Genomic DNA, 57,671 nt, shown 5'->3' with positions numbered 1-57,671 from the left:
CCAAGCCTTTCGTATCAATGAAGGCGGTAACAACCCGTTGACGGGCCGCTTCACGCCTTACTGGACACGCAGTTCAGACGGCCATATCGCCGTGCAACCGCTGGTTGAGTACGATTCCGATGCCCGCCACCCCAATGGTGTGCTGAAGGGCGGCTGGTATTCCGGCCCGCGGGACACCCAGAAAGAAAGCGTGCTGGACCCACTTCCCTACGTGGTGCAAGGCAAAAATGTGTGGTTGACCACGCTGTCGGTACCTATCACCGCCAATGGCAAGTTCTACGGCGTGGTCGGTGCAGACTTCGACATTTCGTTTATCCAGAAACTCAGCGAGCAAATGTCCGCCGACCTGTATGGCGGCAAAGGCTCCGTGTCGATCCTGAGCAATCAAGGGTTGGTGGTGGCCGACAGTAAACGCCCGGAACTCATTGGCCAGTCATTGAAAGCGTTGTTGCCCGGCTCTTGGGAGAACGTGTTGAGCAATGTACAGAAGGGTCAGGGAGACAGCCGGTTCAACCCGGATTCCCAGGAAATCGAAGTGCAGATGCCGATCAACCTGGGCCGCACCGGCAAGCCCTGGGCGATCGTGATCCATCTGCCCAAGGCGGTGGTCATGAGCCAGGCCATTGCCCTGGAGCAGGAACTGCAGTCACGCGGCGTCAAGAGCAGCATCTGGCAGGTCTCGGTCGGCGTGGGTATCTCCTTGCTGGCATTGCTGGCGCTGTGGTTCGCCACGGCGAAAATCGTCGGTCCGATTCGTGAAGCCGCCGCCCTGGCCGCCAACATCAGCCTGGGTGATTTCTCGCGTCGGCTGGTGCAAAAATCTGAAGATGAAGTGGGCCAGTTGTCCTTTGCCTTGAACGATATGTCGGAAAGCCTGCAACGCCAGGTGCGCGTGGCCGAGCGAATTTCCGAAGGGGACCTGGATCTGGAAGTGCGCCTGTCCTCGCCCAATGACACCCTAGGCAAGTCGTTGGAAAAAATGGTCGGCAACCTGAACACCTTGATTTCCCAGGTGCAGGCCAGCGCCACGCAAATCACCGGCAGTTCCGCGCAGGTCACCGAGTTGAGCCAGTCGCTGTCCGACGGCGCGTCCAATTCTGCCTCGTCCATCACTGAAATCAGTGCGGTGATGACCCAGATGGCAGCGCAAACCACCGACAACGCCGCCAATGCGAAAAAGGCCGACGAGCAATCCCAGGCTTCCCGCGCCGACGCCGGGGAAAGTGACAAGTTGATGAGTGAATTGATCGCCGCCATGGCGGAGATCGACAACTCGGGCAAAGACATCACGGCCATTATCACCACCATCGACAACATCGCCGCTCAAACCAATCTGCTGGCGCTGAACGCGGCCATCGAGGCCGCCCGTGCCGGCGAACTGGGCCGTGGCTTTGCGGTGGTCGCCGATGAGGTCAGGAGCCTCGCCGCCCGCAGCGCCGAAGCCGCCCAGCAAACCGCCGCGCTGATTGCAGATTCCTCGACCAAGACCCAGCGCGGCATGATCATCGCCGGCCGCACAGCCGACTCGTTGAGAAATATCGTTACCGGCACCAGCACGGTGTCCAGCCTGGTGTCGTTGATCTACCAAGCCTCCAGTGAACAGGCTTCCGGCCTGCAGCAGGCGAGCATCGGCCTGGAGCAGATCGACGAAGTCACCCAGCAGAATCAGGTCAACTCCCAACAATGCGCGGTGGCGGCCAAGAACCTGTCGGAACGGGCCAGTTCCATGCAACAGGGCCTGAGCCGCTTCAAAGTCAAAGCCTCGTAATGCCTCACGCGAAGCCAGGGGGAACATCAACCTCCTGGCCCAGCGATATAAACCCACTCCCATTCATGAAATATTAAGAATCGCCTCCCTATACTCACCGATTGCGAGCCGTTCCCCCGAACGGCCTTCTGCCTCGGTAGCCAGACTCCATGACGCGCCCCGCTCCCCTGCTGCTCCTGCTTGCTGCTCTGTTGTTCTTCTTTGCCCTGGGTAACCACGAACTGCAAGGCTCCACCGAGGCCCGTGTCGCGGGGATCGCCATGGCCATGCACCTGGACAATGACTGGGTCGTGCCGCAACTGTTTCGTGAACCCTTCCTGGAAAAACCGCCCCTGAGCCTGTGGCTGGACGCCGGAGCGATTCGCCTGTTCGGCGGCACGCCTGGGGCGGTCCGCCTGGCCTCGGCATTTGCCGGTCTGTTCAGCGTGATGCTGTTCTATGGAATGCTGCGCAGGTTCGGGCGCCCGAAAACATTGGCCCTCAGTGCGGCGCTGATCCTGGCGACCATGGCCAGCTACTGGAGCAATGTGCGTGGCGTGGGGGAAGACTCACTGCTCAGCCTCGGCGTGACCACCGCGCTGCTGGCGTTCTACCAGGCGATGCGGCCTGAGTCCGAGCGCCAAGGCTCGACGACCTGGGCCTGGGCGCTGTTTACCGCCGGCATGGTGATCGCCACCTTGAGCAAAGGCGTACTGGGCCTGGCGATGCCGGGCATCGTGATTTTCGTGTACCTGGCCAGCACCAGCCTGATGGACAAGCGCCTGCGCCTCGCCGACTGGCTCAAGCCGGCGCTGTTCACCCTGTTGGCATTGGTGCCGCTGATGATCTGGTTGTGCTTCCTGTTCCAGCGCGGCGGGATGCAGGCCGTGGGCGAAGTACTGTGGACCAACAGCGTCGGGCGCTTCAGCGGCTCGTTCGTAGAGGCCGGGCATTACGAGCCGTTCTACTACTACATCGCCAAGCTGCCCGAGGCCTTCCTGCCGTGGAACATCTTGGTGTACCTGGGCCTGTGGCACTTCCGGAAAAGCCTGGTGCGTAACCGCTACCGCCTGTTTTTCAGCGTATGGCTGGTGGCGCAGTTCACCCTGCTGACGCTGGCCTCAAGCAAGCGCACGGTTTACTTGATGGCCCTGACACCGGCCGCCGCCGTACTGGCCGCCGAATACGCCCGGGTGTTGCTGGAATGGCTCAAGGACCACAAGCCGGCGCTGTACCGCTACCACCGGCATGTGATCGGCGGCGTCTTCAGCCTGCTCATCGCCTGCTATCTGGTGACCGCATTCTGGTTCGCGCCAAAAGCTGACGCGCGCCAGTCATTCGTACCGGTGATCAGTCAGGTCCAGGCACTGCAGGCGCAAGGCAAGGAAGTCGCGCTGTTCCAGCCCAACGAGCGGATCGCGGGGGCCGGCGTGTTCTATATGAAGAGTTACCTGAGGATCCTGCAGACGGAACCCGAACTGCACAGCTACCTTGCGGCCCAGCCCGGCAACGTTGCGCTGCTGGACCATACCAACGACTTGACCACCAAGGTCACGGTAATCAAGGAGATGGCCATCAACCGCCAGCCCTACTACTTCATCGAGCAGTAAGGCCAGCGCGGGGCATCAGTGCTTAGTGACCTTGTCCAGGTAACCCATGGCGAACGCCGAGATCACGAAGGTCATGTGAATGATCACGTACCACATCAGGTGTTGCGGATCGACGTTCTTGGCGTCCATGAAGATGCGCAACAAGTGAATGGAGGAAATCGCCACGATGGAGGCCGCCACTTTCATCTTCAGCGACGAAGAGTCCATGGTGCCCAGCCAGTTGAGCTTTTCCTTGTTTTCATCGATGTCCAGCTGCGAGACAAAGTTCTCGTAGCCGGAAATCATCACCATCACCAGCAAGCCGCCGACCAGGGCCATGTCGATCAACGACAGCAGCACCAGGATCAGCTCGGACTCGGCCATCGAGAACACGCTCGGCAGCAGGTGAATCACTTCCTGGAAGAATTTCAACGCCAGCGCCAGCAACCCGAGGGACAGGCCGAAATAGATAGGCGCCAGCAGCCAGCGCGAGGCGTACATAGCATTTTCGATAAAGCGTTCCATTGGATCTCACACAGCATGGCTAGAAATGGCGGCGAGTATACCAGCCGCTATAAGACACCTGTAACCACGAGAAAACTGACCTGGGCGGCATCTGTAAGAGAATTTTTCTGCTAGTGTCGAGCCCAATAACTCGGCTCGATGACGTCGGACAGGAAAAAACTCAGATGATGGATGTGCGATCCCCTTTGGCCAGCGTTGGCCTGTGCGCCGCCTTGTTGCTGGCCGGCGGCTGTTCCCCAAGCGATGAGCAGAAACAGGCCACCCTCGAAGAGAAAACCGCGAAGTTCGAGCAGTCCCTCGACAGCATCCAGGATCCGAAACTGCGCGACGCCATTGCCGACCTCGGCGGCTCGCTGCTGCTGCTGGAACGGGCGCGGGTCAAACTCGCCACCAAGCCCATCGAGGCCGAATACGGCGAGGACACCCTCGCGCTGCTCAAGCACTACCCCACGCCGCAAGGGCTGGTGGACACCTACATCAATGGCTTGTTCGTACTGCGCAAAGCCTCACATTCCGACTACCTGACCGATCTGCAGCCGGTCTTCCCATTCAACTTCAATGTGCCGGACCAGTTCCCCTTCCCCCACGGCCTGGAATGGCAGTCCGTCACCTTGAGCAACAACAAGGTCGTGCCGTTCCAGCCGGAATGGTCCGAAACCGATCCCGGTATCCAGTTGAGCCCCAGCAGCTCCAACCTGACCAACCCGGATGACCTGACGGTCACCTACCCGTTTATCGATGGCATCGAGACGGAAAACAAAAGCCAGCCGCAACCCGTTCGCCTCAAAGGCGCAGTGGAAGTGATCGCACCGGGCAAAGTGCTGACCTTCGACTTGTCGAAAAAGGACGTGGGCCACAAACGCACCGAAGGCAATATCACCGTCAACCTGCTGCTCCTGGAAAAGAACTACGCCGAAATCGAACTGACCAACAGCCAACCACTGGCACCTGAGGTGGGTGACGAATCGCCTAACCCCTTGCTGGTACAGGCGCGGGACAGCACCGGGCAATTCCTCACACGCTCGGGTTCGATCAACGAAAGCAGCGCACAAGTCGAGTTCTACCAGAAGCAGTTGGCCGAGATGCAAAAACAGAAGGCCTGGTCCGATGGGTTTGAAAAGCAACTGGTTGATGAGCAGAAAGCCTTCGAACACAAGCAGAGCAGCCATTACGCCAAGGTCTATTTCAATGGCCTGATCGACACCCTGCAGATCAATGTGCTGGATTTCTCCACGGCCACGGTCACCCGCAAGGACCTGGACCTGCCGGTCCTGCGCTTCGACAAGAACAGCCTGGAAAAAACCGTACAAGCCTTGCCCATGCCGGTCACCGTGTACGACGACGGCGCCGCCAGCTGGCTCAAGGACGCCTCGTTGACCGAGGAACAACTGAAGAACAGCGTCACCATCAGCCAGTCCGTCGAAGACGCCAGCGCCGCCCATATCGTGTTCGACCACCCATTCACCTTCAATGACGACTTGGTGGGCAGCGAGCGCAACAGCAGCGAATCACCGGTGACGTTCTTCACTGCCGATGAGAAAGGTGAACGCGGCGAGCCCATCGAATTGCCGACCGAGGCGTATGAATTGAACCCGGCCCGCGGCACCCTCACCTACGACCTCAACCTGTTCCCGGAAAACCCGGCGTTTGTGGTGGGTTCAATCCCACTGTTCCTGGCGACTATCGAGAAAGGCGACATCGATGCGGCCAAGCTGCCCAAGGGGTTGTCGCTCAAAGACAACGCACTGATCGTCGACCAAAAGGAGTTCCCGGCCGACAGCTGGCGCTTCTATGCCAAGGACGCCAGCGGCAACTACCTCAAGGAAATCCTCGGCGTCAGCCATCGCGCCGAGGAATACGGCACGGCCTTGTTTGACGTGCATTACTTCTACGGCCAGCCGACGGCACTGGAAAGCTACCAGCGCACCGACCTGAGTACCGTGCAATACGGCTTTGAGGTCAAGCTGGACAAACCCGAGAGCAAATAACCGCGCCTACAGCGCCAGTTGCTCATGGCTGCCATTGAGCTGCCGCAGATGGGCCTGCATGTGCAGGCACCAGATCTGCGGGTCACCCGCCAGCTCATAGCCGTGCAGGGTCAGGCTGTCGACGATCGATTGCAGCATGCTTTCTGCCACGAAGGGCCCATGAAACGGGCCCTGGGACTTGATTGTGGAAGGCTGCTCACCCGTCATTCCGGCGGCAAACAACAAGGTCCACATTCCGTTATCCCCCGCGAGCGGGCGAACGGAACATTCGATTCGGGTAACCAGGCCGAAGCACTGGCGGGTAAGGCAAAGGTTGCGCGGCATGGCGGCGACCCTCGGTAGATCGGTGTTCAGCCTCAACCTATGGCGAGACTGTTTCTATCCAGCGACTCCTGTGGATATCCCTAAGGCTCAGAATAGAATAAAAACACGACAAACCAAGGCTGTAGGGACCAACGGGCGTTGGCCCCTCGGAAGGACGTCAATTTAGTGACGCAACCAGATCCAAATGTGGGAGGGGGCTTGCTCCCGATGCAGTGTGCCAGTCGACATCTACATGACTGACCTATCGCAATCGGGAGCAAGCCCCCTCCCACATGTTTGATCCGGCCTGGCCTCAGAACTCAGGTGGGCTTGGCTTCGGCCAGCGCCTGCTGCGCCAGCTCCTTCTCCGCTTCCTTCAGGTCTTCCTCGCTGATCATCTCGGCAATCGCGCGCAAGCGCTCGACCACGCGGGCATTGACCGTGCCTTCCGGGAACTGCCCCTCGGCGTCCGGCTCACCGGCATCCTCGCCCACCAGAAGGCTCAATGCCTCGTCGGCCTGCCGCACCGCATAGATGTGGAATTGCCCGGCGCGCACGGCCTGCAGCACCTTTTCATCCAGCATCAACGTGGCCACGTTGGCCTGGGGAATGATCGCCCCTTGCTCGCCGGTCAGACCGCGGGCTTCGCACAGGCGGAAGAAGCCTTCGATCTTCTCGTTGACCCCGCCCACGGCCTGCACTTCACCAAACTGGTTGATCGAACCGGTGATCGCAAAGCACTGCTTGAGCGGCGTCTTCGACAAGGCCGAGATCAACGTGCAGGCCTCGCCCAGGGACGCGCTGTCACCGTCCACGTAACCGTAGGACTGTTCCAGCGCGATACTCGCCGAGATCGCCAGCGGAAATTCCTGGGCATAGCGGCTGCCCAGGTAACCGGTGAGAATCATCACGCCTTTGGAGTGAATCGGCTGCCCGAGGTTAACTTCACGCTCGATGTCGACGATTCCGCTGCCGCCCGGGTACACCGTGGCGGAAATCCGCGCCGGCACACCGAACGCCGAGTCGCCGACCTCCAGCACCGTCAGCCCGTTGCACTTGCCGACCGCCGCGCCGGCGGTGTCGATCAGGATCACCCCGGCGAGCATATCGTCGAGAATCCGCGCCGACACACGCCCGGTGCGCGTGGCCTTGGCCTTCAGCGCGCGCTCGATATGGCCGGCATCGGTCATCTCATCGCCCGCCAGGTGCCGGATAAAGTCCGCTTCGCTGACCAGCTGGAACAAATCCCCAATACGCGCCGACAAACGGCCCTGGTGCTCCGCCAGCCGTGCGCTGTAGGTGGCCAGCCGCGCCACCGCGTCCGAAGTCAGCGGCGCCATGCCTTCTTCCGAAGTGCGGGTCTTGAGCAACTGGGCGAACTGCTCCAGGCTCTCGTCCACCATCGGAATATCTTCGTCGAAATCCACCAGCACCCGGAACATCTCCTGGAAGTCCGGATCGGCGTCCTGCAGCGCGTAATACAACTGGCGCGAACCGATGATGATGACCTTGACCTGCAATGGGATCATCTGCGGGTTAAGGGTCACGGTGGCCAGGCGGCCCAGTTCGCCCAGGGGCGATTCCATCTTCAGCTTGCGCGACTGCAAGGAACGCTTGAGGGCGTCCCACACAAACGGCTCGCTGAGCATCTTCTCGGCTTCAAGAATCAGGAACCCGCCGTTGGCACGGTGCAAAGCGCCCGGGCGCAACTGGCGATAGGTGGTGTACAGCGCGCCCTGGTCGGTGCTGTATTCGATACGGCCGAACAGGTTGTCGTAGGTCGGGTGCGGTTCAAACACCACCGGCGCGCCACCGTTGACCGGATGGCCCACCACCAGGCTCGGGCAGTATTGCTCTTCGAGCAGCTTGCGGGCCTGGGCGTCGGTCTTGGCGTCGTCCACCAGTTGCTCGACCACGGTTTTCAGCAGGTACACCTGCATGGCCTGCAGGTAACCGCAGACACCGGCGTTCTCCGCGTACTTTTCCGACAGCGGTGCGAGCAAAGGCTGCAAGGCCAGGGTGATGGTTTCTTCGTTGAACTGACGCAGTTGGTTATTGGACTCGCGCTTCCACTGGGGCAGGCTGGCCAACTCCTCGTTGAGGCGTTCTTCCAGCTCGGAAATATCCGTGTGGAAACGCTCGCGATCCACTTCCGGCAGCTGGGAGAACTCGGCCTCATCCAGGGCCTTGCCGTCGAGCATCGGGGTGAAGGCGATGTTGGAACTGTCGCGGTACAGCGCCACGTCCTTTTCCAGGGCCAGGCGCTCGATCACGTCCAGGGCCTTGTCATAGCGCTGGTTGAAAGCGCGGTCGATGGCACTCTTGCGCTGTTGATAAGTCGGGTGTTCGAACACCGCCGGGAAGGTCGCGACGAGGTTGTCGACCAGGCCATTGATATCGGCAATGAACGCCGCCGCACCGCCGCCTGGCAATTCCAGGGCGCGGGGTTCGCGAGGCTCGTCAAAATTGTTCACATAGACCCAATCCGCCGGGGTCTGCAGGCGCTTGCCCTCGGCTTTCAGGTAGCGTTTGACGAACGAAAAGCGGCCGGTACCCGGCTCGCCCATGACAAATACGTTGTAGCCGGGGCGCGGCATGGCCACGCCGAACTGCAACGCTTCAACCGCACGTTCCTGGCCAAGCACACCGCGAAAGGGCTCCAAATCATTGGTGGTCGAGAAGCTGAACTGTTCAGCGGAGAAAGGGCGAGTCAGCGCTTCGGGCGCTAGACGCAAGCTGGCAGCAACAGGATCAGGCATCGGGCTTCCTTACATCAGGCGGGGCAGATGACGGCATTCTGGCTCCCTGTTGCGCGCTCTGGCAAGGCGCGCCGTTGGGAAACCCTGGACACGGGAGGCGCCCTGCAAAAAAAATCGCGACATTGCTGATTGTTTTATAAAAACACACGGAACCCTTGGAACGTGCCTAAACTCCAAACTGCGCGGGTTGGACTAATAACCGATCCCGAGGGCGCTATGAAGTGCCTGAACCCTTGTCCATTGGTTTGCACACAAAGAGAACAAAGCTATGAAACGGATCCTTCTCGGTACTCTCTTCACCGTCGTCTCCCTCAATGCAATGGCTGAAGCACCAGGTGGCCCGAACTGCGGTTGGGGCAACATGTTGTTCGAAGGCCAGCGCGGTACTCCAGCTCACTTCCTGGCTTCCACCACCAACGGTACTTCGGGTAACGCCACCTTCGGCATGACCTCGGGCACCAACGGTTGCAGCACCAACAGCGCGCTGACCTACGGCGGCAAGTCCTGGATTGCCATGAATGGCATGATGAACGAGCTGTCCGAAGACATGGCCAAGGGTAATGGCGAAGCACTGACCACCTACGCCGTGGTACTGGGCGTTGCTCCGGAAGATCGCGAGCACTTCGCTGCCGTGGCTCACGAACACTTCCAGCAAATCTTCAGCAAGGCCGATGTGACCGCTGAAGACGTGCACAACAACACCCTGGCTGTACTGAAAGGCGATGCCCGTCTGGCGAAATACGCTACCCAGGCTTAAGCTCGTCCTGCCCGCGCCTACCCAGGCGCGGGTTTTATTTTTGGACCCGCCTCTCCTTGGGTCTCTCTAATTTCCGACTTAAGTTGCCCCTATGCTCAAACGCTTTGCCTGGATGGCACTCTTTGCCTGCGCCCCGCTGTACGCGGCACCGCATCTTGATGATCAACGTTTGCAGCAATTGGCCAATGATCCGTTCTGGCTTTCTCTGGGCCATTACGAAGCCGGCAAAATCAGTGGCTGGCGCAGCTATGTCAGTGAAAAGAAATTCTTCCTCGCCGCCGATGGCGCCCACCACCCGGATGCAGAACTCAAGGCCACCGTTGAAGCGCTTTACGCTCCGGCCAGCCTGGGTGAAAAACACGCTCAATGCGTTTACCCCGCACGTACCCGCTGGCTCAAGGATCAGTTGCACCTCACTGACCTGCCCGCCGTGGACTGCAAGGAATTCAAGCAATGGTTCAAGGACGTCGCGCCCCATAGCGCGGTGATGATCTTCCCGGCGGCCTACCTCAACAGTCCGTCGTCGATGTTCGGCCATACCCTGTTGCGTATCGACCAGGCCGACGTGCAGAGCAACAAGACTGCGCTGCTCAGCTACGCGATCAACTTCGGCGCCTATATCGAAGGCTCGGACAACAGCATCCTCTACGCCTGGAAAGGCCTGATGGGCGGCTACCCCGGCCTGTTCGCCCTGGTACCCTACCAGGAAAAACTCTCCGAATACCGTAGCCTCGAAAACCGCGACCTGTGGGAATACCGCCTCAACCTCACCCAGGTCGAGACCGAGCGCATGGTCGAACACGTGTGGGAGCTCAAGCAGATCCAGTTCGACTACTTCTTCTTCGATGAAAACTGCTCCTATCGCCTGTTGGAACTGCTGCAAGTGGCGCGCCCCGGCCTGCGCCTGACCGAGCAATTCCCGCTCACCGCCATCCCCACCGACACGGTCAAGGCCGTGAAGGATGCGGGACTGGTGGAAAAGATCGACTACCGTCCCTCCCGCGAGCGCGAGTTGCTGGAGCGCGCCAAGCCGCTGAACAGCGACGAGCAACAATGGGTACTGAAGGTCAGCGACGACCAGCAGCAACTGCAGGAACCGGCCTTTAAAGCGTTGCCTCGCGACCGCCAGGCCCTGATCATCGACGCCGCCTACCGCCTGGGCCGCTACCGTGCCAATGGCCTCGAGCGCGACACCGCGCGCTCCCAACGCAGCTTCGAACTGCTGCGCGCGATCAACCAGAACCCGGCGCCCGACCTGACGATCACGCCTCCCGGCCTGCCCGAAAACGGCCATGAATCGCGCACCTGGCAAGCCGGCATCGGCACCCGTGGCGACAAGGCCTTCGGCGAATACGGCCTGCGCATGGCCTACCACGACCTCAACGACAACGCCGAAGGCTTCCCCCTCGGCGCCCAGATCGAAATCCTGCAGATGAAACTGCGCCAGTACGAAGGCAACCACTGGCAACTGCAGCAACTGGACCTGGCCACCATCCGCTCCCTGACCCCGCGCAACGCCTTGCTGCAGCCGTGGTCCTGGCAAGTCACCGGTGGCCTTGAGCGGGTGCCCGGTAAACACGACGACGACACCCTGGTCGCCCACGTCAACGGCGGCGCCGGCGGCACCTGGCAACTGCGCGACGACATGCTCGGCTTCGCCCTCGGCACCGTGCGTGTGGAACACAACAACGACTTCAACGAAGCCATCTCCCCCGCTGCCGGGTTCAATACCGGCGTGCTGTGGAAAAACCCCCTGGGCAACTTGAGCCTGGAGGCTAAAGGAGACTTCTTCACCAATGGCGAGGTACGTCGCAGCCTCAGCCTGAACCAGCAGTGGGAACTGTCCCGCAACCTCGGCCTGCGCCTGAGTGCACAGCGCGAGTACAGCCACTTGTCGACGCCGGTGAATGAAGTGATGCTTGAGGTGAAGTGGTATCACTACTGACTAACACCTTTTGTCAGCATTGCCTGCACAATCAGGAGTTCACTCGACATGGCCGTTACCTGCACCACCCTTGAAGAAGTTCGAAACAACATCGACCGCCTCGACCAGCAAATCGTCACCCTGCTGGCCGAACGCGGCCGCTACGTCTCCCAGGCGGCACGCTTCAAAAAAGATACCGATGGCGTCAAGGCCCCGCAGCGGGTCGAGCAGGTGATCGCCAAGGTGCGGGATCTGGCGCAGACCGTGGGTGCCAACCCCGAGGTGACCGAGCAGGTCTATCGCGCAATGATCGCAGCGTTTATCCAGCAGGAATTGGCGGAACATGCGGCTCTGGCGACCAACCAGGCAACATAGGCCCTTGTGGTGAGGACGCCAACGGCTTCGGTGCCGACCGCTTGATCTCATCGTGCTCCACACCTTTCTCACACCCCTTTCACGCCTCCCCGACAAATCCCTATCTAGACTTCCCCTATCAGCCGTGAAACGGCCAGGGAGCAAGCAATGTGGCGGTATGCAGTAATGCTGTGTGCGGTGGTGTGGCTATCGGGTTGCCAGTCAACCCATCAGGAATTGCTGGCTCGGGGCTATCCGCCCGCCTTTGCCGATGGTTTTGACGATGGGTGCAGCAGCGGCCGCCAGGCGGCGGGGGTGATCACCGGGGTGTTTCGCAAAAACGTGCCGCGTTACCTGAAAGACCGGGTCTACGCCGAAGGCTGGGAGGATGGTTTTCGCCAGTGCAAGGCCATGCGCGAGAACGAGGAGCTGCGCGACTACAAGGACAATCACTGGGATGACCGTGAACGCGCCTGGCAACAGGAGAAGAACCGGGATGCTGCGCGGGCCTATCGCTCGCAATAGGTCGCTTTCAGACATTCATCGAAACTAAAGCGCGGCGAACATGGCCCAAGCTCCATAGAGGGAGAACGTCATGAGCCGAGCTTTTGTAAATGAGGACAACGCCGCCGCCCAGGCAGATCAGCCGGTGGAGCGCCAGGTCAGTGAGCAGCCCAATCGCCTGACCGCGCAAGGGTTGGCGCAATTGCAGGCCAAGGTTACGCAGCTACAAGCCGCGCACAGCGCCGAGTCCGCCAAGGGCGAACAGGCCGATAAGCAGCGCCAGGCCGACCTTGAGCGGGATTTGCGCTACTTCAACCAGCGCGTGCAAAGCGCCCAGGTGGTGGCGCCCGCTACGTCTACCGACAAGGTGCAGATCGGCAACTGGGTGACGTTCGCCAATGAGCATGACGAGCAGCAGCGCATTCAATTGGTCGGGGAAGACCAGGCCGATGCCGGCGCCGGCCTGATCAACTGGGGCTCGCCCCTGGGCCGTGCCTTGCTGGGCGCCCAGGTGGGGGACGAGGTACTGTGGAAGCGCCCCGTCGGCGACCAGTTGATCGAAGTGCTGCGCATCGAGGCCGAGGCCTAGACGATGCCTTGGGCCAGCATCGCGTCGGCAACCTTGACGAAGCCCGCAATGTTCGCGCCCTTCACGTAGTTGATCCGACCGTTCTCTTCACCGTAGTGCACACAGGCATGGTGGATCGACTGCATGATGTTGTGCAGCTTGCTGTCCACTTCACCGGCGGTCCACAACAGGCGCATGGCGTTCTGCGACATCTCCAGGCCGCTTACGGCGACGCCGCCGGCATTCGATGCCTTGCCCGGCGCAAACAGGATGCCCGCCTCGATAAAGATATCCACAGCCTCAAGGGTGGTCGGCATGTTGGCGCCTTCGGCCACGCAGATGCAGCCGTTGCGCAGCAGCGTGCGGGCCGCTTCGGCGTCGAGTTCGTTCTGGGTAGCGCATGGCAGGGCAATGTCGCAGGCCAGCTCCCAAGGGGTTTTGCCGGCGCGGAACTCCAGGCCGTAACGGCCGGCCAGTTCGCTGATGCGCCCGCGCTGCACGTTTTTCAGCTCCAGCAGCGCCGACCATTGTTCCTCGGTCAAGCCGCTTTCGGCGTAGAGCGTGCCTTCGGAGTCAGACAGGGAAATCACCTTGCCGCCCAGGTCCATGACCTTGCGCGCCGCGTATTGGGCGACGTTGCCGGAGCCGGAGACCGCGACACGCTTGCCTTCCACTCGCAGGCCGTCGCGCTTGAGCATTTCTTCGGCGAAGTACACACACCCGAACCCGGTGGCTTCCGGGCGGATCAGGCTGCCGCCGTAGGTCATGCCCTTGCCGGTCAGCACCGAGGTGAATTGGTTGCTCAGGCGCTTGTACTGGCCGAACAGGAAGCCAATCTCACGGGCGCCCACGCCGATGTCGCCGGCCGGCACGTCCACGTCTGCGCCGATATGGCGGTACAGCTCGCTCATGAACGCCTGGCAGAAGCGCATGACTTCGGCATCGCTCTTGCCTTTGGGATCAAAATCCGAGCCGCCCTTGCCGCCGCCCATGGGCAGCGAAGTCAGGGAATTCTTGAAGGTCTGCTCGAAGGCGAGGAATTTCAGCACCCCCAGGTTTACCGACGGGTGGAAACGCAGGCCGCCCTTGTAGGGGCCGATGGCGCTGTTCATCTGGATACGAAAGCCGCGGTTGACCTGGACCTTGCCGTGATCATCCACCCACGACACCCGAAAGGTAATCGCACGCTCCGGCTCGCAGATGCGCTCCAGGATGCCCGAGGCCAGGTAATGGGGATTGGCTTCAAGAAACGGCCACAGGCTGCGTAGGACTTCTTCTACGGCCTGGTGGAATTCCGGCTGGTCGGGGTCGCGTTTTTTCAGGCGGGCGAGGAAGGATTCGACGGATTCGATCATGAAAAGTCTCGGCAAATTGATTGTTTTTAAATGAGTATGAGCCGGACTTTATCAATTCATGTCGCACCGCGACAGGGCAAAATGTCGCTTTTGTGAATTTAAATGGTGCATTAGATATAAATAAACCCAGGAAATAGGGATTTATCGCACTTAAAAAGTGATTACCCACCCACGGCATGCACCAACAATGAAACAGCTATCGGGAGCAAGCCCCCTCCCACATTTGAGTTGTGAACACATTCAAAAATGTGGGAGGGGGCTTGCTCCCGATAGGGCCGTCAAAAACACTGCAAAACCCCAGCCCCAAAAAAAACGGAGTCCGAGGACTCCGCTTTTTTCACACCAGCCGGATCAGGCCAGTTTTTTGTGCCGTACACGGTGCGGCTGGGCAGCCGCTTCGCCCAGGCGCTTTTTACGGTCCGCTTCGTACTCGGTGTAGTTGCCTTCGAAGAACACCGCTTGCGAGTCGTCTTCGTACGCCAGGATGTGGGTCGCGACCCGGTCAAGGAACCACCGATCGTGAGAGATCACAATGGCGGCGCCCGGGAAGTCCAGCAGGGCTTCTTCCAGGGAACGCAGGGTTTCAACGTCGAGGTCGTTGGACGGTTCGTCGAGCAGCAGGACGTTGCCGCCCTCTTTCAGGGTCAGGGCCAGGTGCAAGCGACCGCGCTCACCACCGGACAGGTCCTTGACGAACTTCTGCTGGTCGCCGCCCTTGAAGTTGAAACGGCCGACGTAGGTGCGCGACGGGATTTCATAGTTGCCGATGCGGATCTGGTCGGAACCGTCGGAAATTTGCTGGAACACAGTCTTGCTGCCATCCAGGTCTTCGCGGCTCTGGTCCACACAGGCCAGTTGCACGGTTTCGCCGATTTCGATGCTGCCCGAATCCGGCGTTTCCTTGCCCATCAGCATGCGGAACAGGGTGGATTTACCCGCACCGTTACCACCAATTACGCCGACGATCGCGCCTTTTGGCATGGAGAACGACAGGTTGTCGATCAGCACGCGGTCGCCATAGCCTTTGCACACGTTCTTGAACTCGATGACCTTGTCACCCAGGCGCGGGCCGGCCGGGATGTAGATCTCGTTGGTTTCGCTGCGCTTCTGGAATTCCTGCGACTGCATTTCTTCGAAGCGTTGCAGACGGGCCTTGGATTTGGACTGGCGGGCCTTGGCGCCTTTGCGCACCCACTCCAGTTCTTCCTTCATGGCTTTTTCGTGGGCCGATTGCTGCTTGGATTCGGCGGCCAGACGGTCGGACTTGGCTTCGAGCCAACCGGAGTAGTTGCCCTCGTAAGGGATACCGGCGCCACGGTCGAGCTCGAGGATCCAGCCGGCAACGTTGTCGAGGAAGTAGCGGTCGTGCGTGATCGCAACCACGGTGCCCGGGAAATCGTGCAGGAAGTGCTCCAGCCAGGCGACGGAGTCGGCGTCCAGGTGGTTGGTCGGTTCGTCGAGCAGCAGCATGTCGGGAGCGGACAGCAGCAGGCGGCACAGGGCCACGCGGCGTTTTTCACCACCGGACAGGAACTCGACCTTGGCGTCCCACGCCGGCAGGCGCAGCGCATCGGCGGCGACTTCCAGCTGGCGCTCCAGGTTGTGACCGTCGCCGGCCTGCAGGATGGCTTCGAGCTTGGCTTGTTCAGCGGCCAGCTTGTCGAAGTCGGCGTCCGGTTCAGCGTAGGCGGCGTAGACCTCGTCCAGGCGGGCCTGGGCGTCCTTGATCACGCTGACGGCTTCTTCGACCACTTCACGCACGGTCTTGGTCGGGTCCAGGATCGGCTCCTGGGGCAGGTAACCGATGTTCAGTTCCGGCATCGGGCGGGCTTCGCCTTCGAACTCGGTGTCGACGCCGGCCATGATTTTCAGCAGCGTGGACTTACCCGAACCGTTGAGGCCGAGCACGCCGATCTTGGCGCCGGGGAAGAAGGACAGCGAAATGTTTTTCAGGATTTCCCGCTTCGGAGGGACAACTTTTCCCAGCCGATGCATGGTGAAGACGTATTGAGCCATGGTGAACCTAGCGTCAGTGACTGATGAATTAAGCGGGCGAAGCCCGTGCCAGGCCATGCGCCGCGCGGGCCGTTGACTATCATCAATGCCAGCGAACGGAAAAAGCCTGAATGTCTGGGGCTGGAACGCCCCCGCGTAACCGGCAAAGCTACCTGAATGCGCTTGGTCAGTCCAGCCAAGCGGGGCTGGCACTTTGCCACAAGTCAAGGCATGCTAGCCGCCCTTCGGGCGTCCGGCTTATAGTGCACGTCGCGCGCCAGTCCAGCCAAACCGCAGGATCACAGCTTGTCCAAAGTCACGCCGCCAACGCCCTTGCGCGCCGCTCATGTAGCGCCGGGAACGCCCCTGCACGGCACCCTCAAAGGCGCATTGGCGACGCTTGTCCTCCTGCTGCTCGCGTTATTGTTCTGGCAACTGCTGGACCAGTTGCAGCAAAACCAGAAAAACCAACAGCAATACACCATCGACTACAGCGCCGACCTGGCTGAACAGATCAGCCTGAGCATGGCCCTGAGCGCAAAAATTGCCCTGAACCTGCTACCGATGGTCGAGCCGCCGCGCGACATCGAACAGCAACAGGCCTTGACGCGCACGTTGCAGCGCTCGCTGCCGGAACTTCGCAGTATCGCCCTGCTGGCGCCCAGCGGCGCGATGATCAGCGACAGCGCCAATGACAGCCAGGACAGCGCCTGGCTGGAAGAGCTGGTGCAGCGCAGCCACGGCCAACCCTACTACCTGAGCAATAACAACGACGGCACCCTCATCTATCTGCTGCTGCACCAGCCCAGCGGCGGCTCAAGGATGTACTGGGCGCTGCGCCTGGCACCCGAGTACCTGGTCAACCTGACCCGCCAGGACAGCCAGGGCCAACGGCCGATGTGGGCCATCGAGAACCGCCTGAACCACCGTGTGGTCAGCCGCGACAGCGGCATGCCGGCGCAATGGGGCGACGCCCTGACCCCGGATGACCTGAATAAAAGCGTGCTGGTCACGCCCCTGAGCAAAAGCGACTGGCAGTTGCGCGGGATGTTCGACCGCGCAGCCGTGCTGGAACAACTGTTGCCGGCGTTTATCGGTAAATGCCTGCTGGGCCTGGCCTTCTCGCTGATCCCCGTGATCGTGTTGCTGAATATGCGTCGCCGCCAGCGCCAGGTGCATGAAGGCCGGCGTCGGTATCAGGATATTTTCGAAGGCACCGGCGTCGCCCTGTGCGTACTTGACCTGTCGGGCCTGAATGCATTCTTTGGCAAGGTGAACTTGCAGACCCGCGAGCAACTGCACGCCTGGCTGCAAAGCTCCCCCGAGGAATGCCGGCAGTTGCTCACCGAACTGCGCATCACCGAGATCAACCAGGTGGCGGTGAGCCTGCTCAGAGTGGGCTCCTGCGAGGAAGCGTGGGAGCGGCTGATCGATGATTGCCCGCGCAACACCACGTCCATCGGACATCAGATACTCGAAGCGGTCCTGACCCAACAGAATCAGCTTGAGTTGGAAATCCAGCTCAAGGATGTAGCCGGCAACGAACAATACCTTTGGATGGTGATGCGCCTGCCGGAACAGCAGGACGACTTCAAGGCGGTGATCCTCAGCATCAGCGACATCACCAGCCGCAAGCTGATCGAACTGTCATTGGTGGAACGTGAAAGCTTCTGGTCGGATGTGGTGCGTACCGTGCCCGACCACTTGTATGTGCAGGACGTGATCAGCCAGCGCATGATCTTCAGCAACCACCATCTGGGCCACACCCTCGGCTATACCAAGGCCGAACTGCAGCAAATGGGCGAGTATTTCTGGGAAATCCTGCTGCACCCAGAAGACGCCGAGCATTACCACGATTTGCGCCAGCAGCAACGCCAGGCCGGCTACGCGACGCAGTTGCACTGCCAGTTGCGCTTTCGCCATCGCAACAACCAATGGCGGCGCTTTGATATCCGCGAACAGGCCCTGGCGCGGGACAAATCGGCGCAAGTCACGCGCATCATCGGTGTGGCCAAGGACATCACCGACCAGATCGAAGCCAGCGAGTCCCTGCGCGACAGCGAAAAGCGCTACCGCATGCTCGCCGAAAGCATCAGCGACGTGATCTGCTCCACCGACAGCCAACTGGCCCTCAACTACATCAGCCCGTCGGTCAACGCCGTGCTGGGTTACGACGTGGACTGGGTATTCAAGAACGGCTGGCAGTCGATCATCGCCAACCCCCAGCAACTGACCGGCATCTATAGCTTGCTGGAACAGGTCAGCCGGGCGCTGGGCGATCCCGACGCGCTGAACAGACTCCGCGATCAAGTGCAGACCCAGTTGTTCCTGTTCGACTGCCTGCGCGCCGACGGCCGCAAGGTGCCGATCGAGCTGCGCCTGGTGCTGGTATGGGATGAGCACGGCGCCTTCGAAGGTGTCCTCGGCGTGGGCCGCGATATCAGCCAGCAACGCCGCGCGGAAAAAGACCTGCGCATGGCCGCCACCGTATTCGAACACTCCACGTCGGCGATCCTGATCACCGACCCGGCCGGTTATATCGTGCAGGCCAACGAGGCGTTCAGCCGGGTCAGCGGTTATGCGGTAAGCGATGTACTCGACCAGTTGCCGAACATGCTCACCGTCGACGAACAACAGGAAGCCCACCTGCGCTATGTGCTCAAGCAATTGCACCAGCACAGCACCTGGGAAGGCGAAGTGTGGCTCAAGCGCCGTAACGGCGAGCACTACCCGGCCTGGGTCGGCATTACGGCGGTGTTCGACGACGAAGGCGACCTGGCCAGTTATGTGTGTTTCTTCAGTGATATCAGCGAACGCAAGGCCAGCGAACAGCGCATCCACCGCCTGGCCTACTACGACGCCCTGACCCACCTGCCCAACCGCACGCTGTTCCAGGACCGCCTGCACACCGCGCTGCAATCAGCCGAACGGCAGAAGTCGTGGGTGGTGCTGATGTTCCTTGACCTTGACCGTTTCAAGCCGATCAACGACTCCCTGGGCCACGCGGCCGGCGACCGCATGCTCAAGGAAATGGCGACCCGCCTGCTCGGCTGCGTGGCCGAAGACGACACCGTGGCACGCATGGGCGGCGACGAGTTCACGTTGCTGCTGCAACCGCGGGTCAACCGCGAAATGGCGCTGAACCGCGCGATCCATGTGGCCGAGCAGATCCTCGCCAGCCTGGTGAAGCCCTTCGTGCTGGAGGGTCGCGAGTTCTTTGTAACCGCCAGTATCGGCATCGCACTCAGCCCCCAGGACGGCAACGAGCTGAGCCAGTTGATGAAAAACGCCGACACCGCGATGTATCACGCCAAGGAACGCGGCAAGAACAACTTCCAGTTCTACCAGGCCGATATGAACGCCAGCGCCCTGGAACGCCTGGAACTGGAGAGCGACCTGCGCCACGCCCTGGAGCAGGACGAATTCGTGCTCTATTACCAGCCGCAGTTCAGCGGCGACGGCAAACGCCTGACCGGCGCCGAAGCCCTGCTGCGCTGGCGCCACCCACGCCGTGGCCTAGTGCCGCCGGGGGACTTCATTCCGGTGCTTGAAGAGCTGGGCCTGGTGGTGGACGTGGGCGACTGGGTGATCAGCGAAGCCTGTCGCCAGCTCAAGACCTGGCACCAGAACAAGGTGCGGGTGCCGAAAGTCTCGGTGAACATCTCTGCGCGGCAGTTCTCCGACGGCCAACTGGGCACGCGCATCGCCACCATCCTCAAGGACACCGGCCTGCCGCCGGCGTGCCTGGAGCTGGAGCTGACCGAAAGTATCCTGATGCGCGAAGTCAACGAAGCCATGCACATCCTCGACAGCCTGAAAAACCTGGGCCTGAGCATCGCGGTGGACGACTTCGGCACCGGTTATTCGTCCCTCAACTACCTCAAGCAATTTCCCATCGACGTGCTGAAAATCGACCGCACCTTCGTTGATGGCCTGCCCTCCGGCGAGCAGGATGCACAAATCGCCCGCGCCATTATCGCCATGGCCCACAGCCTCAACCTGGCGGTGATTGCCGAAGGTGTGGAAACCCATGAGCAGCTGGACTTCCTGCGCGAGCATGGTTGCGACGAGGTGCAGGGGTATCTGTTCGGGCGGCCGATGCCGGCACATCGGTTCGAGGCGCAGTTCAGCAATGATGCGCTGTTCATGTTCGATTGAGCGGTGTGATGAGGCCGGCACAGTCACCACCCATCCCGAGATGAGCCCCGCTTGTCCGCGACATGATGTCCTTTCATATGCCATCTAAAACCCATTGGGTTAGAATGCCCTCCTTTTCTGCCCCCGATCCTTGAGGACCGCCATGTTCAGCCGTGATTTGACTATTGCCAAGTACGACGCCGATCTCTTCGCCGCCATGGAGCAAGAAGCCGTGCGCCAGGAAGAGCACATTGAGCTGATCGCTTCGGAAAACTACACCAGCCCTGCGGTGATGGAGGCTCAAGGTTCGGTTCTGACCAACAAGTACGCCGAAGGCTACCCAGGCAAGCGCTACTACGGTGGCTGCGAGTACGTCGACGTGGTTGAGCAACTGGCCATCGACCGTGCAAAAGAACTGTTCGGCGCCGATTACGCCAACGTCCAGCCACACGCCGGCTCCCAAGCCAACAGCGCCGTGTACCTGGCCCTGCTGCAAGGCGGCGACACCATCCTGGGCATGAGCCTGGCCCACGGTGGTCACCTGACCCACGGCGCCAGCGTTTCCTCCTCCGGCAAGCTGTACAACGCCGTTCAGTACGGTATCGATGCCAACGGCCTGATCGACTACGACGAAGTCGAGCGCCTGGCGGTCGAGCACAAGCCAAAAATGATCGTGGCCGGTTTCTCTGCCTACTCGCAGATCCTCGACTTCCCACGCTTCCGCGCCATCGCCGACAAGGTGGGCGCCTACCTGTTCGTCGACATGGCTCACGTAGCCGGTCTGGTCGCCGCTGGCGTCTACCCGAACCCTGTGCCTTTCGCTGACGTGGTGACCACCACCACCCACAAGACCCTGCGCGGTCCACGTGGCGGCCTGATCCTGGCGCGCGCCAACGCCGAGATCGAGAAAAAGCTGAACTCCGCCGTATTCCCGGGCGCCCAGGGCGGCCCACTGGAGCACGTGATCGCTGCCAAGGCGATCTGCTTCAAGGAAGCCCTGCAGCCTGAGTTCAAGACCTACCAGCAACAAGTGGTGAAAAACGCCAAGGCCATGGCCGGCGTGTTCATCGAGCGCGGTTTTGACGTAGTGTCCGGCGGTACTGAAAACCACCTGTTCCTGCTGTCCCTGATCAAGCAGGACATTTCCGGTAAAGATGCTGACGCTGCCCTGGGCAAAGCTTTCATCACCGTGAACAAAAACTCCGTGCCGAACGACCCACGTTCGCCGTTCGTGACTTCCGGCCTGCGCTTCGGCACCCCGGCTGTGACCACTCGTGGCTTCAAGGAAGCAGAGTGCAAGGAACTGGCCGGCTGGATCTGCGACATCCTGGCGGACCTGAACAACGAAGCCGTGATCGACGCGGTGCGTGAGAAGGTCAAGGCCATCTGCAAAAAACTGCCGGTATACGGCGCGTAATACAAAGAAGCCCACTGTAGGAGCGAGCTTGCTCGCGAAAAACGTCAACGATAACGCGTGCATCTTGGGTGCACGCGTTGCCTGTGAGTTCTTCGCGAGCAAGCTCGCTCCTACAGGTGGGCTTTTTTATGCCTGATAGACCCGCTCAAAGCCTTCTCGGATCTTGTCCTCCGGCAACTCATCGGCAATAAACACGATCACACTCTCCCGCGCCTCACCCTCGGCCCACTCGGTATCCCAGTCGAAACCATAGAGCTTGAGCACGCCCTGGAACACCATGCGGCGGTCTTCGCCGGCAATATTGAGCACGCCCTTGTAGCGCAGCAGCTGCTTGCCATGGTCTTCCAGCAGTTCGTTCATGAACTCACTGAGCCGGTCGATATCCAGTGGCTGGTCGGTGCGCAGCACCAGGCTGGATATACGGTCGATGGACGGCGCCTTGCTCACCGGGCGCAGGCTCATGCCGGCGTTGAGGTTGAAGCCGCGCACATCGAGCAGTTCGGCCAGGTCAATCTTGCCGTGCTCAACCACGCGAATCGGCGCGCGGCGGTTGATGCGTGTGAGGCGTTCACTGAGTGCTTCGAAGGTAGCGTCATCCACCAGGTCACGCTTGCTCACCAGCAGCCGGTCGGCGAAACCGATCTGTGCCTGGGCGATGGTCTGGGTCAGGTGATGCTCGGCGTGGGCGGCGTCCACCAGGGTAATGATGCCGTCAAGGATGTAGCGTTCGCGCAGCTCCTCATCGATGAAAAAGGTCTGGGCCACCGGCGCCGGGTCGGCCAGGCCGGTGCACTCGATCACCAGGCGGTCAAAGGCGATCTCACCGCTGTCCAGGCGCTCGAGCAGCAGATACAGGGCCTTGGTCAGGTCGGTGTGGATGGTGCAGCACACGCAGCCGTTGGACAGGGTCATGACTTGCACCGGTTCTTCGCCCAGCAATTGGGTGTCGATACCGGCGTCGCTGAATTCGTTTTCGATCACGGCAATTTTCAGCCCGTGCTCGGCCTTGAGCAGATGGCGCAGCAAGGTGGTCTTGCCCGCACCGAGAAAGCCGCTGAGAACGGTGACTGGAATGGGAGAGGACAAAAGAAATTCTCCTTAAAGGAACACAGAAACAGATGTGGGAGGGGGCTTGCCCCGATAGCAGTGTGTCAGGCACTTATCTGTCACTGACACGCCGCTATCGGGGCAAGCCCCCTCCCACAGGGAGTTGCGTTAAATCAACAGCACTTGGGCCCACCCTTGCCGCCGTAACGGGCCTCCTGGCGTTCCCGGAAGAACGCCTTGTAGTCCATCATCGGCTTGTCCGGGTGCTTGGTTTGCATATGCTCGACGTACGTGTCGTAGTCGGGCATGCCGACCATCAGGCGCGCGGCCTGACCGAGGTATTTACCGAGGCGACTGATGTCATTGAACATGTTTGCAATCCTCGGTTATGCGTCCGGTACGGCCTGGAACGGGGCTTCTTTATCCGTACGCTCTTTGTTGCCCCAGGCGGCGACGCCGACCTTGAGCGCATAGAACAGGATGCTGAACACCACGAACAGGAACAGCACCGTCAACGTTGCGTTGGTGTAGGCGTTCCAGATCACATGTTGCATCTGGTCCACGCTCTTGGCCGGGGCCAGGATCTGGCCGTTCGCCAGGGCATCGCTGTACTTCTTCGCCAGGGACAGGAAGCCGATCGCCGGGTTGGCGTCGAACAGCTTGATGAAGCCTGCGGTGGTGGTGCAGATCAGCAGCCAGACCGCCGGCAGCATGGTCACCCAGATGTAGCGCTGGCGCTTCATTTTGATCAGCACAACCGTAGCGAGCATCAGCGCGATACCGGCGAGCATCTGGTTGGAGATACCGAACAGCGGCCACAAGGTATTGATACCGCCCAGTGGATCGATCACGCCCTGGTACAGCAGGTAACCCCACATGGCCACGCAACCGGCGGTCGCGATCAGGTTGGCGGTCCAGGACTCGGTGCGCTTGAGCGCCGGTACGAAGGAGCCGAGCAAGTCCTGAAGCATGAAGCGACCGGCACGGGTGCCCGCGTCGACGGCAGTCAGGATAAACAGCGCTTCGAACAGGATCGCAAAGTGGTACCAGAACGCCATGGTGTTTTCACCCGGCAGCACACTGTGCAGGATCTGCGCGATACCCACCGCCAACGTCGGCGCACCACCGGCACGCGCGAGGATGGTGGTTTCACCGATGTCATGGGCCACGGCCGACAGCGCCTCGGGGGTAATTGCAAAACCCCAGCTGCTGACGGTTTGTGCCACGGTCACCACGTCAGTGCCGACGATTGCCGCCGGGCTGTTCATGGCGAAGTACACGCCTGGCTCAATCACCGAAGCGGCAACCATCGCCATGATCGCCACGAAGGACTCCATCAGCATGCCGCCGTAACCGATGTAACGGGCGTGGCTTTCACTGGCCAGCAGCTTGGGCGTGGTGCCCGAGGAAATCAGCGCGTGGAAGCCCGAGACCGCGCCACAGGCAATGGTGATGAACAGGAACGGGAACAGGCCGCCCTTCCATACCGGGCCGGTACCGTCGATGAACTGGGTCAGCGCCGGCATTTTCAGGTCGGGCATGGTCACCAGGATGCCGATCGCCAGGGCGATGATGGTGCCGATTTTCAAGAAGGTAGAGAGGTAGTCACGTGGCGCGAGGATCAGCCACACCGGCAGTACCGCCGCTACGAAACCGTAGCCGATCAGCATCCAGGTGATCTGGATCCCGGTGAAGGTGAAGGCCTTGGCCCAGACCGGATCAGCGGCGATCTGCCCGCCCAGCCAGATCGAACCGAGCAGCAACAGCACGCCGATGATGGAGATTTCACCAATGCGGCCCGGGCGGATGTAGCGCATGTAGATGCCCATGAACATCGCAATCGGGATGGTCGCCATCACCGTGAAGATGCCCCATGGGCTCTCGGCCAGGGCCTTGACCACGATCAGCGCCAGCACCGCGAGGATGATGATCATGATCAGGAAGCAGCCGAAGAGCGCGATGGTCCCCGGGATACGCCCCATCTCTTCGCGCACCATGTCGCCCAGGGAACGGCCATTACGACGGGTGGACAGGAACAGGACCATGAAGTCCTGCACCGCACCGGCCAGCACCACGCCGGCAATCAGCCAGAGCGTGCCGGGCAGGTAGCCCATTTGCGCCGCCAGTACCGGGCCGACCAGGGGGCCTGCACCGGCAATCGCCGCAAAGTGGTGACCGAAAAGGATGTGTTTGTTGGTCGGCACATAGTCCAGACCGTCATTGTTGACCACTGCGGGGGTGGCCCGCCGTGGATCGAGTTGCATCACATTATTAGCGATGAACAAGCTGTAGTAGCGATAAGCGACCAGATAGATGGCCACGGCAGCGACCACGATCCACAAGGCGTTGATCGCCTCGCCTCGGCGCAAGGCCACTACGCCCAGGGCGCACGCTCCTACGATTGCCAGCACCAGCCAGGGTAGGTGGCGTAGCAGGCTATTATTATTTTTCATTTTTATATTCCAGCCAGGGTGGACAGAAAGGACAGCCATCCGGAGTTTAGCGCTACTGGCCTTAAAGGCCACCCCCCTACGTTGGTCTAGAGCCTTGCAGAGGCAAAAAAAGCAGAAAAAACCACCCGATGATGGCGCAGGGCTACAATCCTTTTATCCACAGAGGGTTTCACCATGACCGAGCAAGCGTCTGATCGCCGTCGTTTTCGCCGGATCGCCTTTGATGCCAAGACCGAACTTCGGCAAAACGGCAACGAATGGCCGGTGCAATTGGTGGATTTGTCGCTCAAGGGCCTGTTGGCGCAACGGCCTGAAGGGTGGAAGGGAAATAAGGCGCTGCCGTTTGCGGTCGACATACGCCTGGATCCCAAGGCGCATATAAAGATGCAAGTACGGCTGACCCACGAAGCTGATGGCCAACTGGGATTTGTGTGCACAGACATCGACCTGGACTCGATCAGCCACTTGCGGCGGCTGATCGAGTTGAACCTGGGCGACCAGGAAGAGCTGGAGCGGGAGTTGGGCGCGTTGCTGGAGGTGTAACGGCTCAGGGAAACGCCGTACGTGCGGGAAACTCGCTTTCCATGTCCCAGTAGCCCTTCTTCTGACTTGAGGCGCCGTGCCACTGCCCGTCGACAAACCGATAAGTCTGATAACGGGTGGCAAAGTCATCCTCACCGTCGCCGTCCATAAATGACGACACCTGCAGCAGTTCATCCGCGCCGCCACTGGTTGGCGTCGCGATCGTCCACGCCGCCTTGCCCGTATGCGCCAGGGTCAGCGCCTGGACTTTGCCGTCGGCGCCCTGGTAACCCAGCGGGTTGAGTTGCTGCTTGCCAGGCAGCAACAGCTGCGTGGCAGGCCCGCTGTAGCTGCCCATGGGGGCGGTCTGGTCGATGGTCAAAAAATACACAGGTTCGGGCAGCCCTTTGATCGGGGCTTTCTCGACCTCGGCCAACGGGTAGCCGAGGTCTTCGTGAGCTATCACCTCGCCAGAGGCCGACACCCAGCGCACCTGGGCTTCGAGCAGCGGGTTGTCGACCAAGTCGCCGGGCTCGTCGAACGAGTCTTCATCCAGCCCGCTGCCCCAACTGTCCTTGTGCAGTTGGGGGCTGATGCGCTGGTCTTCGAGCACCTGCAGCACACTGCCATCTGGCGTCACCAGCGTTTGCGCCAGGCGATAGCCCGTTGGCAGCTCAGCCCAGGCCATGGCGGGCAAGCCGGCCAAGGCGACAAACAGGGCGACTACACCCCAGCGATTCGATCGTTGCATGGCGTCCATCCCTGAATTATTCGAAAAGTGCATCCAACGCCTGTTCCAGGCGCGTGACTCCAATTACCTGCAATCCTGGCGGCATTTCCTTCGGCGCATTGCCCTTGGGCACGATCGCGCGTTTGAAGCCATGCTTGGCCGCTTCCTTCAAGCGTTCCTGGCCGCTGGGCACCGGGCGCACTTCGCCCGACAGGCCCACCTCACCGAACACCAGCAGGTCGTGGGGCAATGGCCGGTTGCGCAGGCTGGACATCACTGCCGCCATCAACGCCAGGTCGGACGCGGTTTCCAGCACCTTGACCCCGCCGACCACGTTGAGGAACACGTCCTGGTCGTGGGTCGGGATGCCGCCGTGACGGTGCAGCACCGCCAGCAGCATCGCCAGGCGGTTCTGATCCAGGCCCAGCGTAACGCGGCGCGGGTTGGCCAGATGGCTGTCATCCACCAGCGCCTGGACTTCCACCAGCATCGGCCGGGTGCCTTCCCACGTCGCCATGACCACACTGCCTGGGACTTCTTCCTGGGCACGGGTCAGGAAAATCGCCGATGGGTTGGAGACTTCCTTCAGCCCCCGGTCAGTCATGGCGAACACACCCAGTTCGTTCACCGCGCCGAAGCGGTTCTTCACCGCCCGCAGCAAGCGCAAGCGGCCATCGGACTCGCCTTCGAAATACAGCACGGTGTCGACCATATGCTCCAACACCCGTGGCCCGGCCAGCGCGCCCTCTTTGGTGACGTGGCCGACCAGGAAGATCGCCGTGCCGCTCTGCTTGGCGTAGCGCACCAGCAACGCCGCACTTTCGCGCACCTGGGACACGCCGCCCGGCGCCGACTGCAATTGCTCGGTGAAAATCGTCTGGATCGAGTCGATCACCATGACCTTGGGTTTTTCGATCCGGGCTGTGGCGATGATGCTTTCGATGCAGGTTTCGGTCATGACCCGCAGTTGGTCCTGGGGCAAGCCGAGGCGGCGCGCGCGCATGGCCACCTGTTGCTGGGATTCTTCGCCGGTGACGTACAGCGCCGGCATGCGGCTGGCGATGCTGCACAGGGTTTGCAGCAGAATCGTCGATTTGCCGATGCCGGGGTCGCCGCCGATCAACACCACCGAGCCGTCCACCAGGCCGCCACCCAGAACCCGATCCAGCTCACCGGAGGCCGTCGAGAAACGCGGGATCTCTTCGACGCTGACTTCCGCCAGGGTCTTGATCTGCGCCTGCTGCCCGGTCCAACCGGCACGCCCGGTAGGGGCAGCGGCGCCGCCGCTTTCGATCATGGTTTCAGTCAGGGTATTCCACGCACCACACTCGGTGCATTGGCCGGCCCACTTGGGAAAGGTCGCGCCGCACTCCGTGCAGCCGTACATGCGCTTGGCCTTTGCCATTTGAGAACCTCCAACCGAAAAACCGCGATGATAGCTCAGCGCGACGCCGGGGTCCGGATTTCACCGCTGGCCAATCGTGAAGCACTATTGCCGACCGGGTCTTCGGCGTTGAGATCGGCGCCCTTGGCCTTGAGTTCGTCGAGCAACTCGATGCGCTTGAACAGCCCGGCATACATGGCCGCCGTCTGACCGGCACCGTTACGCTGGTCGGGGTTGCAGTCGGTGGCCAGCAGGCGCTGGGCGATTTTCAATTCGCCCTTGAAGATCGCGCCCATCAACGCGGTGTTGCCGCGCTTGTCCTGCACACAGGCGTCGGCGCCGGCGGCGAGCAAACGCTCCACGTAGGTACTTTCGCCATGGTAAGCAGCGAGGATCAGCGCGGTGTAGCCCTTGTCGTCCTGGGTGTTGAGGGGGAAGCCGGCGTCGATAAAGGTGTTGAGCATGTCGAGGTCGCCACGGCGGGCGGCGTCGAAGTAATAATCCTGGAGCTGCGCCTTGAGTGCGACCGGGTCGGGCGACTCGGCATGGGCGACAAAAGCCAGCATGGCCATCAGTAAGCCGATAGAAATACGCATGGGTTCTCTCCTGCCAGAGGTCGACGCCCGCATGGGCATCGACCAAAACCAACATCAGTCAGTGAGTTTTTCGGCCAGCGCCTTCACGCGCGCCAGATCACCCTTGGCGACCTTGGCCACGCCGGTGCCGTACTCCGGATCAGCCTTGTAGAGGAACGACAGGATGATGTGCTTGCTCTCGTCATCGGTCGTGGCCAGGGAGCCGCCGAAGTTGTCGATCAAGTCCTGACGCTCTTTCTTGTTGTAGGAGCGATACAGATCGCCGGCCTGCTTGAAGTTCTGCTCACGCTGGATCTTCGCCTGCTGGGTGCTGCCCGACAGTGCCGTCTGGCTGTAGCGCGCGGTTTGCGGCTCTTCACGGTTTTCCAGGCGGCTTGGCTGGTAGTTCACGCCGCTGGTGGTCTTGCCGAAGTTCAGCGCGCCGTCCTGGTTCCCGTTGTTGACGGTCACCCGAGGGGCGTTGATCGGCAGTTGCAGGGCATTGGCGCCCAGGCGATACATCTGCGTGTCGGCATACGAGAACACCCGGCCTTGCAGCAGGCGGTCTTCCGACGGCTCGATGCCCGGTACCAGGTTGGCCGGGGCCATGGCCACTTGCTCGGTTTCCTGGAAGACATTCGCCGGGTTGCGGTTCAGCACCATCTGCCCGACTTTGCGCTCGGGCACATTCGGCCAGATCTTGGTGGCGTCCAGCGGGTCGAAATCAAACTTGGCCAAGTCTTCCGGCTTGAGTACCTGCACATACAAGTCCCACTTGGGGAAGTCGCCCTTGTTGATATGGGTGACCAAGTCGTTGGTCATATGGCTGTAGTCACGCCCCTGCACTTCGCTAACTTGCTTGGGATCGAGGTTCTTGATGCCTTGCAGGCTCTTCCAGTGGAACTTGACGTAGTGCACTTCACCCTTGGCGTTGATCAACTTGTAGGCATGTACGCCATTGCCGTCCATTTCCCGATAACTGGCCGGAGTACCGGAGTCGGAATACAACTCGGTAAGTGTGCGAGTGGCCTCGGGAACATGGGAGAAGAAGTCGAAGCGACGGGAGTCATCATCCAGGTTAGTGCGCGGGTCCGGCTTGAAGGCGTGGACCATATCGGGGAACTTGATGGCATCGCGGATAAAGAACGTCGGGAAGTTATTACCCACCAAGTCCCAGTTGCCATCGGCGGTATAGAACTTGGTGGCGAAGCCGCGCGGGTCACGCAGGGTTTCCGGGGAATGATTGCCGTGCACCACGGCCGAGAAGCGCACGAACACCGGGGTGGTTTCGCCAGCAGCGAAGACCTTGGCCTTGGTCAGGTCACTGAGGTTATCGGTGACGGTGAAGGTGCCATGGGCGCCGGTACCGCGGGCATGCACCACGCGCTCGGGGATGCGCTCACGGTCGAAGCGCTGCAGCTTCTGGATCAGTTGCACGTCCTGCAGCAGCACCGGGCCGTTGGCGCCGGCGGTTTGCGAGTTCTGGTTGTCGCCGACGGCGGCACCGTTGTCACGGGTCAGGTTGGCGGCTTGTACGGAGAGGGAAAGCAGGCTGGCGGTCGCCAGTACCAGCACATGACGCGCCAATACCGGGCCGCGATTGATTGGATTCTTCATCAAGGTTTCCTCTGGTTTTTTTAATGCACATTCAGTTGTGCTTGCCAGAGGCTAGTGACCCGCGAGTCAGAAGATAAATAGAAAAACACCACCAGGTCGATTGAGAAAATAATGTGGTAAGCCGCTGAAATAGCGGGTATTTCGCGCGCGATTGGTGGCACTTTGCAAACTATTTGCGATTTAATGTGTCGATAAAAACTGACAGTGTTAGCAGCTGTATCAGGCAAGCCGGTTACGACTGACTTACACTGAGCGGCACCCTTCTCATCTGTAACAAGGAATAACCTATGGGCGTGATCAGTGAGTTCAAGGCCTTCGCGGTCAAAGGTAATGTGGTCGACATGGCCGTCGGTATCATCATCGGCGCCGCCTTCGGCAAAATTGTTTCCTCGTTTGTAGGCGATGTGGTGATGCCGCCCATTGGTCTGTTGATCGGTGGCGTGGACTTTGGTGACCTGGCGATTACGCTCAAGGCGGCACAGGGCGATGTGCCTGCCGTGGTGCTGGCGTACGGCAAGTTCATCCAGAGCGTGATCGACTTTGTGATCGTCGCGTTCGCGATCTTCATGGGCGTCAAGGCCATCAACCGCCTCAAGCGCGAAGAAGCCGTGGCGCCTAGCCTGCCACCGACACCGAGCAAGGAAGAAGTGCTGCTGGGCGAGATTCGCGACCTGCTCAAGGCGCAGAACGACAAGCCGCTTTAACCCGGACCGGCTTGGAAAAAAGGCGCCTCCTTGAGGCGCCTTTTCATTACCAGTAGTTTTCCACTGCCACCTGCCCTGGCCGGCGGCTAAGGCTCAGTTGCATGTCGCGCTGCTTGAGCAACTGGCGAGTGTCATCCACCATCTGCGGGTTGCCGCAAATCAGCACGCGGGAATGTTCCGGGGTCAGCTCGACGCCGGCAGCGCGCTCCAATTCTCCATTTTCGATCGAAGTGGTAATACGCCCACTCAACGCCCCCGGATAATCCTCTCGGGTCACGATGGGGATGTAGGTCAGTTTGTGCGCATATTCTGCCAGGTGCTCCCGCTCGCCCAACCCCTTGATCAGCGACTGGTACGCCAGCTCCCGGGCTTCCCGCGCGCTGTACACCAGGAGGATGCGCTCGAATTTCTCCCAGACTTCGAAGTCCTGCAGGATCGACAAAAACGGTGCCACCCCGGTGCCGGTGCCTAACATCCACAAGTCACGGCCATCGACGAAACGGTTCAGGGTCAGGAACCCGGTAGCCTGGCGCTCCACCATCAAGGTATCGCCCACCCGCAATCGGCTGAGCTCACTGGTGAATTCGCCGCCTGGGACAACAATCGAGAAGAAGTCCAAGTATTCATCAAACGGCGAGGACACCACGGAATACGCGCGCCACACCGTGCTGCCATCCGCCTTGCTGACCCCAAGGCGCACGAACTGGCCGGCGGTAAACCGGAACCCTGGGTCACGGGTGGTTCGCAGGGTAAACAGGCTGGGGGTCAGGGATTGCACATCGAGCAAGGTCTGGCGGGTAAATTTCTCAGCACTGGCCGTCATGGGGGACTCCGTTCTACAGGTGCCCTAGTGTCCCTCAAACTCGAGCCCGGAAACACCTCTGGTTGGTAGTGGCATTATATAGGCACAAAATAATGGCAACCTAATATCAACTCTGATCAATTTGCTATTAGCTCCTTTATCCGCGCTACAAGCACGCTCTAAGTTGATCCGCTACAGGTGCTTCAACTGACTAAAAAATCGAAAAAAACCACTAAGCCTCTTAGCTAAGCCCGCCGCGACCTTAGAGAAAATTTCTTAAACGCTGCCCTGCAAGAGCGAAAATTTTGTTTCGCGATGTAGCTCATGTCCTACACTAATTTCCGTGCAGTGGGAGTTCAGGACGTATCCCATGTCATGCGGAAACCCATGGAGAGTTACCAATGGTCAACTGGCGCAATACCCGACTTCCCAAACTGGAAGGCGAGAGCGAGGTTACGACTCTTTTCGAGATGGCTGTCAACCACACCTACGCACTTGGCTTCCAATACTGTTCTTTTACGATGAGTTCTCAACTACCTAACAACCAAACGAAGCCTATTCACCTCAACAACTATCCCGATGAGTGGAACAAACTGTATAACCAGGCCCACTTCTTTGAAGCTGATCCCGTGGTGGAACATTGCAAACGTTGTGTACTGCCCCTTGTCTGGGAGGAAAAAACCTTTAAAGACTCACCAAGTTTATGGTCTTTAGCCCAATCCTTTGGTGTGCATTTGGGATGGACCCAAGCCGTGCATGATTTCCAGGGTGTGTTCAGCATGCTGACCCTTGGTCGTAGTGCAGGTGAAGTGACCCCGCAGGAGCTTTATGAAAAAGCCGGCCAGGTGCTGTGGCTGTGCCATGCGATGCATGCGGTCGTCGCGAAGACTTACGCACACAAGCCCAGCATTAACCCTGCAAGCAAATTAACCCCGCGCGAAACCGAAATCCTCAAGTGGTCAGCCATGGGCAAGACCGCCGCGGACATTGCCGCCATCCTGTGCCTGTCCGAACGTACGGTGGGCTTTCATATCTGCAGTTGCTTCAAAAAGCTGGGAGTCAACAACAAGATCGCCGCCGTGCTCTGCGCTTCGAAAGCGGGGTTGTTTTAATCAGCGTTGAAACACCGCATGTAATCCCTCAGGAAAAAAAGTAACATTTACGACCCATTCTGAGTGCTGGGCTGTCCCCACGGGGTGCCGCCCGCTGTTCACTCAGACGGTTCCGCAGCCGACTGCCGAACACCCATCGATGACCCAGAGCCTCCCTCGCCATGCCCCTGCTCGACAGCCCCTTCGCCCAGCTCGATCTGATCCGCCAGCCAGAGCAACATAACGATCCGCTGCAAGCCTTCGACGCCGCCGACGAGTACCTGCTCAGCTACCTGGCTGAACAGCAACCGAGCGCTGCGACCCGCGTGCTGGTGCTCAATGACAGCTTCGGCGCCCTGGCTGCGAGCCTGGAAGGCCGGGTGCAGGTGACCTCCAGCGGCGACTCGTTCCTGGCCGCCCTGGGCCTGGATAAAAACCTGGTGCGCAATGGCAAGGCCTTTGACGCCGTGCCGTTCATCCCCGCCAGCGAGGTGCCCAGCGGGCCGTTCGACCGGGTGCTGATCCGCGTCCCCAAGACCCTGGCATTGCTGGAAGAACAACTGATCCGCCTGCAAGGCCAACTGGCGCCGGGTGCCGAAGTGATCGCCGCAGCGATGGTCAAGCACCTGCCCCGGGCGGCCGGTGAGTTGCTGGAGCGCTATATCGGGCCGATGCACGCCTCCCTGGCGGTGAAGAAGGCGCGGTTGCTGATCGCGACGCTGGCCGACCGCCCCACGGCGGTCTCGCCCTACCCGACGCGCTACACCCTGGACGCGCCGGCTATCGAACTGCTCAACCATGCCAACGTGTTCTGCCGTGAAGGCCTGGACATCGGCACCCGCGCCTTCCTGCCGCACCTGCCCGACAACCTGGGCAGTGCCCGCGTGGCGGACCTGGGTTGCGGCAACGGGGTATTGGCGATTGCCAGCGCCCTGCAAAACCCCGACGCCCAGTACACCTTGGTGGACGAGTCCTATATGGCCGTGCAATCGGCCCTTGAGAACTGGCACGCCGCCCTCGGCGATCGGGAGGTGACAGTACGCGCCGGGGACGGCCTGGCCGGCCAGGAGCCGGACTCCCTCGACGTTGTGCTGTGCAACCCGCCGTTCCACCAGCAGCAGGTGGTCGGCGACTTCCTCGCCTGGCGTATGTTCCAGCAGGCGCGGGAGGCATTGGTGGTCGGCGGCGCCCTGTATATCGTCGGCAACCGTCACCTGGGTTATCACAGCAAGTTGGCGCGCTTGTTCCGTGGCGTAGAGCAGGTCGCTGCCACGCCCAAGTTCGTGATTCTCAAAGCGCGCAAATAAAAAAAGCCCTGCCCTTCCAAAAGAAGAGCAGGGCTTGCCCTCAAGTTAACAGGCAGCGGGCCGCGAAGCCCGGATCGGGATGTCAGTGGGTGGTCAGGCCGGCCGCATTCATGAACATGCGCATCAGGCTGGCCACCACGAACAGGGCCAGCACACTGCCGGTCCAGATCATCGCCAACCAGCCGAGGCGCCGCCACAGCGGCTGTTTCTCGGCCTGTTCGATCTCGTGCAACGTAGGTTTGCCGGACATGCAACGACCCTCCTAGTGATAGCCGTCTTCGTGGGTGACCTTGCCGCGGAACACGTAGTAGCTCCAGAAGGTGTAGCCCAGGATGAACGGAATGATGAACAAGGTGCCCACCAGCATGAAGCCTTGGCTCTGCGGCGGCGCAGCGGCATCCCAGATCGACACGGATGGCGGGATGATGTTCGGCCACAGGCTGATCCCCAGGCCGCTGTAGCCGAGGAAGATCAGCACCAGCGTCAGCAGGAACGGCGTGTAGTGGGCATTCCGCGCCACGGCGCGGATCAACCCGTACATGGTCACCAGCACCAGGATCGGTACCGGCAGGAACCAGAACAGGTTCGGCAGGGTGAACCAGCGCGAGGCGATTTCCGGGTGCGACAGCGGCGTCCAGAGACTCACGATGCCGATCACGGCCAACACCACGAAGGCCAATGGCCGCGCCAGGTTGTGCATCTTCTCCTGCAACGGGCCTTCGGTTTTCATGATCAGCCAGGTGCAACCCAGCAAGGCATAGGCCACGATCAGCGCCACGCCGCAGAACATCGTGAACGGCGTGAGCCAGTCCAGCGAGCCGCCGGCAAACTGGCGATTGACCACCGGGATCCCGTCGATAAACGCCCCCAGCGCCACGCCCTGAAAGAACGTGGCCGCCAGCGAACCACCGATAAACGCCTTGTCCCACAGGTGACGCTTGTGGTCCTTGGCCTTGAAGCGGAACTCGAAGGCCACGCCACGAAAGATCAGCCCCACCAGCATCAGGATCAGCGGCAGGTACAGCGCCGACAACACCACCGAATAGGCCAGCGGGAACGCGCCGAACAACGCCGCGCCGCCCAGCACCAGCCAGGTTTCGTTACCGTCCCAGACCGGGGCCACGGTGTTCATCATCACGTCACGGTCGGTCTTGCCCGGGATAAACGGGAAGAGGATGCCGATGCCCAGGTCGAAGCCGTCCATGACCACGTACATCATGATGCCGAAGATGATGATCACGGCCCAGATCAGCGGAAGATCAATACCCATCTCAATTCCCCTTGTGCTGGATGTGGGCGTGGTCGTCATCGCTGCCATCATCGGCGGCGGACAACGGACGGGCCGGTGTGCGTTTCTGGCCAGGGCCACCGTGGGTCGGTTCCGTGCCTTCGTGGGTCACCGGGCCTTTGCGCACCAGGCGCATCATGTAGCCCAGGCCGGCGCCGAACAGCGCGAAGTACACCACCACGAACAACACCAGGGTGATCGTCATCTGCGCCAGGCTATGCCCGGAAGAAGCATCCGCCGTGCGCATCAACCCGTAGACCACCCACGGCTGGCGGCCGATTTCAGTGGTGAACCAACCGGCGAGAATCGCGATCAGGCCAGACGGCCCCATCCACAGCGCCAGGTACAGGAACGGCCTGGACGTGTACATCTTGTCGCCCCGGCGCAGCCAGAGGCTGAACAGGCCGGTGAAGATCATCAGGAACCCCAGGCCGACCATGACCCGGAACGACCAGAATACGATGGTCGAATTCGGCCGGTCTTCCGGCGGGAATTCCTTGAGCGCTGGCACCTGTTTGTCCAGGGAGTGGGTCAGGATCAGGCTGCCCAGGTACGGAATCTCCACCGCATACTTGGTTTTTTCGGCCTTCATGTCCGGCCAGCCAAACAGGATCAGCGGCGTTGGCTCATTGCCTTTGTTTTCCCAGTGGCCTTCAATCGCGGCAATTTTCGCCGGCTGGTGCTCGAGGGTGTTGAGGCCATGGAAGTCGCCGATCACCGCCTGGATAGGCGCCACGATCAGGGCCATCCACATCGCCATCGACAACATCTTGCGGATCGCCGGATTGTCCTTGCCGCGCAGCAAGTGCCAGGCCGCCGAGGAGCCGACGAAGAACGCGGTGGCCACGAACGCCGCCGTCGCCATGTGCATCAGGCGGTAAGGGAACGACGGGTTGAAGATCACCGCCAGCCAATCGGTAGGAATCACGCGGCCGTCGATGATTTCAAAGCCTTGCGGCGTCTGCATCCAGCTGTTAGACGCCAGGATCCAGAAGGTCGAGATCAACGTACCGACGGCCACCATCACGGTGGAGAAGAAGTGCAGCTTGCGCCCCACCTTGTTCCAGCCGAACAGCATCACGCCGAGGAAACCGGCTTCCAGGAAGAAGGCCGTAAGCACTTCGTACGTCAGGAGCGGCCCGGTCACGGCGCCGGCGAAGTCCGAGAAGCGGCTCCAGTTGGTGCCGAACTGGTAGGCCATGACCAAACCGGAGACCACGCCCATGCCGAAGTTGACGGCAAAGATCTTCGACCAGAAATGGTAGAGGTCACGGTAGGTATCGTTGTGGGTCTTGAGCCACAAGCCTTCCAGCACCGCGAGGTAACTGGCCAGGCCGATGGTGATCGCCGGGAACAGGATGTGGAATGAGATGGTGAACGCGAACTGAATTCGGGCGAGATCTAGCGCCTCCAAACCGAACATAAGTCTTCCTCTGTCAGGTAATACCGGCTGCTGGCGGGAGCCTGCACCCACTGCCCCCACGGATATGGAGTCTGGCGAATTTCAATTCGTTTCTTTTTTTAACCAGCCACGCAGGGAATCGGGCCTTGCGGCCACCAGAACAAATTCTGAAATGACTTTGATCTGGGTCAATCACAGTGAAAAGAGTAGTCCCATTTTCGCGGCTGGCCTGTGTGGTCTTTTGCCGCGTGACAGCTTGCCTCAGCCTTCTTCTCGCAACTAATTGTTACAGCTTGATGCTAATCTGCCCCTTCCCTCCGGCCTTGACCTGAATTTCCGATGCCCAGTGAACCCACGTTGCTGTTACGTCACCACCGCCCTTTCATCGCGTTCTGGCTGGCACGGATCTTCACCGCCAGCGGCTTCCAGATGCTTACCGTGGCCATTGGCTGGAACCTCTACCAACTCACCGGCAACGTGCTCGACCTGGGGCTGGTCGGTCTGGTGGAGTTCGTGCCGCGCGTGCTGTTCATGCTGCACACCGGGCATGTGGCCGACCGCTATGAGCGACGCAAAGTCGCGGCCATCTGCCAGACCGTGCAGGCGCTGATTGCCCTTTCCCTGGCCATCGGCGGCCTCACCGGCAACGTGACCCGCGAGATGATCTTTATCCTCGCCTTCCTGCTCGGCGCCGCGCGCTCGTTTGAAATGCCCACCACGCAGGCCCTGCTGCCAAGCATCGTGCCCAGTGCGCTGTTCCCGCGTGCGGTGGCCTCGTCACAGTCGGCCCAGCAACTGGCAACCATTGTCGCCCCGGCCCTCGGTGGTTTGCTATACGCCTTCGGCAGCGTCTGGGTGTATGGGCCCACGGTGGCGCTGTACCTCATTGCCTGTGTGCTGACCCTCAACCTGCCCGCCCGCCAGACCCCGCTCAACAAAGGCAAGGCCACCCTCGATTCACTGCTGGCCGGCATCCGCTTTATCCGCAGTCGCCCGGACATCCTCGGGGCGATTTCCCTCGACCTGTTCGCCGTGCTGCTGGGCGGCGCCACCGCGTTGCTGCCGGTGTTCGCCAAGGACATCCTGCTGACCGGCGCCTGGGGCCTGGGCCTGTTGCGCTCGGCGCCGGCGGTGGGCGCGTTGTTGATGTCGTTGTGGCTGGCGCGCTTTTCGGTAGATCGGCAGGTGGGCCGGGTGATGTTCACCGCCGTCGGCGTATTCGGCGTGGCAACCATCGCCTTCGGCCTGTCCACCTCGTTCTGGTTTTCCCTGGCGGTGCTGGTGGTGCTGGGCGCGGCGGACATGATCAGCATGGTGATCCGTGCGTCCTTCGTGCAGTTGGAGACGCCGGATGAAATGCGCGGGCGGGTCAGTGCGGTCAATGGTCTGTTTATCGGCGCGTCCAACCAATTGGGCGAGTTCGAATCGGGGATTACCGCCCATTGGTTCGGCACCGTGCCCGCCGTGGTCATGGGCGGGATCGGTACGCTGGTGGTGACCGGGGTGTGGATCAAACTGTTCCCGACCCTGGCGAATCGGGATCGTATGCATGTGCCGGTGGAAGAGAAAAGCACTTAGGCACGGATGCAGGCCGAAGATGGAACGCGTTCTTAAGTTGGGGTCACGTAAGGGTTACAACATTACTGGAATAATCCGGTGCTAACCAAATACCTTTCGACGGGCCCTCAGTTGATGAACAACGTGAATAATGCCAGCGTCCCCATCGGGATGACGACCCCCCACCTATTCCCGACTGCCTCCTGGAACACACCCAACGACAACTACATCCTGATGAACGCCAAGGATCGGTTCACGACAAGCGTCGCAAAGGATCTGAACAGCGGATACATGAGTCCAGAGGTCAGCCAAATAGCCGATGCCGTGATGTGGCCGGGTAAAAAAAACAGCCCTCAAGTGCAAGTCAAGACCTTTGCCGTGGATGGCATCCAAGCCAGGGACATCATATTTATTCAGCGTGTTCCGGCTGTGCCTGACGAGCCGAATATCGTGCTATTTGTTCCAGAAAAGGAAGGTCGTTCACTTCACTCATTCACGACCACCGAAGAAATGAACGCATGGGTGAAAACCCAGGCCAACGAGCCCAAGCGACTGGAGTCCTTCAGCCAGCATTTTGCGGGCGGTGAGTCATCCGAAAAAAAAACACGGGTTATCGATACACTGATTCGGTTCAGAAACAATGATATCAACGCCATCGTCGGCCCCTATGCCAATGAAGGCGACAATATCTTCGGGCGTCTGGATAAAGGCCCCACTGCGCCGCCCACTGCGGTCAATGGCTTGACGAATATTAAAGAGGAAAGCTCTTCACCGAGCGGACGACTGCTTTATTCCGGGCAGCGACCCGACGGAGAAACAGTCTTGTTTACCTATGACGCCTACGGAAACCTTCTGGGCCAAGACAAACAGCACAACTTCTATTTTGTGAAAGATGGCTTGAACAGTCACAAGCCACTGGTGCCAATCACATTCGGCGAGTTCAAGTACAAAGTCCAGAACGAAGCGGCTGAACATGTCGGAGCAAACGATCTCCGGGGATTCTACGAGGAGTTTCTCAAACACCTTGAGCACCCCTCTGCAGGTATCGCGGATGCCTTGCAAGTATTCGGTGTGAATAAAACCACCGCAGACACCGTAGAGCGCTACCTGGACAACCCATTCAGTGCTCTGTTGGTTGACTTGAATACAAACAATCAGCTTGGCAAGGTATTCGGTCTCGACAAGTCGACGCTGGACGCAGAGCTCAAAAACGTCGGTGATTTCGCACAGGGATTCATCCCTGCCTATGGCCAAGCCAGAATGCTGTCTTCGCTGCTGGCCAAAGCGCTTCGAAATGAGGCGCTGTCTGTTCAGGAGACAAGGGACCTGGCAGATGGGCTTGCGTTGAAACCGAACAGCCCCGCGAGGAAAAACCTGCCCGAGTCTAAACCGTCACTCAAGTCGAACAGCCCCACGTCAGCAACGCCTGCGACCCAGCCAATAAAAGAACCCGTCAGCGCCGTACCCGATCCGGGGCCCACTGCCGACGAAGTCAATCGTCTGCGCCCGTCACAGTGGCTCGATATCAGCAACCACGCCGTCGTGGAGGGAGAACAACTGATCTCGGGGGCTCATGCCAACGCCAAAGGCATGTATCAAGTAAAAGGAAGTGATGGTGCAGACAGGTGGTTTATCCGTTTGACCGATGCTGAAGACATCAGCCGTATCTATGAGATCGACGGTAGGTTCAAACTCAGTGACGGGTATGCCCGCATTATTGATCCCGAGACGAGAAAGCCTGTGATGACGGTGCACTCCACCCAGGACGGCGCCTGGGAGCCGATCAACGGACCGGGAGGAATAAGGTGGCCATGGTGGTCAAGAGGTTCGGCGGAGCAAAGTTTTGACCCCGCCGCGTACGACTACCCTGCACAGGGAGAAGCATCAACGTCGAGGACAAACGAGAAAATCGACAAGCGAATGAAGCAGGACGCTGACACCTTCCATAAAAAGGCCAAGACCAAGGAGCGCCCCGCTCACTCGGATATCCCGGGCAATGCGTCAATGTCAGAGGTCATCAATACCGTCTACCAGAAATCCCTCGGCATGATTATTGGCGAAGACCATTCCCAATCTGCCGGTCTGCGACTGCTGATCGATAATGCAGCCGAGTTTGAGAGAAACAATGTCTCCACACTGTACTCGGAAGGGTTCGAGCATTCGTTGCAGCCCGATCTGGACAGGTTTTTCGAAACCGGTGAATTTTCAGCCGCGCTAAGATCGAATTTGCGATTGATTGACCGCGCCCACAGTACACACGGGGCATACACCAATCGAGAGCTTCTGTTGACCATGCGAGCGCATGGTGTTCGAGTCAAAGCGATTGATGTGCCTTCAGTAGAACCGAAGTCCACACGTCTCAAAAACATGAACTACTACGCAACCAAACTGATCGAGCACGACCAAGCCGCGAACCCGCAGTCCAAATGGGTTGCAAGAGTCGGCAGCGACCATGTGTTCACCTATGACGGCGAACCTGCGATTCGAGGCATATCTCAGTTGACAGGCGCCACCGGGGTTAGTGTCGACGATGCAATCCCCGGCAAGGGCCCCTCGCTTATTCAATCCCGAGACAAGACAGAACTCTACATTGACCTGTAAACCGTTGGATAAGGTGCTCTAGAGCACCTTATCCAGGGTGATCGGAAACTCTCGCACCCGCTTGCCGGTGGCATGGTAGACCGCATTCGCCACCGCCGCCGCCACCCCGACAATGCCGATCTCTCCCACGCCCTTGGACCCAAGGGCGTTGACGATCTCGTCATGTTCCTCGACAAACACTACGTCAATCTCGCCGATATCGGCATTTACCGGGATGTGGTACTCGGCCAGGCTGTGGTTCATGTAGCGACCCAACTGATGGTCGATCTGGGTCTCTTCATGCAGGGCCATGCCGATGCCCCACACCACCCCGCCGAGGATCTGGCTGCGGGCCATCTTCGGGTTGACCACCCGCCCGGCCGCAATGGCGCTGACCACGCGGCTGACCTTGATCGTGCCCAAGTCTTCATCCACCCGCACTTCGACGAACACCGCCGAATGGGTCGCGGTGGCGTAGCCCTCGCGTTTCTTGTCCGGCTCGCTGTCGACCTGGACTTCCACGCTCTCTTCACCGCTGTCCTTGACCAGCTGTGCCAACGACACGCTCACGTCGCCGGTGTGCAGTTGGCCGTCTTCAAAACGCACGGACTCGGCATCCTTGAACACCGGGTAAGTCTGCCGGGCAATGGTCAGCAGCCTCGCGCTCAACGCTTCGCAGGCTTGCTGCACGGCGGTGCCGACGGACGACACGGTGAACGAGCCGCCTTGCAGCGGCGCGGTGGGCAATGAAGAGTCGCCGAGCAGGAACACCACGTCCTCAACCGCCACGCCACTGGCCTGCGCCGCGATCTGGGTCATCACCGTGTAGGTGCCGGTGCCGATGTCCGTGGTGGCGCTGCTGACGGTCAGCTTGCCCTCGGCGTCGATGCGCGCCTTGGCGCTGGCCTTCATCTGCATGGCCTCCCACACGCCACCGGCCATGCCCCAGCCGATCAACTGGCAGCCGTCGCGCATGCTGCGCGGTTCCGGGTTGCGCTGGCTCCAGCCGAAGCGCTCGGCACCGTCGCTGTAACACTCGCGCAGGGCCTTGCTCGACCAGGGTTTGTCTTCGTTCTGGTTGCGCTCGGCGTAGTTGACCAGCCGCAGTTGCACCGGGTCCATGCCCAAGGCGCTGGCCAATTCGTCCATGGCGCACTCCAGGCCGATCACGCCCAAGGCAGCGCCGGGCGCGCGCATGTCCAGGGGCGTGAATACATCCAGCGGCACCAGTTTGTAGGTCAGTTGCACGTTGTCGCAGTGATAGAGCATGCCGCTCCACTCCACCACGTGCTCGCTGAAGTCTTCGAAGCGCGAGGTCTGGCCAATCGCCGTATGCCCCAGCGCCAGCAGGCGACCATTGGCGGCGGCGCCCATCTGCAAACGCTGCAAGGTGCGCGGGCGGTAGCCGAAGGTGAACATCTGCTGGCGGGTCAGGGTGACGCGCACCGAGCGCTTGAGCGCCAGGGACGCCATCACCGCCAGCGGCAATTGATACTGCGGGCGCAAGCCCGAGCCGAACGCGCCGCCGACGAATGCGGCGAAGATCCGCACCTGGCTTTTATCCAGGCCGAACACGTCTTGCACATAGGCCTGGCAGTTCTGCGGGCCCTGGGTCTTGTCATGAATATGCAAGGTGCCGTCCGGCTGATACAGCACGGTGCTGGCGTGGGGTTCCATGGGGTTGTGGTGTTCGATGGGGGTGCTGTAGTGCAGGTCGAGGCTGACGGCGGCAGCGGCCCACTCGGCCTGGAAATTGCCACGCGGCTTGGGCGGCGCCTGCGGTGAAGCATGGGCCTGTTCCTGCTGGGCGAGCAGGTCGGTCTCGAAGTCTTCCCGTGCGTAGTCGATCGCTACCAGCGAGCCGGCATGTCGCGCCAGTTCAAGGTTGTCGGCGATCACCAGGGCCAGGGGCTGGCCGCTGTACAGCACACGGTCGTTATACAGCGGGCGAAACGGTGAACCGTCCGCCGCATCGTCATCCTGGAAGGCATCGTCGTAACGGGCGATTTTCGGCCGGTTGAGGTGATGGATAACCGCCATCACGCCCGGCAGGGCCAGTGCCCTGGACGCATCGATCGCCAGCACACGGCCCTTGGCGATGGTGCTGGACACCACACTGCCGTGGAGCAGGCCGTCCTCGGGAAACTCACCGGCATAACGCGCCTGGCCGGTGACCTTGAGCAGACCGTCGACACGGTCCAGGGGTTTGCCAATAGCGGTCATGGGCGATCTCCTGCGACGGCGGCGTCGCTCAGGGCACGGATGATTGCGCGGCGCGCCAGCTTGATCTTGAAGCCGTTGTGTTCCAGCGGCTCGGCATCTTGCAGCACCGCGTCGGCGGCATTGCTGAAGGTCTCGCGGCTGACCGCCTGGCCGATCAGCGAGGCTTCCACCGCACGGTCGCGCCAGGGTTTATGGGCCACGCCGCCGAGGGCCAGGCGCGCGTCGACGATTCGATCGCCGTCCAACTCGAGAGCGGCGGCCACCGACACCAAGGCAAACGCGTAAGACGCGCGGTCGCGGATTTTCAGGTAATGGCTGTGACGGGCCAGGTGGTCGGCGGGCAATTCGATGGCGGTGATCAGCTCATCGTCGGCCAGTTGGTTGTCGCGTTGCGGCGCATCACCGGGCAGGCGGTGGAAGTCGGCAAACTCGATAATCCGCGCGCCGCCTCGGCCTTCGACATGCACCCGCGCCTCCAGCGCTGCCAGGGCCACGCACATGTCCGACGGGTGAGTGGCCACGCACTGTTCGCTGGCACCAAGGATCGCATGGATACGGTTCAACCCAGTGCGCGCCGGGCAGCCGCTGCCGGGCTCACGCTTGTTGCAGGGCACGGTAGCGTCATAGAAGTAGTAGCAACGGGTGCGCTGCAACAGGTTGCCGCCGGTACTGGCCATATTGCGCAGTTGCGGCGAAGCACCGGCAAGGATCGCCTGGGACAGCAACGGGTAACGCTGTTCGATCAGCGGGTGCCAGGCCAGTTCGGCATTGCTCACCAGCGCGCCGATGCGCAGGCCACCCTCGGCGGTTTGTTCAATCTCATTGAGCGGCAGGCCGGTGATATCGATCAGGTGCTCGGGGCGGCTGATGTTTTCTTTCATCAAGTCCAGCAGGTTGGTGCCGCCGGCAATAAAGCGCGACGCGGCGCTGCTCAGGTGCACGGCTGCGTGGACATCCGCCGGTTTGCTGTACTGGAAGGGATTCATTGCTCACCTCCCTGGGCGCGGCACGCCGGCAAAGCCTCTTCGATGGCATCGCGGATATTGCTGTAGGCGCCGCAGCGGCACAGGTTGCCGCTCATCAGCTCCTGGATCTGTGCACTGTCGTGGGCACGGCCTTCATTGACCAGGCCGACGGCGGAGCAAATCTGCCCGGGCGTGCAGTAGCCGCACTGGAAGGCGTCGTGCTTGATGAAGGCTTGCTGCATCGGGTGCAGTTGGTCGCCGTCGGCCAGGCCTTCGATGGTGGTCAGCTCGGCACCGTCGCACATCACCGCCAGGGTCAGGCAGGCGTTGATGCGTTTGCCGTCGCGTAATACTGTGCACGCACCGCATTGGCCGTGGTCGCAGCCTTTTTTGCTGCCGACCAGGTCCAGTTGCTCGCGCAGCAGGTCCAGCAACGTGGTCCAGGGCAATACATCGAGTTGGCGGTCCTGACCATTGAGGGTCAAGCGTATGGAGTGGGCGACGAACGGTTGGGCCGCCGCGCCATTGGGGATCGCGCTCATAAACACCTCACGGGTTGGTGTACGTCCGCGGCGTTCAGGAAAGTCGCCGTCTCAGGGGTACGACTTCCCGGTTTTTTGAGCGTTCAAGCTGATTGATCAGCGGATATTGAGCAGGGTCTTCAAGGTATTCCGCGGGCCGTTAATCGACGAGTTGCTGTATTCGAACCAGCCTTGGGCCTGGACATTCAGGTCAAATACATAGATGTAGCCCATCAGCGTGCCCGTCCCGCTGCAGGCTTCGCTGATGCTGCCGACCTGGCACACGGGCGTACGTTGCCCGTTCAGTTCGGCACCATTGAAGCGACCCACCGGGTTGTTACCCAGGCCGACTTCCATCACCGACACTTGGGTGGGCCCACGGTGCGTGCACATCTGGGTGCTTTGCGCGCGTTCCGGGATGGTTTCCGTGCAGTGCGCCGATTCGACCTTGAACACGCGCACCTCGCTCAAGGGCGGTGCAGTCGCGCCCCACACCGGTGCCGCGCCCAACCACAGGCCGAGACAAGGGATCAGGGCTAGACTCCACGCGTTGGCTTTTTTCATGCTGTCGATGACCCGCTGTTGAACGTCGCCGCAGTATGCCTCAAGGCCATGCGCCACACAGCCTCGGCTGCTGGTATGATGCGCCGCTTTTTCCGATCCTCTCTGGAACCACAGGCGCTTGGCGCAGTTTGTGCTTTGACTTAGAGGTCAACAAATAACGACGCAACATAGCGTCACAGGGAGCAGGCATGCTGGAAAAGCTGTTTCAACTCAAGGCACACAACACCAACGTGCGCACCGAGATCCTCGCGGGCATCACGACATTCCTGGCCATGGCCTACATCCTGTTCGTGAACCCGAGCATCCTCGGCGAGACCGGCATGGACAAGGGCGCGGTATTTGTCGCGACCTGCCTGGCGGCGGCCATCGGTTCGACCGTGATGGGCCTGATCGCCAACTACCCGATCGCGCTGGCACCGGGCATGGGCCTCAACGCCTTCTTTACCTACACCGTGGTGTTGCACATGGGCCACACCTGGCAGGTTGCGCTGGGTGCGGTATTCATTTCGGCGGTGCTGTTCTTCCTGCTGTCGATCTTCCGTATCCGTGAGTGGATCATCAACAGCATTCCCCTGCCCCTGCGTTCGGCGATTGCCGCCGGTATCGGCCTGTTCCTGGCACTGATCGCCCTGCACAACGCCGGGATCGTGGTCGGCAACCCCAACACCCTGGTGGGCATGGGCGACCTGACCAAGCCGGCGCCTATCCTGGCCATCCTCGGCTTCATGCTGATCGTTGCGCTGGAAGCCCTGGCCGTACGCGGCGCGGTGCTGATCGGCATCCTGGCGGTGACCATCGTCTCCATTCTGCTGGGCGTCACCGCGTTTGGTGGCGTGATGTCCATGCCGCCGTCCCTGGCCCCGACTTTCCTGCAGCTGGATATCAAGGGCGCGCTGGACATCGGCCTGGTCAGCGTGATCTTCGCCTTCCTGTTCGTCGACCTGTTCGACAACTCCGGCACCCTGATCGGCGTGGCCAAGCGCGCCGGGCTGATGGGCAAGGACGGCCACATGCCGAAAATGGGCCGTGCGCTGATCGCCGACAGTACCGCCGCCATGGCCGGTTCCCTGCTGGGTACGTCGACCACCACCAGCTACATCGAATCCGCTGCGGGCGTAAGCGCCGGTGGCCGTACTGGCTTGACCGCCATCGTGGTGGCGATCCTGTTCCTGCTGGCGCTGTTCTTCTCGCCGCTGGCCGCCAGCGTACCGGCCTTTGCTACCGCGCCGGCGCTGCTGTTCGTCGCCGTATTGATGACCTCAGGCCTGGCCGAAATCGACTGGGATGACATTACTGTTGCAGCGCCGGTGGTGATCACCGCCCTGGCGATGCCCTTCACTTACTCCATCGCCAACGGCATTGCCTTCGGTTTCATCGCCTGGACCGCCATCAAGCTGCTTTCGGGCCGCTACCGTGAGCTCAACCCGGCACTGGTGATTCTGTCGATTCTGTTCGTGATCAAGCTGGGCTGGTTCAACGCATGACTTTTGACGCCACACGCTACACCGCTCAACTGCAAGACAAGGTCACGCGCTTGCGTGACCTGTTGGCACCGTTCGACGCACCCGAGCCGCAGGTCTTCGAGTCGCCTCTGCAGAACTTCCGCCTGCGGGCGGAGTTCCGCTTGTGGCGCGAAGGCGGTGAACGCCACTACGCGATGTTTTCCCAGGACGACAAGCGCACGCCGATCCTGATCGAAGAATTCCCCATCGCCAGCCAGCGCATCAACCAGTTGATGCCGCAGCTCAAGGCCGCCTGGCAAGCCAGCGCCGCCCTGAGCCACAAGCTGTTCCAGGTGGAGTTCCTCACCACCCTGGCCGGCGACGCGATGATCACCCTGTGTTATCACCGCCCGCTGGACGAGCACTGGCACACCGCGGCGAATAAGCTGGCGGCTGATTTGAATGTGAGCATCATCGGCCGCTCCAAGGGCAAGCGCGATGTGATCGGCCACGACTACGTGGTGGAAAAACTCGACGTCGGCGGCCGCACCTTCAGCTACCGTCAACCCGAAGGCGCGTTCACCCAGCCCAACGGCACGGTGAACCAGAAGATGCTCAACTGGGCATACGAAGCCTTGGGCGATCGCCCGGATGACTTGCTGGAGCTGTATTGCGGCAACGGCAACTTCACCCTGCCCCTGGCCACCCGTGTGCGTAAAGTGCTGGCTACCGAGATCAGCAAGACCTCGGTGAATGCGGCCCTGAGCAACCTCGATGAAAACGCGGTGGGTAACGTCACCCTGGTGCGCCTCTCCGCCGAAGAGCTCACCGAAGCGCTGAACGAAGTGCGCCCATTCCGCCGCCTGCACGGCATCGACCTCAAAAGCTACGAATTCGGTAGCGTGTTCGTCGACCCGCCCCGCGCCGGCATGGACCCGGACACCTGCGAACTGACCCGGCGCTTCGACAACATCCTGTACATCTCCTGCAACCCGGAGACGCTGGCAGCGAATATTGCGCAACTGCATGACACCCACCGCATTACCCAGTGTGCGATGTTTGACCAGTTCCCGTGGACGCACCATATGGAATCCGGGGTGTTATTGACCCGGCGGTAATTCAGCGTCCTCAGGTTCCTTCTTGCGTGGCCGGCCGCCCTTCTTGCCATTGGCGCGGGCGGCGGCGGATTTGGCAGCGCTGCTCTTGCGACCGTTGCGTGATGCTACCAGGCTGGTAGCCAGGTCCATCAGCGGCTGGCTTGTGGCGATCAGGCCCGTGATCGAAACATCCAGATCCTGGGCCTCACAGCTAATGGCCTTGCCACCGAAACTGACTTCCAACTGCTGGAAATCTTCCTCTGAAAACCCTTCGAACTCCGGCAGGCCGGCCACCGGCAACATGACGCGGCTGCCGTCGCTGAAGCCGATGGAGATGCAATCGTTTTCGTAACGCACATTGCTGGCGTTGGCGTACAGGCGCTTTAGCCTGCGGCCACGGGCGATTGCCTTGTCGACGTCGGCGTCAGTGAGAGGTACATAAGGTATGACTTTGGCTTTTACGATTTTCATAAATTAATCCCTACGCAATCTGGCGCTCTTACCAGATTCAAAATGGTCCGTTGCGCTAAGGCGTCGTGCCAGGCGCTTGCGATAACGTAGACACCACGTCGAATGACTAACCCTGGAACCAATTCACTGGTGTCCCAGTTCCAGGAATGGTTCTCCAGGCAAACCGTTTGCAGTTTTTCCCACCAAATCCTGCGTGCCCGTGCCAGATAATGTCGCTGCATGATTACCTCGCGTATTTCCTTCAGAACCGCAGTGGGTGGCCGCCTCCGTTCAGGCTCTACATCCCACAACTCAACGTCCCCATCCAAAAAACTGAAACGAAACCGCGCATCCCACCCCTTGCCCCTGACATGTACATGAGGCGGGCAATGCTCGTCCCTGATAAACACCGAGATGACATATCCCTTGTAGGCCCCTACTTTCATCGTAACCCATCCGTTAGGTTATTTTCCGCCAGGTAACAATTTCCCTCCTGCCACCCGACAACCGGCTCCATCGTCTCGAAGCTGTTTCACAGATTAGTAACCACAAAAAACCCGGCGAATGCCGGGTTGTAACCACTCATGCCGAAGGCTGGAAATACCCCGCCAACGCCCGCAAGTCCTGCTCACTCAGCAACCCCGCGTAATACTTCAACTGAATCCTGGCCAGCAGATACGCATGTCGCGCATTCGCCAGGTCGCGGCGGGCGGTGAACAGTTGTTGCTCGGCGTCGAGCACGTCGAGGTTGACCCGCTCACCGCCGCTGACGCTCTTTTTGGTCGCAGTGACCAGCGCGGTGGCGGAGCTGACAGCCATCTCGTAGGCACGCACTTTCGCCGCGCCACTGGTGTTGAGGTTGAACTGCTTGCGCAGCTCCACCAGCGTCGCCGAGGTATGTGCGTCCAGCTCGTATTGGGCCTGGGACAGTTGATTGGCCGCCTGGCGCGTAGAGGCCGATACCGACCCGCCGGCAAACAACGGCAGGCTGACCTGGATACCGACGCTGTTGGTGTCGTACTTCTGGTTGTAGCTGCTTTCCGAATCGGAGCTGGTCTGGCGGCTGCTGGCGTACAGGCTGACCTTGGGCATGTGCCCGGCGCGTTTGCGCTCCACTTCGTAGGACGCCACGTCCAGCGCGTGGTGCTGGGACTTGAGTTCGGGGTTGTTGGCCATGGCCAGTTCACGCCAGGTTTCGAAGCGATTGGGCTCCAGCGGCGGGATGTCGAATTGACGGGTCAGGGGGGCCAACTCTTCGACCTGCAACGGCTGGCCGACAATCGCTTCCAGCTCGCGCAAGGCGCTGTCCTGGGCGTCCAGCGACTCGATTTCCTCTGCCTGGGCCAGGCTCAAGCGCGCCTGGGTTTCCAGTACATCGGTGCGCGTGCCTTCACCGCCTTTGAGCAGACGATCATTGAGTTGCAGGCGTTCGGCATACGCACGTTTCTGCGCACGGCTCAACTCGATGCGTTCCTGCGCCAGCAGCGCCTGGCTGTAGGCGCTGAGCACGCGCACGGCCAGTTCCTGGCTCTTGCCGCGAAAACGCTCATCGGCCATCAGCGCCTGAGCCGTGCCTTGACGAAAGCGCGCATAGGCTTCGTAGTCCAGCAACGGTTGCTGCAAAGTCAGGGTCGAGGCATAGCTGCGGTAATCACGGTCGCTGGTGACATCGCCGACGGCGGTGCTTTGGGTAACTTCGGATTCGTTGCGCGAGTTGTTATAGCTCCAGGACAGGTTCGGCAATAACGCTGCACGGCCGATCACGCGGTTCTCTTCACCGGCCTCGCGCTCCTGGATGGCGGCCTGGAAGGTCGGGTCATTGCGCAGGGCGAGGTCGTAGGCGTCGAGCAAACCCAAGGCATGTGCCGCCGGTGTAACGCTCAGGCACAGGGTAAAAAACAGTGCCTTCATTCTTCCACCAGGGCCATGTGGGTACGGTCCAGCAAGGGTTTGAACAGGTAGTTGAGCATCGAACGCTCACCGGTCTTGATGAAGGTTTCCACCGGCATGCCCGGACGAATCCGCACGCCGTCCAGTTGTTGCATGCCCGCCGCACTGACCTGGGCGCGCACGGTGTAATAAGGCTCGTCGGTGCGCTCATCGACCTGGCGGTCGGCGGAGACCAGCGTCACCTCACCGGCCACCCGTGGGGTGGTGCCCTGGTTGAAGGCCGAGAACAGCAACTCCACCGGTAGGCCCGGATGCACTTTGTCGATCATTTGCACCGGCACCCGCGCTTCCACCCACAACGCTTCGCCCTGGGGCACGATGTCCATCAGCGCCTGGCCGGGCTTGATCACCCCGCCTTCGGTGTACACCTCCAACCCCACCACCACCCCCGAGGCCGGCGCCCGCACCAGGCTGTTGGCCAGTTCGAACTCGGCCGAGGCCAGGCGGTTGCGCAGGTCGTCGCTGCGGGTGCGGGTCTCGGCCAACTGGCCGCGCAGGTCTTTCTGGAAGTCTTCGCCGAGCTGGCGGATGCGCAGGCGCAGCTCCAGGACCTGGCGCTGCAACTGGCCGATGCGCCCGTAGTCCTCGGCAATGGCGCCGTCGACCTGGGCGTACAGGCGCTCGCTGTCGAGCAGGCGATTGCGCGGGATATAGCCATCGCGCGCCAGCTCGCGCAGCCCTTGCAGTTGCTCATTCAATGCCGCGCGTTGCTGCAGCTTGCTCGCCTGGGAATCCCGCGTGCCACGCAACTGCGCCTCGGCGCCGGCGATGGTTTCGCGCAGGCCTTGCTGCTCGGTGGCCAGCGCCTGGGCGCGGCTGGTGAACAGTTGCCGTTGCAGATTCAGGGTGTTGGCGGCCTCCGGCTCGTTGAGCAATTCAGGACCGAAGGTGATGGCGGGCAGACCTTCGCTTTCCGCACTCAAGCGCGCCTCACTGGCCAGGGACGCCAGGTACTGGCTGCGCAGCGACTGCATCTGCCCGCGCAAGGGCGTCTCCTTCAAGCGCAACAGCACCTGGCCGGCGTTGACCACATCACCGTCACGCACCTCGATACGCTCGACGATGCCCCCGGCAGGATGCTGCACGGTCTTGCGATGGCCAGAGACCATGACCTTGCCCGACACCGCCACGCCCTTGTCCAGCGGCGCCAACGCGGCCCAGCCGATAAATCCGGCAAAGCCGCCGAGCACCAACAACCAGCCCAGGCGCGAATAGTTTTTGTCATCCAGCGCCAACACCGTGTGAGGGCGGTCGCTGACCAGCACCGGCTTACTCATACTCATGCCTGTTTTCCTTCACCGAGGCGGTAGCTCATGCTCAGGGTCGACACCGGTTTGGAGGCTGCCGGTTTCTGCCGCGCCTCCAGCACCCGCGCCGTCGGACCAAAGGCCTGCAACTGGCCGTCCTTGAGGATCAGCAACTGGTCGGTCAAGCTCAGTACATTGGCTTTGTGGGTAATCAGGATCACCGTGCGGCGCTGCTGCTTAAGCTGGGTGATGGCCTGGAGCAGCGCCTGCTCGCCCACTTCGTCAAGGTTGGCGTTGGGCTCATCCAGCACGATCAACGCCGGCAGGCCGTACAGCGCACGGGCCAGGGCCACGCGTTGCTTTTGCCCACCGGACAACCCCGCACCGCCCTCCCCCAATTGCGTGTCATAGCCTTGGGGCAGTTGCAGGATCAGGTCATGTACGCCGGCCATTTGCGCGGCGGCCAGGACGTTGTCGGTATCCAGTTCGGCAAACCGTGCGATGTTGTCGGCGATGCTGCCGGCAAACAATTGAATGTCCTGGGGCAGGTAGCCGATGTGCGGGCCGAGTTGCTGTTTGTCCCACTGGGCCAGGTCGGCGCCGTCCAGCCGCACCTTGCCGGCCAGCGGTGCCCAGGCGCCCACCAGCACCCGCGCCAGGGTGGATTTGCCGCAGCCGGAAGGTCCGATCACGCCGAGCACGTCCCCCGCTGGCAGGTTGAACCCCAGGTTCACCAGCGCCGGCCGACGGCTGCCGGGGGCGCAGGCGCTGATGTGCTCGACGCTCAACTGGCCCTTGGGCACCGGCAGGCTCATGCGCGGCGGTCGCGCCGGGTTGGCCGCCAGCAACTGCGACAAGCGCTCGTAGGCCAGGCGCGCCGAGCCCCATTGCTTCCAGACGCCGATCAGTTGGTCGATGGGGCTCAGCACCCGCCCCATCAGGATCGAGCCGGCAATCATCATCCCCGGCGTGATATCGCCCTGCACCGCCAGCAACGCGCCCAGGCCGAGTACCAGCGATTGCAACGCCAGGCGCACGCCCTTGGACCAGGCGGTGACGGCGGCGGTCTTTTCACTGGCCAGGTTTTGCTCGGCGAGGAACGCCTGGTGCTGGTGGAACCAACGCCCGCGCAAGGTGGCGAGCATGCCCATGGCTTCGATGCTGTCGGCATTGCGCAGGTTGGCCGTGGCCTGCTGGCTGGCGTGGATGGACAGTTGGCTGGCCTCGGCCATCGGCGCCTGGCTGACATGGTGGTTGATCCACGCCAACGCGATCAGCATCACCGCGCCGCCCAGCGCCAGCAGGCCAAGCCAGGGGTGGAACAGGAAGATCACCAGCAGGTACACCGGAAACCACGGCGCATCGAAAAACGCGAACAGCGCCTGGCCGGTGGCAAACTGGCGCAAGGTGGTCATGTCATGCAACGCCTGGCCTGCCGCCTGGGTGCCGCCCTTGAGTTGCGCTTCGAACGCGGCGTCGTAGACCCGCTGGTTCAGGCGCATGTCCATCTGCGTGCCGAGGCGGATCACCACCTGGCTGCGCACCCACTCCAGCGCGCCCATCAGGCCGAACAGGCCGAGGATCATCAACGTCAGCATGAGCAGGGTCATCTGATTGCCCGAGGCCAGCACCCGGTCGTACACCTGCAGCATGTACAACGCCGGGGCCAGCATCAGCAGGTTGATCACCGCCGAGAACAGGCCGATGTTGAAGAAGCCACTTTTATAGGCCGTGAGGGCGGCCAGGGTTTCGTTGCCGGCGTGGCGCATCTGGGGATTCTCGTGGGGTTGAACGTGCAGCGTCGCCGCGTTGACAGCCGATACGACGCTGCGCAGAATTCGGCACCGCCGTCGCCGGAAGAGTTAGAAGGCTTGGGCGACGGCGGTGTAATGCAGCGAATGGGAGAGCGATCTTCCATTCGCTTTTTCATGCAGCAGCAGGTTCAGGCAGCGAGTGCCCAGTCCTGTGCCACGTCCTGCACGCCCACCAGGGCAACATCGGTGGACACTGCGCTGGCGTGTGCCGCCAGGCCCGCAGACACTTCGTCGAAGGTGCTGGCAGTGGACAGGCCGAAGTCGTCGAGCAGGTTGTTGAGCACGGTTTCCAGCGCGGCGGTGTTGCCCTGCATCAAACCGTAGATCACGCTCTGTACGTCGTTGCCAGCCCGGCCGGCGCCCTCGGCGGCGCTCAGGTCGAGGCCGTTGAACGCGACCTTGAAGTCGCTCAGGGAGAAGTCGCTGCCACTGCCGCCGCCCAGGCCTGTACCCAGTTGCACGTTATCCAGGTCGCCCCACAGGTAGTGGTTCAGGTTGCTGCTGGCGGGCAACGACGGGTTGAACACATAGTGCAGGCCATTGCTGGTGTCGCTGTCGGCGATGAACGCGTACTCGGAGTTGTTGGCGCCGTGGGTCGAATACTGGTCGCCGCTGAGGGTGCCGTTGCTGAAACCGCCGGTGTTGCTGGTGCCGTGCCCTGCAGTGTTGAACCCCACTGCCCAGGAGCTCAGGTAGTCTGATACCGACAGAGAACCCAGGCCCGAATCGTAGCTAACAGAAATAGTCATCGCTAAACCTCGTTAAACAACGTTGTTGATGAGCACGCCGGTGCGGCGCGCCTTTTTGCCCACCCATGGGCAAAACCGTTGATCAGGTGCCTGCGCACGCTGATCAGAATTTGTATTCCAACATGCCGCTCAGGGTTCGCCCGCGCGCCAGGCTGAGGTTGTTGGCGTCGCCCATGGCGACGAAATAGGCTTCATCGGTGGCGTTTTCCAACGCCAGTGCAATGTTCAGTTGATCCGTCATCCAGTAACTGGCGTACAGGTCATAGAGCGTGTACTTGGGCCACATCGCCTGATCCATCAGCTCGTAGCCCTGCTGATTGAGGTTTTCGCCGTTGCCCGAGCTGTAGCGCACACGCACACCCGTATCCAGGCGTTTTTCCAGGAAGCGCGTACCCAGGGTCAGCGAGCCGCGATCGGCCGGCATGTACGTGGCGTTACCCATGATTCGCCCGCAGCTTTCCTTGTTGTTGGCGACGTCGTCATCCAACACCTCATAGGTGGTGACCGGCCGTATGCCGATGCGCCCATCCGGCAGGGTGAAACGCTCCAGGCGAGTAGTCCTTGGCCCGGTGGTCTTGGCACCGCCCATGTAATAGTTCTTCGAGCAGAACTCATTGCTGCCGATCATGTGGGTGTAGCTGAGGTTGGCGTACGCGCGGCCCATGTCGTAATTGAGCTGGTATTCAACCCCGCGAAAACGTGTCGGGTTGGTGTTATTGACGTAAGCCATGGTCCCGAGGAATCCACCCACCTGGGTTTCCGGCAAGCTGACGCTGGTGTTGAGGAAAGAGAAGTTTTCGATCCGGGTATCGAAGTACGCCACCTTCATGCCGAGGCGATCGTCACTGAAAAACAAGCCTTCCTTGAAAACATTCATGCCCACTTCCCAATCCCGTGACTCTTCAGGCTTGAGGTAGGGGTTGGGAAATACGCGCTCTCCCGAACCGCCACCGTGGGGTCGGCCGGTCATGAAGGTTTCGGTCACCGCCGGTGGCCGCCAGCCCTTGCCCCACCGGGTATAGAGCTGCAGCCAGTCCACGCCCGGTTTCACCGCGAGACCGAAGGTGGGGGAAAACTGGCCTTCTTCACGGTCGACCTCCATCACTTCCGAGACACGCCTGGCGCCGACAAGGCTGTTGTAGAAGCGATCACGCCGGTACAGGGTCATGCCGGTTTCGCCTTCGAGCCGATAGCGGTCATAACGCAAGCCCGCATCCAGGGCCAGCCAGCCGCCATATTCGTACTGCGCGTTGTTGAACAGGCTGGCGATGGTGCGTTTGCCCCCTGGCGTGCTGCCCTCTGCGTAAGGCAACAAGCCCAGGTTGTTGGTGGCTTCAACTTTGTTGGTGCGGGGCTTGAACTCGTCCTGATACAGCTCCACCCCGTAGTTCCAGGTGACATGCCCCTGTTCGCCAAAATCAAACCGCGAGGTGTTGTCACCCTGCAGGCCCCAGGTGTCGGTCTGAAAGTGATCGGTGTAGGCGCCGACGTAGTTACCGGTACCTGGCGACGACAGGTTGGGGGCGTTGCTGCGATCCATCTGGGTGGTGACGTAATAGAGCTTGGCCTTGAGATCGATCAGCGGGTTGTCCGGGCTATAGCTGTAGTCCAGCGCGACGTTTTTGGCGTTGAGGTTGTTTTTGCTGGTGCGTACGTAGTAGGTGCTCTGAAGGTCGTTGGCGATATAGCCCCAGGCATCGTTACTGTCGGTGTCGGTTTCCAGGTAGCTCAACTGCACGCGCTGGTCGTTGGGCAGGTTCAGGCCGAACTTGACGATCTGCGAGCGGGTCACGCTGCCGGTGTCGCCGACTTCGCTGTTCAACCAGTCGTCGAAGGCCGCAGGGGCAGATGACCTGGCGCGCAGGTTGGTGCCCAGGTTGTCGTCGTTGTGCCTGCCGGCGCGGTAGTTACCGAAATGCCGCTCGCTGTAGCCCAGCACGACATCGCCGCGCTCATCACCAAAGGCAAACACGCCACTGCCGTTGAAGTCGGTGCCGTTACCCAGCTCACCGATGCCGCTGCCGGCGCGAAGGCGGCCGCCGTAGTCCTTGCCGTCCTTGAGGAACTCACTGGCATCCAGGGTCTTGAACGAAGCAATGCCGCCCAGCACGGCCGCACCGCCTTGCCCCGACTGGCTGCCCTTGTCGATCTCGATGCTGGAGATGAACTCCGGGTCGATCAGCATGGTGCCGTTGCGCTGCTGGTGGCCGTTGACGTTGAAGTTCTGGCGCATGCCGTCGATGTTCATGTTCACCCGGCCATAGTCCTGCACACCGCGAATATTCACCGACAGACCAGGGTCGCGCTGGTTGACGGCGGTGTAGACGCCGGCGGTTTCTTCGAGCATGTCGGCGGCATGACGGGGCGGACGTTTATCGATCATGTCGCGGCTGATCACCGCCACGGACTTTGGGGTCTGGTACACCCAGTCGCTGGCCTGGCCGTTGGTGTTGCCGGTGATGGTGGTGGTGCCCACGGTCATGGCGCCGTCGTGGTCGTCGCTGACACGGTTGAGGGTGACCTGGCGCTCACCGGTAAAGCGATATTCCACCGGCGTGGCACCGAGCAAACGGCCAAGCCCTTCCTGCACGCTGAAGCTGCCTTTGAGCGCGGTGCTGCTCAAGCCTTGCAGGCGCGGGCTGTCGAACAGCACCTGCAGACCGGCCTGGTCGGCAAAGGCCAATACGGCACTGCCCAAGGATTGCGCCGGGACATCGAACACCCGCACCGCCGACTGGGAAGCGTCCACCTGAGGCTGCACCGCATACACGGGAGCGGCCGCGGCGAACAGCCCCAAGTGGATGGCCAGGGCTAACCGGCTACCGGTGATACGCCCCTTGGTGAGTGCTGACATTTCTGGTTTCCCTGCGCTGATCGTATGTTTGTTTATGCGAATGCTTCTCACCTAGCAAGACGTACGAGGCGCAGGAAGTCAGTAAGGTTTTTTAAAAAGTTTTTGCGCAGGGGGTTTTAAGCGGGTGAGAGCAGGCCTCCCACCGGGTCATCAATAGATCAGGCTGAGGCCTGCCAGGTCCAAGCGTTGCACTTGGAGTTCCTGGGTGAGCGTTCCGAGGGCGCTGTCGAGCATGTCGAGACGGAAGACGCCGCTGACTTCGCGCTCGCCCAAATCGGAATGGGTCAACACCACCCGCCCCGGACGGTAGCGATTGAGCTGCTCAATAACCTTGGCCAGGGGCTGGCGATCAAAGATCAGCACGCCGCGTCGCCAACTGGTGGCACGGTCTACATCGAATTGATCCAGGGGCACCACCCCCTCCTGGGCGTTGTAGCTAGCAGCCTGGCCCTCCTGGAGCACCCGATCGCTCGGGCCTTTTTTCGGCGAAGCGTGCAAAGACACCTCGACGCTGTGCTGCAACACGCCCACCCAAGCACGGCGGTCGGCCTCGCGCTCCACCACAAACCGCGTGCCCAGCGCCCGCGTCTGCCCGCCGGCGCTCTGTACCACGAACGGACGGGTCTCCTGACCCACCATCGGCGCCACATCAAAAATCGCCGAGCCCTGGATCAGGCTGATACGCCGCTGCACGCCGTCGTAATCCAGGCGGATGGCACTGGCGGAATCCAGCTCCACCGTGCTGCCATCGGCCAAGTGCACGGTGCGTACCTCGCCCTTTTGGGTGACATAGTCGGCCTGCATGCGCAGCCAG

46 protein-coding genes and 1 pseudogene (1 of these 47 running past the window's edge) are annotated in these 57,671 nt (G+C 61.0%); 19 read left to right on the top strand and 28 right to left on the bottom strand.

Going from position 1 to position 57,671, the window contains the following annotated elements; all coding sequences use genetic code 11:
- The 3 genes and pseudogenes from BFP99_RS34105 to BFP99_RS15895 form a co-directional block, all read left to right on the top strand.
- A pseudogene (locus BFP99_RS34105) lies at positions 1 to 868 on the top strand (HAMP domain-containing protein) (its annotated part extends 395 nt beyond the left edge of the window); the annotation flags it as partial.
- Positions 863 to 1,768, top strand: a complete 906-nt coding sequence (locus tag BFP99_RS34100) for a methyl-accepting chemotaxis protein (protein WP_370737667.1) — start codon at positions 863 to 865, stop codon at positions 1,766 to 1,768. The pseudogene BFP99_RS34105 and the gene BFP99_RS34100, both read left to right, overlap by 6 nt.
- A 149-nt stretch (positions 1,769 to 1,917) precedes the next feature.
- Complete coding sequence (locus BFP99_RS15895) at positions 1,918 to 3,357, top strand: ArnT family glycosyltransferase (protein ID WP_065947673.1); 1,440 nt, start codon at positions 1,918 to 1,920, stop codon at positions 3,355 to 3,357.
- A gap of 15 nt (positions 3,358 to 3,372) precedes the next feature.
- On the opposite strand, the gene BFP99_RS15890 is transcribed toward BFP99_RS15895, so the two are convergent.
- Positions 3,373 to 3,861: a TIGR00645 family protein gene (locus tag BFP99_RS15890; protein ID WP_017253710.1), complete on the bottom strand. Its 489-nt coding sequence runs from the start codon at positions 3,859 to 3,861 to the stop codon at positions 3,373 to 3,375.
- 164 nt (positions 3,862 to 4,025) lie between these two features.
- On the opposite strand from BFP99_RS15890, the gene BFP99_RS15885 reads away from it, so the two are divergent.
- Entirely contained in the window at positions 4,026 to 5,849 is a 1,824-nt protein-coding gene (locus tag BFP99_RS15885) for a hypothetical protein (protein ID WP_083221199.1), read from the top strand.
- A gap of 6 nt (positions 5,850 to 5,855) precedes the next feature.
- Here BFP99_RS15885 and BFP99_RS15880 read toward each other — a convergent pair whose 3' ends face one another.
- Both BFP99_RS15880 and BFP99_RS15875 read right to left on the bottom strand, forming a co-directional pair.
- Positions 5,856 to 6,173 (bottom strand): PA4575 family protein, encoded by a 318-nt coding sequence (locus BFP99_RS15880; RefSeq protein WP_027605329.1) that lies wholly within the window; start codon positions 6,171 to 6,173, stop codon positions 5,856 to 5,858.
- A 299-nt stretch (positions 6,174 to 6,472) separates the two neighbouring features.
- Positions 6,473 to 8,911, bottom strand: coding sequence for a Lon protease family protein (locus BFP99_RS15875; RefSeq protein ID WP_065925342.1), 2,439 nt, complete (start codon positions 8,909 to 8,911; stop codon positions 6,473 to 6,475).
- A 268-nt stretch (positions 8,912 to 9,179) separates the two neighbouring features.
- Between BFP99_RS15875 and BFP99_RS15870 the strand changes: the two genes are divergently transcribed.
- From BFP99_RS15870 to BFP99_RS15850, 5 genes are all read left to right on the top strand, one after another.
- Positions 9,180 to 9,668, top strand: a complete 489-nt coding sequence (locus tag BFP99_RS15870) for a DUF3015 domain-containing protein (protein ID WP_027605327.1) — start codon at positions 9,180 to 9,182, stop codon at positions 9,666 to 9,668.
- A 91-nt stretch (positions 9,669 to 9,759) separates the two neighbouring features.
- The gene (locus BFP99_RS15865) at positions 9,760 to 11,613 is read left to right on the top strand and encodes an Lnb N-terminal periplasmic domain-containing protein (protein WP_065947672.1); all 1,854 of its coding nucleotides are present in this window, start codon (positions 9,760 to 9,762) and stop codon (positions 11,611 to 11,613) included.
- Between the two features lie 48 nt (positions 11,614 to 11,661).
- Complete coding sequence (locus tag BFP99_RS15860) at positions 11,662 to 11,967, top strand: chorismate mutase (protein WP_065947671.1); 306 nt, start codon at positions 11,662 to 11,664, stop codon at positions 11,965 to 11,967.
- A 147-nt stretch (positions 11,968 to 12,114) separates the two neighbouring features.
- The gene (locus BFP99_RS15855) at positions 12,115 to 12,471 is read left to right on the top strand and encodes a hypothetical protein (protein ID WP_065938304.1); all 357 of its coding nucleotides are present in this window, start codon (positions 12,115 to 12,117) and stop codon (positions 12,469 to 12,471) included.
- A 70-nt stretch (positions 12,472 to 12,541) separates the two neighbouring features.
- Entirely contained in the window at positions 12,542 to 13,039 is a 498-nt protein-coding gene (locus BFP99_RS15850) for a GreA/GreB family elongation factor (RefSeq protein ID WP_065925346.1), read from the top strand.
- Here BFP99_RS15850 and gdhA read toward each other — a convergent pair.
- Positions 13,036 to 14,373, bottom strand: coding sequence for an NADP-specific glutamate dehydrogenase (gene gdhA / locus BFP99_RS15845; RefSeq protein ID WP_065938305.1), 1,338 nt, complete (start codon positions 14,371 to 14,373; stop codon positions 13,036 to 13,038). The genes BFP99_RS15850 and gdhA overlap by 4 nt on opposite strands.
- Positions 14,374 to 14,724: 351 nt before the next feature.
- The gene (gene ettA, locus BFP99_RS15840) at positions 14,725 to 16,389 is read right to left on the bottom strand and encodes an energy-dependent translational throttle protein EttA (protein WP_065925348.1); all 1,665 of its coding nucleotides are present in this window, start codon (positions 16,387 to 16,389) and stop codon (positions 14,725 to 14,727) included.
- A 285-nt stretch (positions 16,390 to 16,674) separates the two neighbouring features.
- On the opposite strand from ettA, the gene BFP99_RS15835 reads away from it, so the two are divergent.
- Both BFP99_RS15835 and glyA read left to right on the top strand, forming a co-directional pair.
- A complete protein-coding gene (locus tag BFP99_RS15835) occupies positions 16,675 to 20,526 on the top strand; it encodes a bifunctional diguanylate cyclase/phosphodiesterase (RefSeq protein ID WP_065925349.1) in 3,852 nt (1,283 codons plus the stop codon).
- 142 nt (positions 20,527 to 20,668) lie between these two features.
- Positions 20,669 to 21,922 (top strand): serine hydroxymethyltransferase, encoded by a 1,254-nt coding sequence (gene glyA / locus BFP99_RS15830; RefSeq protein WP_017528864.1) that lies wholly within the window; start codon positions 20,669 to 20,671, stop codon positions 21,920 to 21,922.
- A gap of 126 nt (positions 21,923 to 22,048) precedes the next feature.
- On the opposite strand, the gene yjiA is transcribed toward glyA, so the two are convergent.
- The 3 genes from yjiA to BFP99_RS15815 form a co-directional block, all read right to left on the bottom strand.
- A complete protein-coding gene (gene yjiA, locus BFP99_RS15825) occupies positions 22,049 to 23,008 on the bottom strand; it encodes a GTPase (protein ID WP_065924175.1) in 960 nt (319 codons plus the stop codon).
- Positions 23,009 to 23,142: 134 nt separating this feature from the next.
- Positions 23,143 to 23,340, bottom strand: coding sequence for a YbdD/YjiX family protein (locus tag BFP99_RS15820; protein ID WP_003176208.1), 198 nt, complete (start codon positions 23,338 to 23,340; stop codon positions 23,143 to 23,145).
- 15 nt (positions 23,341 to 23,355) lie between these two features.
- Complete coding sequence (locus BFP99_RS15815) at positions 23,356 to 25,422, bottom strand: carbon starvation CstA family protein (RefSeq protein ID WP_053137912.1); 2,067 nt, start codon at positions 25,420 to 25,422, stop codon at positions 23,356 to 23,358.
- A 174-nt stretch (positions 25,423 to 25,596) separates the two neighbouring features.
- Between BFP99_RS15815 and BFP99_RS15810 the strand changes: the two genes are divergently transcribed.
- Entirely contained in the window at positions 25,597 to 25,965 is a 369-nt protein-coding gene (locus BFP99_RS15810; protein ID WP_065924174.1) for a PilZ domain-containing protein, read from the top strand.
- A 4-nt stretch (positions 25,966 to 25,969) separates the two neighbouring features.
- Here the strand turns inward: BFP99_RS15810 and BFP99_RS15805 are convergent, their stop codons facing one another.
- Genes BFP99_RS15805 through katB form a run of 4 tightly spaced genes read right to left on the bottom strand, consistent with a single transcriptional unit; the run spans position 25,970 to position 30,250 of the window.
- The gene (locus BFP99_RS15805; RefSeq protein ID WP_065924178.1) at positions 25,970 to 26,695 is read right to left on the bottom strand and encodes a hypothetical protein; all 726 of its coding nucleotides are present in this window, start codon (positions 26,693 to 26,695) and stop codon (positions 25,970 to 25,972) included.
- Positions 26,696 to 26,711: 16 nt separating this feature from the next.
- A complete protein-coding gene (gene radA / locus BFP99_RS15800) occupies positions 26,712 to 28,079 on the bottom strand; it encodes a DNA repair protein RadA (protein ID WP_053137919.1) in 1,368 nt (455 codons plus the stop codon).
- Positions 28,080 to 28,114: 35 nt separating this feature from the next.
- Positions 28,115 to 28,654, bottom strand: a complete 540-nt coding sequence (locus BFP99_RS15795) for an ankyrin repeat domain-containing protein (protein ID WP_065947670.1) — start codon at positions 28,652 to 28,654, stop codon at positions 28,115 to 28,117.
- Between the two features lie 54 nt (positions 28,655 to 28,708).
- Positions 28,709 to 30,250 (bottom strand): catalase KatB, encoded by a 1,542-nt coding sequence (gene katB, locus BFP99_RS15790; RefSeq protein ID WP_065947669.1) that lies wholly within the window; start codon positions 30,248 to 30,250, stop codon positions 28,709 to 28,711.
- Positions 30,251 to 30,537: 287 nt separating this feature from the next.
- Here katB and mscL point away from each other — a divergent pair, with 287 nt between their 5' ends.
- Entirely contained in the window at positions 30,538 to 30,954 is a 417-nt protein-coding gene (gene mscL, locus BFP99_RS15785; protein ID WP_053137928.1) for a large-conductance mechanosensitive channel protein MscL, read from the top strand.
- A gap of 46 nt (positions 30,955 to 31,000) precedes the next feature.
- On the opposite strand, the gene BFP99_RS15780 is transcribed toward mscL, so the two are convergent.
- Complete coding sequence (locus tag BFP99_RS15780) at positions 31,001 to 31,777, bottom strand: ferredoxin--NADP reductase (RefSeq protein ID WP_065947668.1); 777 nt, start codon at positions 31,775 to 31,777, stop codon at positions 31,001 to 31,003.
- Positions 31,778 to 32,157: 380 nt separating this feature from the next.
- Here BFP99_RS15780 and BFP99_RS15775 point away from each other — a divergent pair, with 380 nt between their 5' ends.
- Positions 32,158 to 32,868 (top strand): helix-turn-helix transcriptional regulator, encoded by a 711-nt coding sequence (locus BFP99_RS15775; RefSeq protein ID WP_065947667.1) that lies wholly within the window; start codon positions 32,158 to 32,160, stop codon positions 32,866 to 32,868.
- Positions 32,869 to 33,029: 161 nt separating this feature from the next.
- Complete coding sequence (locus BFP99_RS15770) at positions 33,030 to 34,154, top strand: methyltransferase (protein WP_065924169.1); 1,125 nt, start codon at positions 33,030 to 33,032, stop codon at positions 34,152 to 34,154.
- Between the two features lie 82 nt (positions 34,155 to 34,236).
- Here BFP99_RS15770 and BFP99_RS15765 read toward each other — a convergent pair whose 3' ends face one another.
- The 3 genes from BFP99_RS15765 to BFP99_RS15755 are packed head-to-tail and all read right to left on the bottom strand — an operon-like array spanning position 34,237 to position 36,865.
- Positions 34,237 to 34,404 (bottom strand): DUF2474 domain-containing protein, encoded by a 168-nt coding sequence (locus BFP99_RS15765; RefSeq protein ID WP_010562540.1) that lies wholly within the window; start codon positions 34,402 to 34,404, stop codon positions 34,237 to 34,239.
- 12 nt (positions 34,405 to 34,416) lie between these two features.
- Entirely contained in the window at positions 34,417 to 35,424 is a 1,008-nt protein-coding gene (cydB, locus tag BFP99_RS15760; protein WP_027605307.1) for a cytochrome d ubiquinol oxidase subunit II, read from the bottom strand.
- Position 35,425: 1 nt separating this feature from the next.
- Entirely contained in the window at positions 35,426 to 36,865 is a 1,440-nt protein-coding gene (locus tag BFP99_RS15755; RefSeq protein ID WP_027605306.1) for a cytochrome ubiquinol oxidase subunit I, read from the bottom strand.
- Positions 36,866 to 37,183: 318 nt separating this feature from the next.
- Between BFP99_RS15755 and BFP99_RS15750 the strand changes: the two genes are divergently transcribed.
- On the top strand, positions 37,184 to 38,422 hold the full coding sequence (locus BFP99_RS15750; RefSeq protein ID WP_065924168.1) for an MFS transporter: 1,239 nt from the start codon (positions 37,184 to 37,186) through the stop codon (positions 38,420 to 38,422).
- A gap of 114 nt (positions 38,423 to 38,536) precedes the next feature.
- Positions 38,537 to 41,002 (top strand): membrane-targeted effector domain-containing toxin, encoded by a 2,466-nt coding sequence (locus BFP99_RS15745; RefSeq protein WP_256098149.1) that lies wholly within the window; start codon positions 38,537 to 38,539, stop codon positions 41,000 to 41,002.
- Between the two features lie 18 nt (positions 41,003 to 41,020).
- Here the strand turns inward: BFP99_RS15745 and BFP99_RS15740 are convergent, their stop codons facing one another.
- From BFP99_RS15740 to BFP99_RS15725, 4 genes are all read right to left on the bottom strand, one after another.
- Positions 41,021 to 43,204, bottom strand: coding sequence for a xanthine dehydrogenase family protein molybdopterin-binding subunit (locus tag BFP99_RS15740; RefSeq protein ID WP_065947666.1), 2,184 nt, complete (start codon positions 43,202 to 43,204; stop codon positions 41,021 to 41,023).
- The gene (locus tag BFP99_RS15735; protein WP_065947665.1) at positions 43,201 to 44,190 is read right to left on the bottom strand and encodes an FAD binding domain-containing protein; all 990 of its coding nucleotides are present in this window, start codon (positions 44,188 to 44,190) and stop codon (positions 43,201 to 43,203) included. Before BFP99_RS15735 ends, BFP99_RS15740 begins: the two co-directional genes overlap by 4 nt.
- On the bottom strand, positions 44,187 to 44,711 hold the full coding sequence (locus BFP99_RS15730; RefSeq protein ID WP_065947664.1) for a (2Fe-2S)-binding protein: 525 nt from the start codon (positions 44,709 to 44,711) through the stop codon (positions 44,187 to 44,189). The genes BFP99_RS15735 and BFP99_RS15730 overlap by 4 nt, the downstream gene beginning before the upstream one ends.
- A 96-nt stretch (positions 44,712 to 44,807) precedes the next feature.
- Positions 44,808 to 45,254 carry a DUF4879 domain-containing protein gene (locus BFP99_RS15725; RefSeq protein WP_065924176.1) on the bottom strand — a complete coding sequence of 149 codons (447 nt, stop codon included), beginning with the start codon at positions 45,252 to 45,254 and terminating at the stop codon, positions 44,808 to 44,810.
- 188 nt (positions 45,255 to 45,442) lie between these two features.
- On the opposite strand from BFP99_RS15725, the gene BFP99_RS15720 reads away from it, so the two are divergent.
- Positions 45,443 to 46,738 carry an NCS2 family permease gene (locus tag BFP99_RS15720; RefSeq protein WP_053137959.1) on the top strand — a complete coding sequence of 432 codons (1,296 nt, stop codon included), beginning with the start codon at positions 45,443 to 45,445 and terminating at the stop codon, positions 46,736 to 46,738.
- Entirely contained in the window at positions 46,735 to 47,814 is a 1,080-nt protein-coding gene (trmA, locus tag BFP99_RS15715; RefSeq protein ID WP_065947663.1) for a tRNA (uridine(54)-C5)-methyltransferase TrmA, read from the top strand. Before BFP99_RS15720 ends, trmA begins: the two co-directional genes overlap by 4 nt.
- Here trmA and BFP99_RS15710 read toward each other — a convergent pair.
- The 8 genes from BFP99_RS15710 to BFP99_RS15675 all read right to left on the bottom strand — a co-directional run.
- Entirely contained in the window at positions 47,797 to 48,264 is a 468-nt protein-coding gene (locus BFP99_RS15710) for a DUF2442 domain-containing protein (protein ID WP_065924162.1), read from the bottom strand. The genes trmA and BFP99_RS15710 overlap by 18 nt on opposite strands.
- Positions 48,261 to 48,689: a DUF4160 domain-containing protein gene (locus tag BFP99_RS15705; protein ID WP_065924161.1), complete on the bottom strand. Its 429-nt coding sequence runs from the start codon at positions 48,687 to 48,689 to the stop codon at positions 48,261 to 48,263. Before BFP99_RS15705 ends, BFP99_RS15710 begins: the two co-directional genes overlap by 4 nt.
- Before the next feature lie 136 nt (positions 48,690 to 48,825).
- Complete coding sequence (locus BFP99_RS15700) at positions 48,826 to 50,154, bottom strand: TolC family outer membrane protein (RefSeq protein WP_065947662.1); 1,329 nt, start codon at positions 50,152 to 50,154, stop codon at positions 48,826 to 48,828.
- Complete coding sequence (locus tag BFP99_RS15695; RefSeq protein WP_065947661.1) at positions 50,151 to 51,476, bottom strand: HlyD family type I secretion periplasmic adaptor subunit; 1,326 nt, start codon at positions 51,474 to 51,476, stop codon at positions 50,151 to 50,153. Before BFP99_RS15695 ends, BFP99_RS15700 begins: the two co-directional genes overlap by 4 nt.
- Complete coding sequence (locus BFP99_RS15690) at positions 51,473 to 53,209, bottom strand: type I secretion system permease/ATPase (protein ID WP_065947660.1); 1,737 nt, start codon at positions 53,207 to 53,209, stop codon at positions 51,473 to 51,475. The genes BFP99_RS15695 and BFP99_RS15690 overlap by 4 nt, the downstream gene beginning before the upstream one ends.
- A 173-nt stretch (positions 53,210 to 53,382) precedes the next feature.
- The gene (locus BFP99_RS15685) at positions 53,383 to 54,003 is read right to left on the bottom strand and encodes a heme acquisition protein HasA (RefSeq protein WP_065924157.1); all 621 of its coding nucleotides are present in this window, start codon (positions 54,001 to 54,003) and stop codon (positions 53,383 to 53,385) included.
- Between the two features lie 103 nt (positions 54,004 to 54,106).
- Positions 54,107 to 56,857 (bottom strand): TonB-dependent receptor, encoded by a 2,751-nt coding sequence (locus BFP99_RS15680; protein WP_065924156.1) that lies wholly within the window; start codon positions 56,855 to 56,857, stop codon positions 54,107 to 54,109.
- Between the two features lie 150 nt (positions 56,858 to 57,007).
- A partial coding sequence (locus BFP99_RS15675) for a FecR family protein (RefSeq protein ID WP_065947659.1) occupies positions 57,008 to 57,671 on the bottom strand: 664 nt, incomplete at its 5' end.

Origin of the sequence: Pseudomonas sp. 1 R 17, assembly GCF_900067035.1 — a bacterium.
Lineage (GTDB): Bacteria > Pseudomonadota > Gammaproteobacteria > Pseudomonadales > Pseudomonadaceae > Aquipseudomonas > Aquipseudomonas marginalis.
The sequence above is the reverse complement of the archived record's forward strand: the minus strand, read 5'-3'. Positions and strand labels throughout refer to the sequence as shown.

Bases quoted from the DNA above. Each gene is read 5' to 3' on its own strand.
- BFP99_RS34100 (WP_370737667.1), top strand. From the start codon at position 863: ATGTCGGAAAGCCTGCAACGCCAGGTGCGCGTGGCCGAGCGAATTTCC.
- BFP99_RS15895 (WP_065947673.1), top strand. From the start codon at position 1,918: ATGACGCGCCCCGCTCCCCTGCTGCTCCTGCTTGCTGCTCTGTTGTTC.
- BFP99_RS15890 (WP_017253710.1), bottom strand. From the start codon at position 3,861: ATGGAACGCTTTATCGAAAATGCTATGTACGCCTCGCGCTGGCTGCTG.
- BFP99_RS15885 (WP_083221199.1), top strand. From the start codon at position 4,026: ATGATGGATGTGCGATCCCCTTTGGCCAGCGTTGGCCTGTGCGCCGCC.
- BFP99_RS15880 (WP_027605329.1), bottom strand. From the start codon at position 6,173: ATGCCGCGCAACCTTTGCCTTACCCGCCAGTGCTTCGGCCTGGTTACC.
- BFP99_RS15875 (WP_065925342.1), bottom strand. From the start codon at position 8,911: ATGCCTGATCCTGTTGCTGCCAGCTTGCGTCTAGCGCCCGAAGCGCTG.
- BFP99_RS15870 (WP_027605327.1), top strand. From the start codon at position 9,180: ATGAAACGGATCCTTCTCGGTACTCTCTTCACCGTCGTCTCCCTCAAT.
- BFP99_RS15865 (WP_065947672.1), top strand. From the start codon at position 9,760: ATGCTCAAACGCTTTGCCTGGATGGCACTCTTTGCCTGCGCCCCGCTG.
- BFP99_RS15860 (WP_065947671.1), top strand. From the start codon at position 11,662: ATGGCCGTTACCTGCACCACCCTTGAAGAAGTTCGAAACAACATCGAC.
- BFP99_RS15855 (WP_065938304.1), top strand. From the start codon at position 12,115: ATGTGGCGGTATGCAGTAATGCTGTGTGCGGTGGTGTGGCTATCGGGT.
- BFP99_RS15850 (WP_065925346.1), top strand. From the start codon at position 12,542: ATGAGCCGAGCTTTTGTAAATGAGGACAACGCCGCCGCCCAGGCAGAT.
- gdhA (WP_065938305.1), bottom strand. From the start codon at position 14,373: ATGATCGAATCCGTCGAATCCTTCCTCGCCCGCCTGAAAAAACGCGAC.
- ettA (WP_065925348.1), bottom strand. From the start codon at position 16,389: ATGGCTCAATACGTCTTCACCATGCATCGGCTGGGAAAAGTTGTCCCT.
- glyA (WP_017528864.1), top strand. From the start codon at position 20,669: ATGTTCAGCCGTGATTTGACTATTGCCAAGTACGACGCCGATCTCTTC.
- BFP99_RS15820 (WP_003176208.1), bottom strand. From the start codon at position 23,340: ATGTTCAATGACATCAGTCGCCTCGGTAAATACCTCGGTCAGGCCGCG.
- BFP99_RS15815 (WP_053137912.1), bottom strand. From the start codon at position 25,422: ATGAAAAATAATAATAGCCTGCTACGCCACCTACCCTGGCTGGTGCTG.
- BFP99_RS15810 (WP_065924174.1), top strand. From the start codon at position 25,597: ATGACCGAGCAAGCGTCTGATCGCCGTCGTTTTCGCCGGATCGCCTTT.
- BFP99_RS15805 (WP_065924178.1), bottom strand. From the start codon at position 26,695: ATGCAACGATCGAATCGCTGGGGTGTAGTCGCCCTGTTTGTCGCCTTG.
- radA (WP_053137919.1), bottom strand. From the start codon at position 28,079: ATGGCAAAGGCCAAGCGCATGTACGGCTGCACGGAGTGCGGCGCGACC.
- BFP99_RS15795 (WP_065947670.1), bottom strand. From the start codon at position 28,654: ATGCGTATTTCTATCGGCTTACTGATGGCCATGCTGGCTTTTGTCGCC.
- katB (WP_065947669.1), bottom strand. From the start codon at position 30,250: ATGAAGAATCCAATCAATCGCGGCCCGGTATTGGCGCGTCATGTGCTG.
- mscL (WP_053137928.1), top strand. From the start codon at position 30,538: ATGGGCGTGATCAGTGAGTTCAAGGCCTTCGCGGTCAAAGGTAATGTG.
- BFP99_RS15780 (WP_065947668.1), bottom strand. From the start codon at position 31,777: ATGACGGCCAGTGCTGAGAAATTTACCCGCCAGACCTTGCTCGATGTG.
- BFP99_RS15775 (WP_065947667.1), top strand. From the start codon at position 32,158: ATGGTCAACTGGCGCAATACCCGACTTCCCAAACTGGAAGGCGAGAGC.
- BFP99_RS15770 (WP_065924169.1), top strand. From the start codon at position 33,030: ATGCCCCTGCTCGACAGCCCCTTCGCCCAGCTCGATCTGATCCGCCAG.
- BFP99_RS15765 (WP_010562540.1), bottom strand. From the start codon at position 34,404: ATGTCCGGCAAACCTACGTTGCACGAGATCGAACAGGCCGAGAAACAG.
- cydB (WP_027605307.1), bottom strand. From the start codon at position 35,424: ATGGGTATTGATCTTCCGCTGATCTGGGCCGTGATCATCATCTTCGGC.
- BFP99_RS15755 (WP_027605306.1), bottom strand. From the start codon at position 36,865: ATGTTCGGTTTGGAGGCGCTAGATCTCGCCCGAATTCAGTTCGCGTTC.
- BFP99_RS15750 (WP_065924168.1), top strand. From the start codon at position 37,184: ATGCCCAGTGAACCCACGTTGCTGTTACGTCACCACCGCCCTTTCATC.
- BFP99_RS15745 (WP_256098149.1), top strand. From the start codon at position 38,537: ATGAACAACGTGAATAATGCCAGCGTCCCCATCGGGATGACGACCCCC.
- BFP99_RS15740 (WP_065947666.1), bottom strand. From the start codon at position 43,204: ATGACCGCTATTGGCAAACCCCTGGACCGTGTCGACGGTCTGCTCAAG.
- BFP99_RS15735 (WP_065947665.1), bottom strand. From the start codon at position 44,190: ATGAATCCCTTCCAGTACAGCAAACCGGCGGATGTCCACGCAGCCGTG.
- BFP99_RS15730 (WP_065947664.1), bottom strand. From the start codon at position 44,711: ATGAGCGCGATCCCCAATGGCGCGGCGGCCCAACCGTTCGTCGCCCAC.
- BFP99_RS15725 (WP_065924176.1), bottom strand. From the start codon at position 45,254: ATGAAAAAAGCCAACGCGTGGAGTCTAGCCCTGATCCCTTGTCTCGGC.
- BFP99_RS15720 (WP_053137959.1), top strand. From the start codon at position 45,443: ATGCTGGAAAAGCTGTTTCAACTCAAGGCACACAACACCAACGTGCGC.
- trmA (WP_065947663.1), top strand. From the start codon at position 46,735: ATGACTTTTGACGCCACACGCTACACCGCTCAACTGCAAGACAAGGTC.
- BFP99_RS15710 (WP_065924162.1), bottom strand. From the start codon at position 48,264: ATGAAAATCGTAAAAGCCAAAGTCATACCTTATGTACCTCTCACTGAC.
- BFP99_RS15705 (WP_065924161.1), bottom strand. From the start codon at position 48,689: ATGAAAGTAGGGGCCTACAAGGGATATGTCATCTCGGTGTTTATCAGG.
- BFP99_RS15700 (WP_065947662.1), bottom strand. From the start codon at position 50,154: ATGAAGGCACTGTTTTTTACCCTGTGCCTGAGCGTTACACCGGCGGCA.
- BFP99_RS15695 (WP_065947661.1), bottom strand. From the start codon at position 51,476: ATGAGTATGAGTAAGCCGGTGCTGGTCAGCGACCGCCCTCACACGGTG.
- BFP99_RS15690 (WP_065947660.1), bottom strand. From the start codon at position 53,209: ATGCGCCACGCCGGCAACGAAACCCTGGCCGCCCTCACGGCCTATAAA.
- BFP99_RS15685 (WP_065924157.1), bottom strand. From the start codon at position 54,003: ATGACTATTTCTGTTAGCTACGATTCGGGCCTGGGTTCTCTGTCGGTA.
- BFP99_RS15680 (WP_065924156.1), bottom strand. From the start codon at position 56,857: ATGTCAGCACTCACCAAGGGGCGTATCACCGGTAGCCGGTTAGCCCTG.